The sequence below is a fragment of the Pseudomonas imperatae genome, from assembly GCF_057128625.1.
Map to the genome: position 1 here is coordinate 1 of NZ_JBSKHP010000027.1, position 55,682 is coordinate 55,682.

General features: G+C 66.9%; 52 protein-coding genes and 1 tRNA gene (1 of these 53 running past the window's edge). 31 read left to right on the forward strand and 22 right to left on the reverse strand.

The genetic code is table 11. The features are described from left to right. Positions 1–164: 164 nt before the first annotated feature. Both ACWKWX_RS26350 and ACWKWX_RS26355 read right to left on the reverse strand, forming a co-directional pair. Positions 165–1,103, reverse strand: coding sequence for a LysR family transcriptional regulator (locus ACWKWX_RS26350; RefSeq protein WP_483829304.1), 939 nt, complete (start codon positions 1,101–1,103; stop codon positions 165–167). 27 nt (positions 1,104–1,130) lie between these two features. Next, complete coding sequence (locus tag ACWKWX_RS26355) at positions 1,131–1,898, reverse strand: IclR family transcriptional regulator (RefSeq protein ID WP_483829305.1); 768 nt, start codon at positions 1,896–1,898, stop codon at positions 1,131–1,133. 229 nt (positions 1,899–2,127) lie between these two features. Here ACWKWX_RS26355 and ACWKWX_RS26360 point away from each other — a divergent pair, with 229 nt between their 5' ends. Genes ACWKWX_RS26360 through ACWKWX_RS26370 form a run of 3 tightly spaced genes read left to right on the forward strand, consistent with a single transcriptional unit; the run spans position 2,128 to position 7,823 of the window. Then, positions 2,128–3,258, forward strand: a complete 1,131-nt coding sequence (locus ACWKWX_RS26360) for an efflux RND transporter periplasmic adaptor subunit (protein ID WP_483829306.1) — start codon at positions 2,128–2,130, stop codon at positions 3,256–3,258. 36 nt (positions 3,259–3,294) lie between these two features. After that, on the forward strand, positions 3,295–6,435 hold the full coding sequence (locus ACWKWX_RS26365) for an efflux RND transporter permease subunit (protein ID WP_483829307.1): 3,141 nt from the start codon (positions 3,295–3,297) through the stop codon (positions 6,433–6,435). Beyond that, a complete protein-coding gene (locus ACWKWX_RS26370) occupies positions 6,432–7,823 on the forward strand; it encodes an efflux transporter outer membrane subunit (RefSeq protein WP_483829308.1) in 1,392 nt (463 codons plus the stop codon). The genes ACWKWX_RS26365 and ACWKWX_RS26370 overlap by 4 nt, the downstream gene beginning before the upstream one ends. 599 nt (positions 7,824–8,422) lie before the next feature. On the opposite strand, the gene ACWKWX_RS26375 is transcribed toward ACWKWX_RS26370, so the two are convergent. After that, positions 8,423–10,195 (reverse strand): acyl-CoA dehydrogenase C-terminal domain-containing protein, encoded by a 1,773-nt coding sequence (locus ACWKWX_RS26375; RefSeq protein WP_483829309.1) that lies wholly within the window; start codon positions 10,193–10,195, stop codon positions 8,423–8,425. 177 nt (positions 10,196–10,372) lie between these two features. Here ACWKWX_RS26375 and ACWKWX_RS26380 point away from each other — a divergent pair, with 177 nt between their 5' ends. The 8 genes from ACWKWX_RS26380 (at position 10,373) to ACWKWX_RS26415 (ending at position 17,604) form a co-directional block, all read left to right on the forward strand. Continuing rightward, entirely contained in the window at positions 10,373–11,599 is a 1,227-nt protein-coding gene (locus ACWKWX_RS26380) for an acyl-CoA dehydrogenase family protein (protein ID WP_483829310.1), read from the forward strand. 32 nt (positions 11,600–11,631) lie between these two features. After that, positions 11,632–12,141, forward strand: coding sequence for a flavin reductase family protein (locus ACWKWX_RS26385; protein ID WP_476299433.1), 510 nt, complete (start codon positions 11,632–11,634; stop codon positions 12,139–12,141). 96 nt (positions 12,142–12,237) lie between these two features. Beyond that, the gene (locus ACWKWX_RS26390) at positions 12,238–13,167 is read left to right on the forward strand and encodes a VOC family protein (RefSeq protein WP_483829311.1); all 930 of its coding nucleotides are present in this window, start codon (positions 12,238–12,240) and stop codon (positions 13,165–13,167) included. 25 nt (positions 13,168–13,192) lie between these two features. Continuing rightward, a complete protein-coding gene (locus ACWKWX_RS26395; protein ID WP_483829312.1) occupies positions 13,193–14,059 on the forward strand; it encodes a fumarylacetoacetate hydrolase family protein in 867 nt (288 codons plus the stop codon). Between the two features lie 58 nt (positions 14,060–14,117). Beyond that, positions 14,118–15,053: a 3,5-dioxohexanoate:acetyl-CoA acetone transferase gene (gene kce / locus ACWKWX_RS26400; protein ID WP_473006476.1), complete on the forward strand. Its 936-nt coding sequence runs from the start codon at positions 14,118–14,120 to the stop codon at positions 15,051–15,053. Positions 15,054–15,116: 63 nt separating this feature from the next. Beyond that, positions 15,117–16,286: an OmpP1/FadL family transporter gene (locus tag ACWKWX_RS26405; protein ID WP_483829313.1), complete on the forward strand. Its 1,170-nt coding sequence runs from the start codon at positions 15,117–15,119 to the stop codon at positions 16,284–16,286. Positions 16,287–16,376: 90 nt separating this feature from the next. Continuing rightward, positions 16,377–17,012 carry a TetR/AcrR family transcriptional regulator gene (locus ACWKWX_RS26410; RefSeq protein ID WP_473006478.1) on the forward strand — a complete coding sequence of 212 codons (636 nt, stop codon included), beginning with the start codon at positions 16,377–16,379 and terminating at the stop codon, positions 17,010–17,012. A gap of 121 nt (positions 17,013–17,133) precedes the next feature. Continuing rightward, positions 17,134–17,604: a GNAT family N-acetyltransferase gene (locus tag ACWKWX_RS26415; protein ID WP_483829314.1), complete on the forward strand. Its 471-nt coding sequence runs from the start codon at positions 17,134–17,136 to the stop codon at positions 17,602–17,604. A gap of 4 nt (positions 17,605–17,608) precedes the next feature. On the opposite strand, the gene ACWKWX_RS26420 is transcribed toward ACWKWX_RS26415, so the two are convergent. The 4 genes from ACWKWX_RS26420 to xylA form a co-directional block, all read right to left on the reverse strand. Beyond that, on the reverse strand, positions 17,609–18,745 hold the full coding sequence (locus ACWKWX_RS26420; protein ID WP_416423983.1) for a sugar ABC transporter permease: 1,137 nt from the start codon (positions 18,743–18,745) through the stop codon (positions 17,609–17,611). Then, complete coding sequence (xylG, locus tag ACWKWX_RS26425) at positions 18,746–20,302, reverse strand: D-xylose ABC transporter ATP-binding protein (RefSeq protein ID WP_473006480.1); 1,557 nt, start codon at positions 20,300–20,302, stop codon at positions 18,746–18,748. Between the two features lie 88 nt (positions 20,303–20,390). Continuing rightward, positions 20,391–21,392 carry a D-xylose ABC transporter substrate-binding protein gene (xylF, locus tag ACWKWX_RS26430; RefSeq protein ID WP_483829315.1) on the reverse strand — a complete coding sequence of 334 codons (1,002 nt, stop codon included), beginning with the start codon at positions 21,390–21,392 and terminating at the stop codon, positions 20,391–20,393. 108 nt (positions 21,393–21,500) lie between these two features. Continuing rightward, on the reverse strand, positions 21,501–22,817 hold the full coding sequence (gene xylA, locus ACWKWX_RS26435; protein WP_483829316.1) for a xylose isomerase: 1,317 nt from the start codon (positions 22,815–22,817) through the stop codon (positions 21,501–21,503). 152 nt (positions 22,818–22,969) lie between these two features. Between xylA and ACWKWX_RS26440 the strand changes: the two genes are divergently transcribed. Then, positions 22,970–24,157 carry a XylR family transcriptional regulator gene (locus tag ACWKWX_RS26440; protein WP_483829317.1) on the forward strand — a complete coding sequence of 396 codons (1,188 nt, stop codon included), beginning with the start codon at positions 22,970–22,972 and terminating at the stop codon, positions 24,155–24,157. A 105-nt stretch (positions 24,158–24,262) separates the two neighbouring features. On the opposite strand, the gene ACWKWX_RS26445 is transcribed toward ACWKWX_RS26440, so the two are convergent. Then, positions 24,263–25,438: an MFS transporter gene (locus ACWKWX_RS26445; RefSeq protein WP_483829318.1), complete on the reverse strand. Its 1,176-nt coding sequence runs from the start codon at positions 25,436–25,438 to the stop codon at positions 24,263–24,265. A 94-nt stretch (positions 25,439–25,532) separates the two neighbouring features. On the opposite strand from ACWKWX_RS26445, the gene ACWKWX_RS26450 reads away from it, so the two are divergent. Together ACWKWX_RS26450 and ACWKWX_RS26455 are read left to right on the forward strand one after the other, a co-directional pair. Then, a complete protein-coding gene (locus ACWKWX_RS26450) occupies positions 25,533–26,492 on the forward strand; it encodes a LysR substrate-binding domain-containing protein (protein WP_416423989.1) in 960 nt (319 codons plus the stop codon). A gap of 78 nt (positions 26,493–26,570) precedes the next feature. Continuing rightward, positions 26,571–26,646 (forward strand) — tRNA-Phe (locus ACWKWX_RS26455). Positions 26,647–26,699: 53 nt separating this feature from the next. On the opposite strand, the gene ACWKWX_RS26460 is transcribed toward ACWKWX_RS26455, so the two are convergent. Further along, positions 26,700–27,620 carry a LysR substrate-binding domain-containing protein gene (locus ACWKWX_RS26460; RefSeq protein ID WP_483829319.1) on the reverse strand — a complete coding sequence of 307 codons (921 nt, stop codon included), beginning with the start codon at positions 27,618–27,620 and terminating at the stop codon, positions 26,700–26,702. Between the two features lie 94 nt (positions 27,621–27,714). On the opposite strand from ACWKWX_RS26460, the gene ACWKWX_RS26465 reads away from it, so the two are divergent. Continuing rightward, positions 27,715–28,650 (forward strand): DMT family transporter, encoded by a 936-nt coding sequence (locus ACWKWX_RS26465; RefSeq protein ID WP_483829352.1) that lies wholly within the window; start codon positions 27,715–27,717, stop codon positions 28,648–28,650. 105 nt (positions 28,651–28,755) lie between these two features. Here the strand turns inward: ACWKWX_RS26465 and ACWKWX_RS26470 are convergent, their stop codons facing one another. Further along, positions 28,756–30,480 (reverse strand): ATP-binding protein, encoded by a 1,725-nt coding sequence (locus tag ACWKWX_RS26470; RefSeq protein ID WP_483829320.1) that lies wholly within the window; start codon positions 30,478–30,480, stop codon positions 28,756–28,758. Positions 30,481–30,576: 96 nt separating this feature from the next. On the opposite strand from ACWKWX_RS26470, the gene ACWKWX_RS26475 reads away from it, so the two are divergent. Then, the gene (locus ACWKWX_RS26475) at positions 30,577–31,053 is read left to right on the forward strand and encodes a VOC family protein (RefSeq protein WP_483829321.1); all 477 of its coding nucleotides are present in this window, start codon (positions 30,577–30,579) and stop codon (positions 31,051–31,053) included. Here ACWKWX_RS26475 and ACWKWX_RS26480 read toward each other — a convergent pair. The 4 genes from ACWKWX_RS26480 to ACWKWX_RS26495 all read right to left on the reverse strand — a co-directional run bounded on the left by ACWKWX_RS26480 (position 31,043) and on the right by ACWKWX_RS26495 (position 34,101). Beyond that, entirely contained in the window at positions 31,043–31,954 is a 912-nt protein-coding gene (locus ACWKWX_RS26480) for a DMT family transporter (RefSeq protein WP_483829322.1), read from the reverse strand. The genes ACWKWX_RS26475 and ACWKWX_RS26480 overlap by 11 nt on opposite strands. A gap of 77 nt (positions 31,955–32,031) precedes the next feature. Further along, complete coding sequence (locus tag ACWKWX_RS26485; RefSeq protein ID WP_483829323.1) at positions 32,032–32,760, reverse strand: helix-turn-helix transcriptional regulator; 729 nt, start codon at positions 32,758–32,760, stop codon at positions 32,032–32,034. Between the two features lie 154 nt (positions 32,761–32,914). Beyond that, positions 32,915–33,130: a hypothetical protein gene (locus ACWKWX_RS26490; protein WP_416423995.1), complete on the reverse strand. Its 216-nt coding sequence runs from the start codon at positions 33,128–33,130 to the stop codon at positions 32,915–32,917. Between the two features lie 71 nt (positions 33,131–33,201). Further along, entirely contained in the window at positions 33,202–34,101 is a 900-nt protein-coding gene (locus ACWKWX_RS26495) for an SDR family oxidoreductase (protein WP_473006492.1), read from the reverse strand. A 154-nt stretch (positions 34,102–34,255) separates the two neighbouring features. On the opposite strand from ACWKWX_RS26495, the gene ACWKWX_RS26500 reads away from it, so the two are divergent. Then, positions 34,256–34,984, forward strand: a complete 729-nt coding sequence (locus ACWKWX_RS26500; RefSeq protein ID WP_483829324.1) for a glycosyltransferase family 2 protein — start codon at positions 34,256–34,258, stop codon at positions 34,982–34,984. On the opposite strand, the gene ACWKWX_RS26505 is transcribed toward ACWKWX_RS26500, so the two are convergent. From ACWKWX_RS26505 to ACWKWX_RS26515, 3 genes are all read right to left on the reverse strand, one after another. Next, positions 34,971–36,311, reverse strand: coding sequence for an OprD family porin (locus ACWKWX_RS26505; protein WP_483829325.1), 1,341 nt, complete (start codon positions 36,309–36,311; stop codon positions 34,971–34,973). The two genes, ACWKWX_RS26500 and ACWKWX_RS26505, sit on opposite strands and share 14 nt — an antisense overlap. 64 nt (positions 36,312–36,375) lie before the next feature. After that, positions 36,376–37,908: an MFS transporter gene (locus tag ACWKWX_RS26510; RefSeq protein ID WP_483829326.1), complete on the reverse strand. Its 1,533-nt coding sequence runs from the start codon at positions 37,906–37,908 to the stop codon at positions 36,376–36,378. Positions 37,909–37,919: 11 nt separating this feature from the next. Continuing rightward, complete coding sequence (locus tag ACWKWX_RS26515; protein WP_483829327.1) at positions 37,920–39,128, reverse strand: aspartate transaminase; 1,209 nt, start codon at positions 39,126–39,128, stop codon at positions 37,920–37,922. Positions 39,129–39,486: 358 nt separating this feature from the next. Here ACWKWX_RS26515 and nac point away from each other — a divergent pair, with 358 nt between their 5' ends. From nac to ACWKWX_RS26575, 12 genes are all read left to right on the forward strand, one after another. Further along, a complete protein-coding gene (gene nac / locus ACWKWX_RS26520) occupies positions 39,487–40,383 on the forward strand; it encodes a nitrogen assimilation transcriptional regulator NAC (RefSeq protein WP_483829328.1) in 897 nt (298 codons plus the stop codon). A 213-nt stretch (positions 40,384–40,596) separates the two neighbouring features. Beyond that, positions 40,597–41,016 carry an acetyl-CoA carboxylase biotin carboxyl carrier protein gene (locus tag ACWKWX_RS26525; protein ID WP_483829329.1) on the forward strand — a complete coding sequence of 140 codons (420 nt, stop codon included), beginning with the start codon at positions 40,597–40,599 and terminating at the stop codon, positions 41,014–41,016. Next, positions 41,016–42,368: an acetyl-CoA carboxylase biotin carboxylase subunit gene (gene accC, locus ACWKWX_RS26530; protein WP_483829330.1), complete on the forward strand. Its 1,353-nt coding sequence runs from the start codon at positions 41,016–41,018 to the stop codon at positions 42,366–42,368. Before ACWKWX_RS26525 ends, accC begins: the two co-directional genes overlap by 1 nt. Further along, positions 42,365–43,036 carry a 5-oxoprolinase subunit PxpB gene (pxpB, locus tag ACWKWX_RS26535; protein ID WP_483829331.1) on the forward strand — a complete coding sequence of 224 codons (672 nt, stop codon included), beginning with the start codon at positions 42,365–42,367 and terminating at the stop codon, positions 43,034–43,036. The genes accC and pxpB overlap by 4 nt, the downstream gene beginning before the upstream one ends. After that, a complete protein-coding gene (locus tag ACWKWX_RS26540; RefSeq protein WP_483829332.1) occupies positions 43,033–43,992 on the forward strand; it encodes a 5-oxoprolinase subunit C family protein in 960 nt (319 codons plus the stop codon). Before pxpB ends, ACWKWX_RS26540 begins: the two co-directional genes overlap by 4 nt. A 10-nt stretch (positions 43,993–44,002) precedes the next feature. Further along, on the forward strand, positions 44,003–44,398 hold the full coding sequence (locus ACWKWX_RS26545; RefSeq protein ID WP_483829333.1) for an acetyl-CoA carboxylase biotin carboxyl carrier protein: 396 nt from the start codon (positions 44,003–44,005) through the stop codon (positions 44,396–44,398). Between the two features lie 10 nt (positions 44,399–44,408). Further along, the gene (locus tag ACWKWX_RS26550) at positions 44,409–45,179 is read left to right on the forward strand and encodes a LamB/YcsF family protein (protein WP_416424006.1); all 771 of its coding nucleotides are present in this window, start codon (positions 44,409–44,411) and stop codon (positions 45,177–45,179) included. A gap of 94 nt (positions 45,180–45,273) precedes the next feature. After that, positions 45,274–46,026, forward strand: coding sequence for an SDR family oxidoreductase (locus tag ACWKWX_RS26555; protein WP_416424007.1), 753 nt, complete (start codon positions 45,274–45,276; stop codon positions 46,024–46,026). Positions 46,027–46,132: 106 nt separating this feature from the next. Further along, positions 46,133–46,834, forward strand: a complete 702-nt coding sequence (locus tag ACWKWX_RS26560) for an amino acid ABC transporter permease (protein ID WP_416424008.1) — start codon at positions 46,133–46,135, stop codon at positions 46,832–46,834. A 6-nt stretch (positions 46,835–46,840) separates the two neighbouring features. Further along, positions 46,841–47,584, forward strand: a complete 744-nt coding sequence (locus ACWKWX_RS26565; protein WP_473006502.1) for an amino acid ABC transporter permease — start codon at positions 46,841–46,843, stop codon at positions 47,582–47,584. Between the two features lie 23 nt (positions 47,585–47,607). After that, entirely contained in the window at positions 47,608–48,336 is a 729-nt protein-coding gene (locus ACWKWX_RS26570; protein WP_483829353.1) for an amino acid ABC transporter ATP-binding protein, read from the forward strand. Between the two features lie 29 nt (positions 48,337–48,365). Further along, positions 48,366–49,199: an ABC transporter substrate-binding protein gene (locus ACWKWX_RS26575; protein ID WP_476300243.1), complete on the forward strand. Its 834-nt coding sequence runs from the start codon at positions 48,366–48,368 to the stop codon at positions 49,197–49,199. 60 nt (positions 49,200–49,259) lie between these two features. Here the strand turns inward: ACWKWX_RS26575 and ACWKWX_RS26580 are convergent, their stop codons facing one another. Beyond that, positions 49,260–49,394 carry a hypothetical protein gene (locus ACWKWX_RS26580; protein WP_416424011.1) on the reverse strand — a complete coding sequence of 45 codons (135 nt, stop codon included), beginning with the start codon at positions 49,392–49,394 and terminating at the stop codon, positions 49,260–49,262. Between the two features lie 163 nt (positions 49,395–49,557). Here ACWKWX_RS26580 and ACWKWX_RS26585 point away from each other — a divergent pair, with 163 nt between their 5' ends. Next, complete coding sequence (locus ACWKWX_RS26585) at positions 49,558–50,706, forward strand: aldose epimerase family protein (protein WP_473006503.1); 1,149 nt, start codon at positions 49,558–49,560, stop codon at positions 50,704–50,706. Positions 50,707–50,745: 39 nt separating this feature from the next. Continuing rightward, a complete protein-coding gene (locus tag ACWKWX_RS26590) occupies positions 50,746–51,156 on the forward strand; it encodes a cupin domain-containing protein (RefSeq protein ID WP_483829334.1) in 411 nt (136 codons plus the stop codon). 75 nt (positions 51,157–51,231) lie between these two features. Here ACWKWX_RS26590 and ACWKWX_RS26595 read toward each other — a convergent pair whose 3' ends face one another. The 4 genes from ACWKWX_RS26595 to ACWKWX_RS26610 form a co-directional block, all read right to left on the reverse strand. Continuing rightward, the gene (locus ACWKWX_RS26595; protein WP_483829335.1) at positions 51,232–52,059 is read right to left on the reverse strand and encodes an ABC transporter ATP-binding protein; all 828 of its coding nucleotides are present in this window, start codon (positions 52,057–52,059) and stop codon (positions 51,232–51,234) included. Continuing rightward, positions 52,047–52,850, reverse strand: a complete 804-nt coding sequence (locus ACWKWX_RS26600) for an ABC transporter permease (protein ID WP_475504818.1) — start codon at positions 52,848–52,850, stop codon at positions 52,047–52,049. Before ACWKWX_RS26600 ends, ACWKWX_RS26595 begins: the two co-directional genes overlap by 13 nt. Before the next feature lie 9 nt (positions 52,851–52,859). After that, positions 52,860–53,846: an ABC transporter substrate-binding protein gene (locus ACWKWX_RS26605; protein ID WP_483829336.1), complete on the reverse strand. Its 987-nt coding sequence runs from the start codon at positions 53,844–53,846 to the stop codon at positions 52,860–52,862. A 249-nt stretch (positions 53,847–54,095) separates the two neighbouring features. Next, positions 54,096–55,682: the 3' portion of a GMC family oxidoreductase gene (locus ACWKWX_RS26610; RefSeq protein WP_483829337.1), read on the reverse strand. Its footprint extends 30 nt past the window's final position; 1,587 of the gene's 1,617 nt are visible here — the last part of the coding sequence; its start codon lies off the right edge, out of view — the gene reads right to left on this strand; its stop codon occupies positions 54,096–54,098.

Below are 55,682 nucleotides of genomic sequence, written 5' to 3' on the forward strand. Positions count from 1 at the left end.
CAACACTGCTGCCGAACAACCTGCCATTCACCGCTCTCACCCCAGATTCTATTCCCTTCTCTAGACACAAGCTGCCGCGAGGCTGCGTCCGGGGCCGCCGCAGTGTCCCGCAAAGACCGCAGCGCCGGTGACGCGGCCTTGGGGCCGCTGCTACAGGGTATGCGTCAAACGCGCCAGTAGCGGGGGTCGTCCATGACGCGGTTGTCGTTGTGCAGGTGGCCGGGCATGCGTGCCTGCAGGTAATCGATCCATGACTTGATCTTGGCATCGACGAAACGCCGCGACGAATACAGCGCATACACGTTGCGGTCAGGCGCCTTGTACGTCGGCAACACCCGTTGCAGGGTGCCGGCCTTCAACGCATTGGCGGCAATGAAGCTGGGCAGCAGGCACAGGCCCATGCCGGCCACGGCGCCCGACAGCAATGCATCGGACAGGTTGACCCGGAACGTCTCGCCCGGGGTAAAGCTTTCCTCACCCTTGGGCCCGACCAGGCTCCAGGTGTCGTCGCGCAAGGGCAGGGCCAGCCGCAGGCAGGTGTGGTGCGCCAGGTCGTCGAGGCTGCGCGGCGTGCCGTGCCGTTGCAGGTACTGCGGCGCGGCGCAGATCACCCCGCAGAAGCGCCCCAGCGGCTGGCCGACCATCTCGGAATCGGGCAAATGCTCGGACAAGGCAATGGCCATGTCGAACTGCTCCTCCACCAGGTTCACCGGCCGCCGTTCCAGGGTCAGGTCCAGCGTGACCTGGGGGTGCAGGCGGGTGTAGTCGGGCACCAGTGGCATCAGGCATTCCAGGCCGAACTCGGTCACCGCGTGCACCCGCAGGCAGCCGCTGGCCGTGAGGCAGGCCTCGCCGGCTTCCAGGGTGGCATCGTCGATCAGCGCGAGAATTTCCCGGCAGCGCGCCAGGTAGCGCGCGCCCACTTCGGTGAGCGAGCGCGAGCGAGTGGTGCGCTGCATCAGCCGCGCCTTGAGGATGTTCTCAAGCTCGGTGACCGAGCGCGACGCCTGGGCGGTGGAGATGCCCAGGCTGTGCGCGGCAGCGGTGAAGCTGCCGGTTTCGGTGACTTTGACGAAGGCCTGCATCGCATTGATGAGATCCATTGGTTAAACCCTTGCTGACAGTGGGCTTCAACCACCGCCGGCCAGCGCCATGATGCTGGCCTTGCAGGTGTGAAGCGATTCGATGAACAGGTCGGCGCGCTCGGTGAAACGCGCAGTGGGGGCGACGATGGCCACCGCGTGGGGCCCGGCGAACGTGGGCACCAGGATGGAGCAGGCGCTGATGCCGGTGATGGACTCTTCATGGTCGAAGGCAATGCCGGTCCTGCGGATCTCGGTCAATTGCGCCAGCAGCCCGGGCAGGTCCACGGTGTGCGGGGTAAGCCGGGGCAGCAGTGGGCCCAGGCACTCGCTGACCTCGCGGTCGGTCAGGGTCGACATGAACACCTTGCCGTCCGCCGTGGCGTGCATGGGCATTGGCTGCCCCACCGGGAACACCACGCGCAGCGGGTGCTCGGCCACCACGCGGTCGATCACTGAGCTTTGCTGGCGACGCATGCACGACAGAATCACGCTTTCCTGCACCGCTTCGCTCAGCTCCTCCAGCGCCTTGCGGGCGATGGTGACGATGTCCACGTGGGTCATGTGCACCATCTGTGCGAACGCCGGCCCCAGGCGAAACCCCGTGCCCGGGCGGATCGGCTCCACCAGCGCCTCGCTCTCCAGCGCAGCGACGATGCGCTGCACGGTAGAGCGCGCGAGCCCCACCTGCTGGGCAATGGCCGCCAGGCTCAGGCCCTTGGGATGCTCGCCCAGGGTGCGCATGATTGCGCTGGCGCGGGCAATCACTTGAATGCCGCCTGCACGTGTTTCGTCGATGTCGTGTTGCTCTTTCACCTGGCCTAGCCCTCTGGAATGTGCCGCGGCTGCCTGCCAGCCGCCAAGGATGGGGGCCGAGTGTACAGATTCAGCGTCTTCTCCTGCAGCGTGACCTGAGGTTGCGTCGTCGCCGATAACCACATTATGATACATCGAATCGCATTGTGGTTAGTTTTTCATCCCTTGAATTTCCTTCGGCGGCTTCCAGCCGGCCAGAGGACGCGTGCGTTACACCTGGAGAACGAACATGAAGATCAGTCCCAACCGCAGCCGTTGGTGCGCCTTGCCGCTGTCGGCCCTGCTGCTGTGCGCCTGCAAGGAGGCCCAGCCGCCTGCCGACGTGCGCCCGCCGGAAGTGGGCGTGGTGACCTTGAAGAGCCAGCAGGTGCTGCTGAGCAGTGACCTGCCGGGCCGTACCTCGGCCTACCGCGTGGCGGAAGTACGCCCGCAGGTCAGCGGCATCGTGGTCAAGCGCCTGTTCGAGGAGGGCGCGGTAGTGAAAAAGGGCCAGCAGCTGTACCAGATCGACCCGGCCACTTACGAGGCTGCGCTGGACAAGGCCCAGGCCAACCTGGACAGCACGCGCAACCTGGCCCAGCGCTACCAGCGCCTGCTGGACAGCCGCGCCATCAGCCGTCAGCAGTACGACGACGCCGACGCCAACTACCGCCAGGCCCAGGCCGACCTGAAAACCGCGCGCATCAACCTGGAGTACACCAAGGTGCTGGCGCCAATCGACGGCCGTATCAGCCGTTCCGCCGTCACCGAGGGTGCGCTGGTCAGCAACGGCCAGGCCGATGCCCTGGCCTCGATCAACCAGCTGGACCCCATCTATGTCGACGTCACCCAGGCGTCCACCGACATGCTCAAGCTGCGCCGCGAACTGGATTCCGGCCAGTTGGCCATGGCCGGGCCCGACCAGGTCAAGGTGCAGCTGCGCCTTGAGGATGGCTCGGCCTATAGCGAAGCCGGCGCGCTGAAGTTTTCTGAAGTGACGGTGGACCCCACCACCGGCGCCGTCACCCTGCGCGCGGCGTTCGCCAACCCCAAGGGCATCCTGCTGCCGGGCATGTTCGTCCACGCCACGCTGGCCGAAGGCGTGCGCGAGGACGCCATCCTGGTGCCGCAACAGGGCGTGACCCGCGACCTCAAGGGCGAAGCCACGGCGCTGGTAGTGGGCGCCGACAACAAGGCCGAACTGCGCTCGGTCAAGACCTTGCGCGTGGTCGGTAACCAGTGGCTGGTGGAATCGGGCCTCGCGGCCGGTGACCGGGTGATCACTGAAGGCGTGCAGCGCGCCCGCCCGGGCATGAGCGTGGCGGCGGTGGCGGCGCAAAACGTCGATGTTGCAGCGCCCCTGGCCAGCGCCGCCCGGTAATGGCGGCGTCCCCTTTCTTTCAAGGTAACTGCGTAAATGGCTAACTTTTTCATCAACCGGCCGATCTTCGCCTGGGTGGTCGCGATCGTGATCATGCTGGCAGGCGCGCTTGCGATCCTCAAGCTGCCGATCAACCAATACCCCAACATCGCCGCCCCGGCGGTGAACATCACCGTGACCTACCCGGGCGCCTCGGCGCAGACCGTGCAGGACACCGTGGTGCAGGTCATCGAGCAGCAACTGAACAACCTCGACGGCCTGCGCTATATGTCGTCGGAGAGCAACAGCGACGGCAGCACCAACATCACCGTCACCTTCGACCAGGGCACCGACCCCGACATCGCCCAGGTGCAAGTGCAGAACAAGCTGCAACTGGCGACCCCGCTGTTGCCTGAAGAAGTGCAGCGCCAGGGCCTGCGCGTGGCCAAGTACCAGGTCAACTTCATGTTGATCGTGGGCCTGTACTCCGAAGATGGCTCGATGGACGACTTCGACATCGGCAACTACATCGCGTCGAACATGAAAGACCCGGTGCTGCGCACCAAGGGCGTGGGCGACTACCTGATGCTGGGCGCGCAGTACGCCATGCGCATCTGGGTCGACCCGGAAAAGCTGGTGAGCTACCAGCTGACGCCCCAGGACGTGATCGATGCGGTGTCGTCGGAAAACGTCCAGGTGTCGTCCGGTTCCCTGGGCGGCCTGCCGACCCGCAAGGGCGTGCAACTGAACGCCACCATCCTGGGCAAGTCGCGCATGACCACTGCCGAGGAGTTCCGCGAGATTCTGCTGAAGGTCAACCCAGACGGCTCCCAGGTGCGGGTGAAAGATGTCGCCGAGGTTGGCCTGGGCGCGGAGAACTTCTCCATCTCCGGCACCTATAACGGCAAGCCGGCGGCGGCCCTGGCCCTGCGCCTGGCCACCGGCGCGAACCTGCTGGACACCGTGAAAAACGTGCGCGACACCGTCGCCCGGCTGCAACCCTACATGCCCAAGGGCCTGAAGGTGGTGTTCCCCTACGACACCTCGCCGGTGGTGGGCGCCTCGATCCATGAGGTGGTCAAGACCCTGTTCGAAGGCATCGTGCTGGTGTTCCTGGTCATGTACCTGTTCATGCAGAACCTGCGCGCCACGCTGATTCCCACCCTGGCGGTGCCGGTGGTGCTGTTGGGTACCTTCGGCGTGCTGTCGGCGTTCGGCTTCACCATCAATACCTTGACCATGTTCGGCATGGTGTTGGCCATCGGCCTGCTGGTGGATGACGCCATCGTGGTGGTGGAAAACGTGGAACGGGTGATGGTCGAGGATCACCTGTCGCCCAAGGAGGCCACGCAAAAGTCCATGGGCCAGATCCAGGGTGCGCTGGTGGGCATCGCCATGGTGCTCAGCGCGGTGTTCGTGCCCATGGCCTTCTTCGGCGGTGCCACGGGCATCATCTACCGGCAGTTCTCGGTGACCATCGTCTCGGCCATGGCCCTGTCGGTGCTGGTGGCCATGGTCTTTACCCCGGCCCTGTGCGCCACGCTGCTCAAGCCGGTCAGCCACGACCATCACGACAAGAAGGGTTTCTTCGGCTGGTTCAACCGCACCTTCGACCGTGGCGCCGACCGCTACAAGGGCGGGGTGGCGGCCATTGCCAAGCGCAAGGGGCTGTTCATGCTGGTGTGGGCGGTGATCGTCGCTGGCGTGGTGCTGCTGTTCCCGAAAATCCCCACGGCGTTCCTGCCCGATGAAGACCAGGGCACCATGGTGGTCCAGGTGCAGATGCCGCCCAATACCGCCGCCGGGCGCACCCAGGTGGTGCTGGACCAGGTGCGTGATTACCTGCTGAAAGACGAAAGTGCCATCGTCGAATCGGCCTACACGGTAAACGGCTTCAACTTCGCCGGGCGTGGGCAGAACTCGGGCATGCTGTTCATCGGCCTCAAGCCCTGGGAAGAGCGCGAGGGCAAGGACACCTCGATCTTCAACCTGGCCGCGCGCCTGCAAAAAATGGGCTCGGCCATCAAGGACGGCACCGTGGTGGCCATCGTGCCGCCGGCCATTCTCGAGCTGGGCAACGCCAAGGGCTTTGACCTGTACCTGCAGGACAACACTGGCATGGGCCATGAACAGCTGATGGAGGCGCGCAACAAGTTCCTGCAACTGGCGGCGCAGAACCCGCTGCTGATGAACGTGCGCCCTAACGGCCTGAACGACGAACCGCAGTACAAGGTGGTGATCGACTACGAGAAGGCGCGGGCGCTGCAGGTGAGCATCGCCGACATCAACGAGACCATGACCACCGCCTGGGGCTCGTCCTACGTCAACGACTTCGTCGACCGCGGGCGCGTGAAGAAGGTGTACGTGCAGGGCCAGGTCGACTCGCGCATTTCGCCCCAGGACTTCGACAAGTGGTACGTGCGCAACAACAAGGGCGAGATGGTCAAGTTCTCGGCATTCGCCTCGGGCTACTGGACCTACGGCTCACCGAAGCTTGAGCGCTACAACGGCATTCCGGCGGTGGAGATCCAGGGTGAACCGGCGCCCGGCCACAGCACCGGCGAGGCCATGGCCGAGGCGGAGAAGATCCTTGCGCAGCTGCCTCCGGGCATCGGTATCCAGTTCACCGGCATTTCCTATGAGGAGCGCTCGGCGGGCTCCCAGGCGCCGGCCTTGTACGCCATCTCCCTGCTGATCGTGTTCCTGTGCCTGGCCGCGCTGTATGAAAGCTGGTCGGTGCCGGTGGCGGTGATCATGGTGGTGCCGCTGGGTGTTATCGGTGCGGTCATCGCCACCCTGGCGCGCGGCCTGTCCAACGATGTGTTCTTCCAGGTCGGCCTGCTGACCACGGTGGGGCTGTCGGCGAAGAACGCCATCCTCATCATCGAGTTCGCCAAGGCTCTGCATGAAGAACACGGCAAGCCGTTGCTGGAAGCTGCGGTGGAAGCGGCGCGCCTGCGCCTGCGGCCGATCATCATGACCTCGCTGGCGTTCATGCTCGGCGTGCTGCCGCTGGCCATTTCCAACGGCGCCGGCTCCGGCAGCCAGCACTCCATCGGCACTGGCGTGGTCGGTGGCATGGTCACCGCGACCTTCCTGGCGGTGTTCTTCGTGCCGATGTTCTTTGTGTTGATCTGCAACCTGTTCAGCAAGAAACCCGCGCAACAACCTGCGCCGGCGGTGGGAGAAGAAGCATGAAACACACAGGCTTGAAACTGGCCGCGTTGGTGGCGGCCATGGCGCTGGGCGGCTGTTCGCTGATCCCGGCGTACCAGCGCCCCGAGGCGCCGGTGCCGCAGCAATGGGACAGCCCGGCGCTAACAGTGGCCGGGGGAACCCTGGCCAGCTGGCCGGTGTTCTTCAAGGACGCGCGCCTCAAGGACCTGATTGGCCAGGCGCTGGAGAACAACCGTGACCTGCGCGTGGCGGCCTTGAACGTCGAGAAGGCCCAGGCGCTGTATCGCATCCAGCGCGCCGACCTGTTGCCCACCATCGGCGCCACGGTGGCGGGGGACAACCAGCGCACCCCAGCTGACCTGAGCACCACCGGGCGCACCCAGGTCACCCACGTCAACAGCGCCGGCATTGGCTTCACGGCTTATGAGCTGGACTTCTTCGGCCGGGTGCGCAGCCTGAACGAGGAGGCGCTGGAAACCTACCTGCAGGACGTGGAAGCGCAGCGCAGCGCGCACATCGCCCTGGTGGCGGAAGTGGCCAGCGCCTGGTACCAGCTGCAGGCTGACCAGCAGCTGCTGGCCATCGCCCGCCAGACCCTGGCCAGCCAGCAGGCCAGCTATGGTCTGGTGAAAAGCAGCTACGACAACCAGGTGTCCACCGAGCTGGACCTGAGCCAGGCCGAGAGCACCGTGCGCACGGCGCAGTCGAGCCAGGCGCAGTACACCCGCCAGGTGGAGCAGGACAAGAACGCCCTGGTGCTGCTGGTGGGCAAGCCGCTGGCGCCCGAGGTGTTCCAGGCGGTGCAAGGCCTGCCGGCTGGCATGGAGGACAACCTGCCGGTGGGCCTGCCCTCGGACCTGCTGACCCTGCGCCCGGACATCCAGGGTGCCGAGCACGCCCTGAAGGCGGCCAACGCCGACATCGGCGCGGCGCGCGCAGCGTTCTTCCCCAGCATCAGCCTGACCGCCTCGGCGGGTTCGGCCAGCAGCGACCTGGGCCATCTGTTCGCAGGCGGGCAGGGCGCGTGGAGTTTTGCGCCGAGCATCAACCTGCCGATCTTCAACGCTGGCCGCAATCGCGCCAACCTGGACGCGGCCAAGGTGCAGAAGTCCATCGAAGTGGCCAACTACCAGAAGGCCATCCAGGTGGCCTTCCGCGAAGTGGCGGACGGCCTGGTGGCCCAGGGCACATTGAACGACCAGGTGAACGCCGACAGCCTGCTGGTGACGGCGAACATGCGCAGCTACCAACTCGCCGACCGGCGTTACCAGGAAGGCGTGGACACCTACCTCAACAGCCTGGACGCGCAACGCAACCTGTTCGCCTCGCAACAGACCCTGGTGCAAAGCCAGCTGGCGCGGCTGAACAACAGCGTGTCGCTGTACAAGGCGCTGGGCGGCGGGCAGTAAGCCGATCCTGCGTGGCGCCGTGCGATGTGTGCAGGATTTCGCGTAGCAGCAACCGTCTTGAAATGGCGTCGTCTGCATCGCGACTAAAGTCGGCTCCTACGCCGTACGTGGTAGGAGCCGGCCTTGGCCGCGATGCAGGCGACGCGGTCCATGGGGTATCCGCATTCGCGTAGCAGCTGCCGAAGGCTGCGTCCGGCGGCGGTCCTGCGTTGCTCCAGGACGCGGCCTTCAGCGGATGGCCGCCCCGCCGCTGCTACAGGTGCGATGTGTGCAGGATTTCGCGTAGCAGCAACCGTCTTGAAATGGCGTCGTCTGCATCGCGACTAAAGTCGGCTCCTACGCCGTACGTGGTAGGAGCCGGCCTTGGCCGCGATGCAGGCGACGCGGTCCATGGCGTATCCGCATTCGAGTAGCAGCTGCCGAAGGCTGCGTCCGGCGGCGGTGCTGCGTTGCTCCAGGACGCGGCCTTCAGCCGCTGCTACAGGTGCGATGTGCGCAGGATTTCGCGTAGCAGCAACCGTCTTGAAATGGCGTCGTCTGCATCGCGATCGGCGTGCGCGCGCCCCTTTACCAAGCTACCGCAGGCTGGGCCCGAAGGCTCAGAAATCTTCTGCCTGAATCTGGTAAAGCGCGTCGCTGCCCGCGCGTATCGCGGCCTCCAGGCTGAGGACGCGTGGCAGCAGCTTGGCGAAATAAAACCCGGCGGTGGCCAGTTTGGCGTCGTGGAAGGCTTCGTCTTCCGCGTGCTTGAGCGTCGCCACCCTCGCCATTCGCGCCCACATGTAGGCATAGGCCACGTAGCCGAACAGGTGCAGATAGTCCACGCAGGCGCTGCTCACGGCGTTGGCGTCCAGCGCCGCCTGGTCCAGCAGCCAACTCCCCACGTCCTCCAACCGCTGCAGCGCATCCAGCAAAGCCTTGCCATGCGGGCAGCCGGGCAGGGCTGCGTACGCGCGAATTTCATCGGTGAACATTCGCAACGCCTCGCCGCCATTGGCGAGCACCTTGCGCCCGAGCAGGTCCAAGGCCTGGATGCCGTTGGTGCCTTCGTAGATCTGCGCGATGCGCACGTCGCGCACCAACTGTTCCTGGCCCCATTCGCGAATGTAGCCGTGGCCACCGAACACCTGCTGACCGTGGATGCAGCTCTCAAGCCCAGTGTCGGTGAAGAAGGCCTTGGCCACCGGCGTCAGCAGCGCCACCAGCGCCTGGGCGCGCTCGCGCTCGGCGGCGTCGGGGGCGTGCTTGGCCAGGTCCAGCTGCTGGCCCACGTAGCAGGCGAACGCGCGGCCGCCTTCGGTCATGGCTTTCATGGTCAGCAGCATGCGCCGCACGTCACCGTGGACGATGATTGGGTCGGCGGCCTTCTGCGGCGCTTGCACACCTGCTGCCGCACGGCCTTGCAGGCGGTCGCGGGCGTAGGCCACGGCGTTCTGCCAGGAAGCCTCGGCACAGCCGATGCCCTGCAGGCCAATGGACAGACGCTCGTAGTTCATCATCGTGAACATCGCCGCCAGGCCCTTGTGCGCTTCGCCCACCAGCCAACCGGTGGCGCCGTCGAAGTTCATCACGCAGGTGGACGAGGCCTTGATGCCCATCTTGTGCTCGATGGACCCGCAGCTCACGGCGTTGGCCGGGCCCAGGCTGCCATCGGCATTGATCAGCCGCTTGGGCACCAGGAACAGGGAGATGCCCTTGGGCCCGGCCGGCGCGTCGGGCAGGCGGGCCAGCACCAGGTGGATGATGTTCTCGGTGAGGTCCTGTTCGCCACCGGTGATGAAGATCTTGCTGCCGCTGATGGCATAAGCGTCGCCACCGGCCGGCACGGCACGGGTGCGGATCAGCCCCAGGTCGGTGCCGGCATGGGCCTCGGTCAGGCACATGGACCCGGCCCAGCGCCCTTCGTACATGGCCGGCAGGTAAGTGGCCTTGAGCGCCTCGCTGGCGTGCACGTCGATGGCCAGGCAGGCGCCGGCGCTGAGCACCGAGTACAGCGCCAGGCTGGAGTTGGCCGCGTACAGCATCTCCTCGAACTGCACCGCCAGCATCTTCGGCATGCCCATGCCGCCCCAGGCCGGGTTGCCGCTCAAGCCCACCCAGCCGCCGCCACTGTAAGTGGCGTAGGCCTGCTGGAAACCGGCCGGGGTACGCACCTGGCCGTCCTCCCAGCGCGCGCCTTCCTCGTCGCCGCTGCGGTTGAGCGGGGCGAGGATGCCGGCGCTGATCTTCGCCGCCTCCTCAAGCACCGCGTCGGCGGTGTCGGCGTCCACCGTCTCGGCCAGGCCAGGCAGGCGTGCCCACAGCGCGGGGCCCTCGAATACATCGTGCAGCACGAAACGCAGGTCTTTCAGCGGGGCGGTGTAGGCGGGCATGGCGGGTAAAACCTCTTGTGATTGTTAGGGGTGAAGCCCGTGGCAGAGCGGTTTGAAAAATCGCTCAAAAAAACTATTGATGACTCTATCAAAAATGATGACTATATCAATAGTGCTCGACCCGGCCCCTTCCACTGGGTACGAGCGGACAACAACAAAGACAAACAGGACGACACCATGAACGCGATTGATCCCGCTGCACGCCCGCACGCCGCCACTGGCCAGGACCGCAGCACTGTGCTGCGCGACTACGCCCGCGGGCTGATTCCCACCCTCAAGGCCCGCGTCGCCGAGACCGTGCGCCTGGGCCGCTTGCCCGCTGAAACCATTGCTGACCTCGAAGCCGGCGGCCTGCTGAGCATGACCACGCCGCGCCTGTACGGCGGCGACCCGGTCAGCGTGCGCACCTTCCTCGACGTGGTGGCCGAACTGGGCCGCGCCGACGCCTCGGTGGCCTGGGTCGTCGCCCTGACCAACGTCACCACCTGGGCTGCGGCGGCGCTGTTCAACCAGCAGACCGGCGACGCCATCTTCCGCGGCGACCAGCCGGCGCGGGTCACCGGCGTGCTGTCGCCGCGCAAGGCGGTGGTGCGCAAGGTCGAGGGCGGCTACGTGATTGAAGAGGGCCTGTGGGGCTTCAACTCCGGCGTCTACCACGCCACCTGGGACTTCCTCGGCATGCCCATCGTCGACGCCACAGGCAAGGTGCTGGACCAGGGTGCGGCGATGATCCCCGCCCATGAGCTGGAAATCCTCAACGACTGGAACGTGATCGGCATCTGCGGCAGCGGCAGTTCCAGCGTCAAGGTCACTAACCTGTTCGTGCCCGACGCGCGCGTGACGTCCATGAGCCGCGCCATCGAGGGCGACTACGCTTCCAGTCACCTGGCCGACGAGCCGCTGTTCCGTACCGCGTGCATGCCCATGCTGGCCATCATCCTGGCGTTCCCTGCCCTGGGGCTGGGCGTGGCGGCGCTGGAAACCTTCCTGGAAACCCTGCCGCGCCGGGGCATCCAGTACTCCTGGTATGCCAAGCAGTCGGAGGCGCCCATCACCCACCTGCAGGTGGGCGAAGCGTCGGCGAAGATCGACGCGGCGCGGGCGGTGCTCGAACGCCACGCCGCAACCATGGACATCAGCGCCGCCTCCGGCCAGTACATGGACTTCCAGGAACGCGCGCGCATCCGCCGCGACGTCGGCTACGCCGAAAAGCTGATCTGGGAAGCGGTGGACCTGCTGGCCTCGGCCTCCGGTGGCTCGCTGGCGTCGGTCAACAACCCCATGACCCGCATCTGGCAGGACGCGCGCATCGCTTCGCTGCACGGCGTGGTCAGCCCCAACACCAACTTCGAGACCTACGGCCGCATCCTCTGTGGGCTGACGCCCGGCACCCCGTTCATCTGAACCCGGCGTCATTCATCTCAGGAGACAGGCACATGCAGGTTGAGCAAATCGACGCCCGCGCCTTTCGGCGGGTCATGGGCAAATTCGCCACCGGCGTCACGGTGGTCACCTTCGAGCATGAGGGCAGCACCGCCGGCATGACCGCCAACGCGTTCATGTCGCTGTCGGTGGACCCGCCCATGGTGCTGATCGCGGTGCGCAACCCGTCGCGCTTCGCCAGCAGCGTGGCGGTGGGCGACCCGTTCGGCATCAGCTTCCTGCGCGAGGAGCACGAAGCGCTGAGCAGCCACTTCGGCGGCCGGCCGCAGCCGGGCCACGCGCCGGCCTTCGTGCCGGTGCAGCAGGTGCCGGTGCTGGACGGCGCGCTGGTGCAACTGGCGGTGCGCGCCAACGCCGTGCACGTGGGCGGCGACCACCTGATCTACACCGCCGACGTGCTGGGCCTGGCCGAGTCGGACGGGCGCCCGCTGCTGTTCTTCTCCGGCGCCTACAAGCAGTTGCACGCACTGGACCCGGCCACCTGCTGGTTCGACGTCGGCTGACCGCCGGCAGCCTTTGAACACGGCTTCCCCACACGGTCCCGCGGGCACCGTGCGGCCCCCCTTTGCCCGCGAATTTACAAGAACAAGGAGCACAAGATGATTGCTGTTCGCGATATTGCCTACGTGCGCTACCAGGTGCCGGACCTCGTCACGCAAGCGCGCTTCCTCGAAGATTTCGGCCTGCGCGTGCACCAGCAGAGCGCCTCGGCGCTGGTGATGGCCAGCCATGCTGGCGGCTACCCCGCGTACCTGGCCAGCAAGGGCCCGGCCCAGGCCCTGGGCGCAGGTTTCGTGGTGCAGAGCCTCGCCGACCTGCACGCAGTAGCCGCGCAGCAAGGCACCGAAGTCAGCTTCAACCATGAACTGGGCGCCGGCTCCGTGGTGCACCTGCGTGACCCCGACGGCTTCCAGATCGACCTGCTGTTCGGCGGCGAGACGGTGCCGCCCGCGCCGGTGCGCCGCCCGCTGCAGCTCAACAACGCCGGCGAGCGCCGCCGGGTAGGGCGCACCAACCGCGTGGCCGGCCAGGCCTCGCAGGTGATGCGCCTGGGCCACGTGGTGCTCAAGACCGTGGACTTCCCGGCGATGCTGGCGTTCTACCAGGACGTGCTGGGCTTCCGCGTTTCCGACAGCTACCACGGCGAACGCCCGGAGCACACCGTGGCGGCGTTCCTGCACTGCGGCCTGGGCGAGCAGTTCACCGACCACCACACCCTGGCGCTGCTGGGGCTGGGCAACGCAACGCCGGCCTTCGACCACAGCGCCTTCGAGGTGCTGGACTGGGACGACCTGGCGTGTGGCAGCCACCACCTGCAGGCCAAGGCCTACACACACTCCTGGGGCATCGGCCGCCACGTGCACGGCAGCCAGGTGTTCGACTACTGGCGCGACCCGTTCGGCAACAAGGTCGAGCACTGGACCGACGGCGACCTGGTCAACGACCACACGCCCACCACCCACACCCCCCTCAACCCCGATGCGCTGGCGCAGTGGGCGCCGCCCCTGGCCTCGGACTTCCTGGCCTGAAGCCTTTTTTATTGGAGCAACCACGATGAAACTTGCACGCTACAGCCACGCCGGTAAAACCTGCGTGGGCAAGGTCGAAGGCGACCGCGTCGTCGACCTCACCGCCCTGGCCACCCCCCACGCGCTGCTGGACGTGGCCGCGCTGTTGGCGCCAGCCACCCTGGCCGCCGCAGCCGACGTCCAGCCCAGCGCCAGCAACAGCCTGGCCCTGGACCAGGTGCGCCTGCTGGCGCCGATTGTGCGCCCAGGCAAATTCCTTTGCCTGGGCATGAACTACAAGGACCACGAAGCCGAAGCCCGGCGCCTTGGCGTGGCGATTCCGCCTTCGCAGGTGTGGTTCAGCAAGCAGATCAGCTGCATCACCGGCCCCTACGACCCGGTGCACGACCCCATCGCCTGCGAGCGCCTGGACTACGAGGCCGAGTTGGGCGTGGTGATCGGCAAGGGCGGCCGGCGCATCAGCGAGGCCGAGGCGCTTGACCACGTGGCCGGCTACTTCGTCGCCAACGATGTCAGCGCCCGCGACTGGCAGGCCAAGAGCCCGACCTGGACCCTGGGCAAGTCCTTCGACACCCACGGCCCCATCGGCCCGTGGATCGTCACCGCCGACGAGATCCCCGACCCCCAGGCCCTGGGCATCCGCCTCAGCGTCAACGGCGAAGTGCGCCAGGACTCCAACACCCGCCTGATGAACTACAGCATTGCCCGGCAGATCGCCTACCTCAGCGAGGTGATGACCCTGGAGCCGGGCGACATTCTCATCACCGGCACCCCGGCCGGCGTCGGCATCGGCATGGACCCGCCGCGCTTCCTCAAGGCCGGCGACGTGGTGCGCGTGGCCATCGACGGCATCGGCCACATCGAGAACACCATCGTCAACGAAGCGTCCTGAACCTGCGGGCCGGCAGCGCCTGCCGGCCTTCACCCTCGACAATAAAAAGGAACACCCCATGGCTGCCAGCAACCGCAAAGTCATCATCACCTGCGCCATCACCGGCTCCATCCATACCCCGTCGATGTCGCCGTACCTGCCCATCACCCCGGCGCAGATCGCCCGCTCGGCCATCGAGGCCGCCGAGGCCGGCGCCGCGGTGGTGCACCTGCACGCCCGCGACCCCGAGACCGGCATGCCCAGCCAGGACCCGGCGCTGTTCGCGCAGTTCCTGCCGGTGATCAAGCGCGCGTCCGACGTGGTGCTGAACCTCACCACCGGCGGCGCGCCGACCATGAGCATCGAGGAACGCCTGGCGCCGGCGCTGCAGTTCCAGCCCGAGGTGGCCTCGCTGAACATGGGCACCATGAACTTCGGCTCCTATGAGCTGCTGGAGCGCTACTCGAGCTTCCAGCACGCGTGGGAGCGGCCGTACCTGGCCGACAGCGACGAGCGGATTTTCCGCAACACCTTCCGCGACATCGCCTTCATCCTCGACGCCTGCGCGGCCAACCGCACCCGCTTCGAGATCGAGTGCTACGACATCGGCCACCTGTACACAGCCGCGCACTTCCGCCAGCGCGGGCTGGTCAAGGACCCGCTGTTCATCCAGTCGGTGTTCGGCATCCGTGGCGGCATCGGCAACCACCCCGAGGACATCACCCACATGAAGCGCACCGCCGACCGCCTGTTCGGCGACGCCTACAACTGGTCGGTGCTGGGCGCCGGTGCGCAGCAGTCGCGCATCGCCACCCAGGCGTTGCTGCAGGGCGGCCATGTGCGCGTGGGCCTGGAAGACAATCTGTGGCTGGGCAAGGGCCAGCTGGCCGAGAGCAATGCGCAGCAGGTGCGCGCCATTCGCCAGGTGGTCGAGGCCCTGGGCTTCGAGGTGGCTACTCCGGACGAGGCGCGGCAGATCATGGGCCTGAAAGGGCGCGACAGCGTGGCCTTCTAACCCCGGCAGGGGCATTTTACCAACGCGTTATCCAATAACAATAAAATCAGTGCGGGTAAACACATGACTCACAAGACAAGCACCGCCGCGTGCGTGGCCGGCGCGCTGTTGGCCAGCGCCAGCGCCCACGGCATGAACTTCAACATCCCCACCTCCGCCAGCATCGAGTCGGCGCAGATGGGCGGCGCCTCGCTGGCGTTCCCCCAGTCGAGCATGATCGCCAGCGACAACCCGGCGGGCATGGCCATGCTCGGCAACCGCACCGACGCCGGGATGCAGCTGTTCCTGGCGCACTTTCGTTCAAGCTTTGGCAATGCAAGCAACCGCGACGACTTCAAGGTGGCCGCGCCCATTCCCAGTGGTGGCATCAACTGGATGGCCAGCGAGCGCATGAGCCTGGGGCTGTCGATGTACTCGGTGGGCTCGGGGGTGGAGTACGACCATGCCGCCGTGCCGGGGCAGGGTTTCCCGGCCGCGAAAACCAAGGTGGCGTTCCTCAACTTCGCCCCGACCCTGGCGTACAAGGTTACCCCGGACCTGAGCCTGGGCGTCTCGGCGCTGATTGGCGTGCAGCACCTGCAGGCGCGCGGCATGGTCGCGCCGCAGGCGGACGGCAGCCTGGGCCTGCTGCCCAGCCACGGGGTGTCGACCAACATGGGTTACGGCGCGCGCATCGGGGCGCTGTGGAACCTCAACAGCGCGGTCAGCGTGGGCGCGTCGTGGTCGCCGAAGATGCGCTTCGGCAAGGCCGACGGCTACAAGGACGACCTGCTGGCGGGCGCCGGTGGCCACCTGGACCTGCCCGAGCAGTACGGGGTAGGGGTCGCGTTGCATGTCACGCCGACGCTGACCCTGGCCGCCGACTACCTGCGCATCGAATGGAGCCACGTCGGCTTTCTCGACGACCCCCAGGGCGCCGGGTTGCGCAGCCAGAACGTCTACCGGGTGGGCGCTGCGTGGCAGGCCATGCCGGCGCTGACCCTGCGCGCCGGCTTCAAGCAGGCGTCGCGGGCGGTGGACTCCGACCACACGGCGGCCAACTACTTCTCGCCGGGCATCCTCGACAATTCCCTGAGCAGCGGCTTCAGTTGGCAGGCCACGGCCTCCACGGCGCTGTCGTTGGGCTGGGAGTACCACCTGCCGCAGACGGTACGCGGCACCGGGCCGAGCACCGGCAGCAACCTGGGCGCGCATTATTCGCAGGTGCTGTTGGGGCTGGGCACGCAGTTCTAGGGCAACGCCCTTGGCGGGGATAATCGTCTTGCCGCGCAGAGTCGAGTATCCTGTGGCCCGTCACGGTCACGTCTGCATTAAGGGAAGGTTATGCCTGCCAAGGGCGATCAGCACGGCGCTCCCCAGCCGAAAATCAATCACAAGGCCCGTGAGCGCACGCGCGGCAAGCTGCTGCGCGCGGCGCGCACGGTCATGGGCAGCAAAGGCATCGATGCCACTGCCATCAATGACATCACCGAAGAGGCCGGGCTGTCGTTCGGCTCCTTCTACAACTACTTCAGCAGCAAGGAAGACGTGGCCCGGGCGGTGTTCCAGGAAGACGCCCTGCTGATGGCCGACCTGCTGGACGCCGCCACCTTGCCGGACGCCGGCATTGCCGAAGTGGTCGGGGTGAACATGCGCCGCACCATCCACCGCGGCCTCACCGACCCGGTGTGGGGCTGGTTCATGATTCATTCGGTGTACAGCATCAACGACATGGTCGTGACCATGGGCACCCGCCTGGCCCGCGACCTGGAAACCGGCAAGCGCGCCGGGGTGTTCAACGTCAAGGAAATCGACGCCACCGTGGACTGCGTGGTGGGCGGCATGCTCTACCTGCTGCGGCAGATCCTGGAAGGCGCACGCCCGGCCACGGCGGTGGAAAGCATGGTGCATTTCGTCCTCAGCGGCCTGGGCGTGAGCAGCGAAGAGATCGAGCGTATCAACAGCATTGATTTGCAGTGAGAGTGTGCAGTTGTGGGAGCTGGCTTGCCAGCGAGCTTTTCGGGCCTGAAAAGCTCGCTGGCAAGCAAGCTCCCACATGAGCGACTTAGGCTTACCTTTGAAATTGTTTGGAGACGCACGGATGCAACCCCTGGACATTCGCCCGCTTGAACGCACCGACGCACCAGCCCTGCTGGCCTTCGAAACCGCGAACCGTGGCTGGTTCGAGGCGCATATCGACCCGCGCGATCCGGGCTTTTATTGCCTGGAAGGCGTGGCTGCGCACATTGATCAATACCTGGCCGGCTTCGCCCAGGGCACCTGGCACCCGCTGGTGATCGTCGACGCCAAGCAGGCCATCGTCGGCCGCGCCAACCTCAAGGACATTGACCTGCTCACCCGCAGCGCTGAAGTCGGCTACCGCATCGCCGAGCACGCTTGCGGCCAGGGCCTGGCGACCCTGGCGCTGCGCCGGCTGATCGACGAGGCCCGTGGGCGCTGGCAGCTGACGCAGCTGGTGGCCCAGGTGTACGACAGCAACCTGGGCTCGCGGGCGGTGCTGCAACGCGCAGGCTTCGTGCCCGGCGCCGAAGGCTTCGTGCTCACGCTATAAGTGCTCAGCGCCGGCCGCTGCGGGTGCTGACGTCGACCCACACGGCCAGCACCAGGATGCTGCCCTTGACGATCATCTGCCAGTAGCTGTCGACGTCGAGCATCGACATGCCGTTGTCCAGGCTGGTGATCACCAGCGCGCCCAGCAGCGCGCCGTACACCGTGCCCGAGCCGCCGCGCATGGAGGTGCCGCCGATGAAGCAGGCGGCGATGGCGTCCAGTTCGCCCATGTTGCCCGCCGACGGCGAGCCCGCCGCCAGCCGCGCGGTGTTGACCAGCCCGGCCAGGGCGCACATCACCCCCATGATGCCGAAGATCCACAGTTTCACCGCCTGCACGTTGATGCCCGACAGCCGCGTGGCCTCCATGTTGCTGCCCACCGAGTAAATACGGCGGCCGAACACGGTCTGGCTGGTGACGTAGCTGAACACCCCCAGCAGCACCAGCAACAGCAGCACCGGCACGGGAATGCCGTCGTAGCTGTTGAGGGTGTAGACGAAGCCCGCCAGCACCGCGCCAATCAGCACCACGCGCAGCCCGTCACGCAGCAGCGGCCGCGCGGCCAGGCCGTGCAGGGCACGGTTGCGGCGCTGGCGCCAGGTCAGGTACAGCGTCAGGGCGAACAGCAGCACGCCCAGCACCAGCCCCACGGTGGGCGGCAGGTAGCCCTGGCCCACGTACACCAGCGGCGCCGACACTGGCGCAATGGTGGTGCCACCGGTCACCCCCAGCAGAATGCCGCGGAACGCCAGCATGCCGCCCAGGCCGACAATGAACGAGGGAATGCGCAGGTAGGCGGTCATGTAGCCGTTGGCCAGGCCGATCACCAGCCCGCACACCGCCACCAGCGCCAGGTTGCCCAGCAGCGGCACGTGGTAGACCACGTCGAGAATCGCCGCCACGCCGCCCAGCAGCCCCAGCAGCGAACCCACCGACAGGTCGATCTCGCCGCTGATGATCACCAGCACCATGCCGCAGGCGAGGATGCCGGTGATCGACATCTGCCGCAGCAGGTTCGACAGGTTGCGCGGGGTGACGAAGCCGCCCTCGGTCTGCCAGCTGAAAAACAGCCAGATAATGGCCACGGCAATCACCAGCGCGAGCATTTTATAGCGGGTGAACAACTGTTTGACCTGGTTCATCTACGCGAACTTCCCGTTCTGGTTGGCAGGGCTTGGAGGTTGAGTGATGGCGGCGGCGAGCACCTGTTCCTGGGTGAGGCCCTGGTTGGCGAAGTCGCCGCGCAGTTGGCCTTCGCCGATCACCAGCACGCGGTCGGACACCCCCAGCACCTCGGCAAGCTCGGACGACACCATGATGATCGACACGCCCTGGGCGGCGAGGGCGCTCATCAACTTGTAGATCTCGTACTTGGCGCCCACGTCGACGCCGCGGGTGGGCTCGTCGAGAATCAGCACCCGCGGCTGGGCCAGCAGCATCTTCGCCAGCACCGCTTTCTGCTGGTTGCCGCCCGACAGGCTGGTGATGGGCAGGAACGGGCTGGCGGTCTTCAGGTGCATGCGCGCGATTTCCCGGTCGATGCTGCCCAGCTCGGCCTCGGCGTCGATGCGGGTCAGCTTCGAGTAGTTGTCCAGTACTGCCAGGGTGATGTTCTGGCCCACCCCCAGGTCGGGGATGATGCCCTGGCGCTTGCGGTCCTCGGGCACCATGCACAGGCCCGCGCGAATGGATTTCAACGGCGTGCGGGTGTCAATGCGCTGGCCGTCCAGCCACACCTCGCCGTGGTAATTGCCGGGGTAGGCGCCGAACACCGCCGACACCAGCTCGGTGCGGCCAGCGCCCACCAGGCCGGCGATGCCGAGGATCTCGCCGCGCCTGAGCACGAAAGAAATGTCGTCGACGCGCTTGCGCCGCGGGTTGTCGACGTCGAAGCAGGTGAAGTGGCGCGCCTCGAAGATCACCTCGCCGATGGCATGGGCCGTGGTGGGGTAGAGGCTGCTCATCTCGCGGCCGACCATCTGGGTGATGATCTGGTTGATGTCGAGGTCGGCCATGGCGGTGGTGGCGATGTGTTTGCCGTCGCGGATCACGGCGATGGTGTCGCACACCGCCGCCACCTCGTCGAGCTTGTGCGAGATGTACACGCAGGCCACGCCCTTGGCCTTGAGGTCGCGGATGATGTCCAGCAGCACCTCGATTTCCGAGCGGGTCAGGGCCGAGGAGGGCTCGTCGAGAATCAGCAGGCGCGCCTGCTTGTTCAACGCCTTGGCGATCTCCACCAGCTGCTGGTAGCCGCCGCCGTACTGCGACACCGGCAGCGACACGTTCATGTCCGGCACCTTCAGCTCGCGCATCAGCGCCTCGGCGCGGTGGATCATGGCCGGGTAGTTCATGCGCCCGCCGGGCAGGGTCAGTTCGTGGCCCATGAAGATGTTCTCGGCCACCGACAGGTCGGGCACCAGGGTCAGCTCCTGGTGGATGATGACGATGCCAGCGGCCTCGGTCTCGCTGATGGACTGCGCGCGCAGCGGCTGGCCGTCCCAGAGGATTTCGCCCTCCCAGGTGCCGTGGGGGTACACCGCCGACAGCACCTTCATCAGCGTGGATTTGCCGGCGCCGTTCTCGCCACACAGGCCCACGCACTCGCCGGGCCTGACCTGGATATCGATGCCGTTGAGGGCTTTCACACCGCCAAAGCTCTTGACGATGCCGTTCATTTGCAGAAGGAATTGGGACATGACTGCGGGCTCGTGGAAGGGGTGGCGGGACGCGGCCTGTGGCCGCTGCTACGGGCGTAGCAGCGGCCGCAGGCCGCGTCACGGGTTATCACTGCCCGGCGATTTGCGCCTTGCTGTAGAACCCGTCCTTCTCCAGCAGGTCGATGTTGTCCTTGGTCAGCGGGGTAGGGGTGAGCAGGATGGTGTCGACCTTCTTGCTGCCGTTGTCGTACTGCGAGGTGTAGGTGGGTTTCTCGCTGCGGGCCAACTGCACCGAAAGCTTGGCGGCCTCGGAGGCAATCAGCTTCAGCGGCTTGTACACGGTCATGGTCTGGGTGCCATCAAGCACGCGCTTGACCGCGGCAAGGTCGGCGTCCTGGCCCGAGATTGGCACCTTGCCGGCCAGCTTCTGCGCCGCCAGCGCCTGGATTGCGCCGCCGGCGGTGGCGTCGTTGGAGGCGACGATGCCGTCGATCTTGTTGCCGTTGCGGGTCAGGGCGTTCTCGACAATGCTCAGGGCCTCGGTGGGGTTCCATTCCTTCACCCACTGCTGGCCGACAATCTTGATGTCGCCCTTGTCGATGGCCGGCTGCAGCACCTTCATCTGGCCTTCACGCAGAATCTTCGCGTTGTTGTCGGTAGGCGCGCCACCCAGCAGGAAGTAATTGCCCTTGGGCGCCGCCTGCAGCACGCCGTTGGCCTGCATTTCGCCAACCTTCTCGTTGTCGAAGGAAATGTAGGCGTCGATGTCGGCGTTGAGGATCAGCCGGTCATAGGACACCACCTTGATCCCGGCCTTCTTCGCCTCGGCCACGGCGTTGGTCAGCACGGTGGCGTTGAAAGGCACGATGACGATGACGTCGACGCCGCGGGAGATGAGGTTTTCGATCTGCGAGATCTGCTTCTGCTCGTTGGCGTCGGCCGATTGCACGTAGACCTTGGCGTCCATCTTCTCCGCCGCCGCCACGAAGTAGTCACGGTCGCGGGCCCAGCGCTCCAGGCGCAGGTCGTCGATGGAAAAGCCGATCTTGGGGTGGGCGGTGTCGGCCATCACCGGCAGCGAGAGCAGGGCGAGGGCACTGGCCAATAGCGTACGTTTTAACGATTTCATGCTGGGCGTCCTTTTATTGTTGTTTGAGACACTACTTGTCGCCTGAAACTGTAGAGCGTGATTGATACCCGCGCGCAGAGAATTGTCGCGCGAATGTAACCGCCGCCCTCAGGGGTAGATAAAGCGGTTGACCACGCCCTCCAGCAGCTCCTGGCGGCCGCTGACGGCCTGGGGATCGAGGTTGTTGTCGAAGGCATGCTCGGCCAGCGCTTGCAGGCTGAACTCGCCCGCCAGCACCGCCTGGCCGAAGGGCTGGCGCCAGCCGGCGTAGCGCTGGTCCTTGAAGCGTTGCAGCTGGTCGTTCTCGACCATGGCGGCAGCGCGCTTCAGCGCCAGGGCCAGCACGTCCATGGCCGCCACGTGGCCGTGGAACAGGTCGGTGTCGTCGACGCTCTGGCGGCGCACCTTGGCGTCGAAATTGAAGCCGCCGGTGCGGAAGCCGCCGGCCTTGAGGATCTCGTAGGTGGCCAGGGTCATTTCCTCGACGCTGTTGGGGAACTGGTCGGTGTCCCAGCCGTTCTGCGGGTCGCCGCGGTTGGCGTCGATGCTGCCGAAGATGCCCAGCGAGACCGCGGTGGCGATCTCGTGGTGGAAGCTGTGGCCGGCGAGGGTGGCGTGGTTGGCCTCGATGTTGACCTTGATCTCCTTCTCCAGGCCGTACTGCTGCAGGAAGCCGAACACCGTGGCGCTGTCGTAGTCGTACTGGTGCTTGGTGGGTTCCTGGGGCTTGGGTTCGATCAGCAGGTCGCCACGGAAGCCGATGCGGTGCTTGTGTTCCACCACCATGGTCATGAAGCGGCCCAGTTGCTCGCGCTCGCGTTTCAGGTCGGTGTTGAGCAGGGTCTCGTAGCCCTCGCGGCCGCCCCACAGCACGTAGTTGGCGCCCTTGAGCCGCTGGGTGGCGTTCATGGCGCTGAACACCTGGGCGGCGGCCACGGCGAACACCTCGGGGTCGGGGTTGCTGGCGGCGCCGGCGGCGAAGCGCGGGTTGCTGAAGCAGTTGGCGGTGCCCCACAGCAGCTGGATGCCGGTGTCCTGCTGGTGGCGTTCGAGGCGGTCGACCATGTGCGCGAAGTTGTTGCGGTACTGCGCAAGCGATTTGCCTTCGGGGGCCACGTCGGTGTCGTGGAAACTGTAGTAGTCGATGCCCAGCTTGGTGAAGAACTCGAACGCGGCCTCGGCCTTGGCGATGGCCATCTCCATGGGGTCGGCCACCTGCTGCCAGGGGCGCTTGAAGGTGCCCACGCCGAACATGTCCAGGCCCGGCCAGACGAAGCTGTGCCAGTAGCAGGCGGCCATGCGCAGGTGCTCGCGCATGGGCTTGCCCAGCACCAGCGCGTCGGCGTCGTAGTGGCGGAAGGCGAGGGGCGACTCGCTGGCCGGGCCCTCGTAGCGAATCTTGTCGACAGCGGGGAAGTAGGACATTCGCGTTTCCTTTGTTGTTCTTGGCGGTGTGCTGATGGTAGCGAGGCCCCGGCCTGCGTCGGTCATGAAAATCACCAACAGGCAGTGCGATTTTGCGTTGAGCTTCTGCCATTCGCGGCCTAGGCTGGAAGCACTGGCCAAGGACAACAACAATGAAAAACCTGCCTCCTGCCCACCGTATCGCGCTGCTGTTCAACGGCAGCAAGGTCTACGACCGCGGCATCATCAGCGGCATCGGCAACTACCTGAGCAGCACCCGCGCCTCTTGGGACCTGTTCCTGGAAGAGGATTTCCTCTGCCGGCTGAACGGCATCGAGCGCTGGCAGGGCGACGGCATCATCGCCGACTTCGACGACCCGCAGATCGGCGAGGCCCTGGCCCACAGCCGCCTGCCGGTGGTGGCGGTGGGCGGCTCGTACCAGGACGCCAGCGCCTACCCGCGGCACATCCCCTACGTGGCCACCGACAACGCGGCGCTGATCAAGCTGGCCTACGACCACCTGATCGAGGCCGGGCTGACGCGCTTCGCCTGCTTCAGCCTGCCGCCGGCCCAGGCCAACCGCTGGGCCCAGGAGCGGGAAAAGGCCTTCCGCCAGCTGATGCGCCGCGACGGCCTGCACGCCGAGGTGTACCGCGGCCTGGGCACCAGCGCGCCACTGTGGGACAGCGCCGTGGAACAGCAGATTGCCTGGCTGCACAGCCTGCCCAAGCCCATCGGCATCATCGCTGTCACCGACGCCCGCGCCCGCCAGCTGTTGCAGGCGTGCCTGACTGCCGGCATCGCGGTGCCGGGGCAGGTGGCGCTGATTGGTATCGACAACGACCCGCTGACCCGCAGCCTGACCCGGGTGCCGCTCAGTTCGGTGATCCAGGGCACGGAAACCATGGGCCGCACCGCCGCGCACCTGCTGCACCAGATGCTCCACGGCATGCCGTCGACGGCGCAGCAGATCCTGGTGCCACCCGACGCGGTCAACGTCCAGGCGTCCAGCCTGCACCAGCCGCTGGACAACCCTTATGTGATGCAGGCGCTGCATTTCATTCGGCAGTACGCCTGCCAGGGCATCAAGACGGCGCAGGTGGCGGGGTACGTGGGGGTGTCGCGTTCGTCGCTGGAGTCGCACTTTCGCAAGGCCCGGGGCTGTACGGTGCACGACGAGATTCTGCGCTTCCGGCTGGCAGCGGCGGCCAGCCAGTTGCAGGACGGCGCGGTGGCCATCGCCGAGATCGCCAGGCGCTGCGGGTTCACCTCGGCGCAGTACCTGCACACGGTGTTTCGCCGTGAGTACGGCTGCACCCCGCGCCAATATCAGCAGCATAAAACCGTGGATACCGCCTGACGCGGCCTGGTCACCGCTGTAGCCGCTGCCGCCAGGCTGCGCTGGCCCCTGAGTACACTGAAGATCCCCAGCGTGGGTTCGGGCCAGCGCAGCCTTCGGCAGCGGCTACGCGGCAGGGGTGTCAGCGGCGGCAGCGTACTGGGCTCGCCAGGTCATGGCCAGCACCATCAGCAGCCCCAGCGCGCCCATGCCGGCGCCCGCCAGGGAAATGGCCGGGTAGCCCAGGCCTGCGTTGATCACCGCGCCACCCAGGGCCGCGCCAATGGCGTTGCCGAAGTTGAACGCGCCGATGTTCACCGCCGAGGCCAGGTTGGGCGCGTCCTTGGCGGCCTCCATCACGCGCATCTGCAGCGGCGGCACCAGGGCGAAGCTCGCCGCGCCCCACACCAGAATCGCCACCGCAGCCGCCAGCGGCCAGCGCATCAGCACCGCGAACGCCAGCAGCACCACGATCAACACCGCCAGCGAGACGATCAGCGTGCGGTCCACCGAGCGGTCGGCGGCCTTGCCACCCCAGATATTGCCCAGGGTCAGGCCGATGCCGAACAGCACCAGCATGCCGGTGATGAAGTTGGTGGAGGCGTGGGTGGCGTCGCGCAAAATAGGGGCGATGTAGGTGAACACGGTGAACATGGCGCTGGAACCCACCACGGTCAACGCCAGCGCCGACAGCACCGGGCCGCGGCCGAGCACGCGGATTTCTGCCATCAGGCCATCACCCTTGGGCGCCGGGACGTTGGGCAGGGCGTACCACAGCGAGGCCATGGCCACCGCACCCAGGCTGGCAATGCCCCAGAACGCCGTGCGCCAGCCGAACGTCTCGCCGAACCAGGTGGCCAGGGGCACGCCGCCGATGGTCGCCAGGGTCAGGCCCATGAACATCGCCGCCACGGCGCCGGCGCGCTTGTCCGGCGGCACCACGCTGGCGGCGACGATGGAGCCGATACCGAAGAACGCGCCGTGGTTGAGCGAGGTCACCACCCGCGCCATCAGCAGGGTTTCGTAGTTGCTGGCCAGGGCCGACAGCAGGTTGCCGAGGGTGAAGATCGCCATCAGCCCGATCAGCAGCTGGCGGCGCGGCACGCGGGCGGTGGCCAGGGTCATCAGCGGCGCGCCGATCAGCACGCCCAGGGCGTAGGCGCTGACCAGCAGGCCGGCAGAGGGAATCGACACGCCGAGGTCGGCGGCAATGCCCGGCAGCATGCCCATGGGCGCGAACTCAGTGACGCCGATGCCAAAGGCGCCGATGGACAGGGCGATTAACGGTGGATTGATACGCATAGGTTACTCCTCATCTATGCGGTGAATGCTACGATCGAGGCTTTTACAGCGGTAGTCCCAGTTCGGGACCAACACCTTTGCGTAGGAAGCACAAATGGACATCACCGGGCGTTCGGGGGAAATGGACGTGTTCGTCAGGGTGGCCGAGGCCGGCAGCCTGTCGGGCGCGGCGCGGGCACTGGGGCTGACGCCGTCGTCGGTCAGCCGCATCATCGCCCGCACCGAGCAGCGCCTGGGCACGCGGCTGCTGATCCGCACCACCCGCGCCATCACCCTCACGGCTGAAGGCGAGGCCTACCTGCGCGGCGCGCGGCGGATTTTGGCGGACCTGGCCGAGGTCGAGGACGCCATCACCGACCAGGGCGTGCCGCGCGGCCGGCTGCGGGTCAGCGCCGCCCTGGCCCATGGCCGGCAGACCATCGTGCCGCTGGTGGCGGCGTTCAGCGCCCGTTACCCGGCCATCCTGGTGGACCTGATGCTGGGCGACGAGGTGGTCGATATTCTCGCCGGCCAGGCCGACGTCGCCATCCGCTTCGGCCAACTGGCCGACAGCCCGCTGACCGCGCGGCTGATCGGCGACACCGGCCAGGTGGTGGTGGCATCCCCCGAGTACCTGGCCCGCTGCGGCACCCCGCAGGTGCCCGAAGACCTGCTGGCGCACAACTGCCTGCGCTTCAACTTCCGCCGCGCCACCAGCGACTGGCCGTTCCGCCGCGACGGCGAGGACTTCGCTTTGAAAGTCAGCGGCACCATCGAAGGCAACAGCGGCGAGGCGCTGGCGCAGCTGGCCAGCCTGGGCGCGGGCATTGCGCGCATCGGCGCCTTCAGCGTCGCGCAGCAGCTGCGCGACGGTACCTTGGTGCCGCTGCTGGAAGCCTACAACCCCGACGACCGCGAGCCGATCCACGCCGTGTTCATCGGCGGCGCGGCCATGCCAGCCCGCGTCCGCGCCTTCGTCGACTTCCTGCTGGAGCAACATCCCGTGGGAGCTGGCTTGCCAGCGAGCTTTTCGGGCCTCAACAGCTCGCTGGCAAGCCAGCTCCCACAGGCGTAAGTTTCGGTATTTGTTGTATTTTTTTTTTTGCTTTGGCGCTTGACGCATGGGCTGAAAACACGTTTAATGCGCCCCGTTGCCCAGATAGCTCAGTCGGTAGAGCAGAGGATTGAAAATCCTCGTGTCGGCGGTTCGACTCCGTCTCTGGGCACCACAACTTCCGAAACCCCTGATAGCCGCAAGGCGTCAGGGGTTTTTTGTTGGCTGTCATTCCTGCATCGACGCCAGCAGCCACTCACGAAACACCGCCGCGCACGCCGAGCGCCCACGGTGCTTCACCGACACCAGGTATTCGCCCTTGCCGGTGCGGCATTCAAAATCCGTCACCCGTTGAAGCTCGCCCTTGGCCAACGCCTCATCGGCCATGAACGACCACGCCAGGCCAATGCCCATGCCTTGCTGCACGGCGCGGTAGGCCAGGGTCAGCTGGTTGAACACCGGCGCCTTGTCCCGCGGCGAGTAGTCCACGCCCAGGTGGCCGAACCATTGCGGCCAGTCCATGCATTGCCAGGCGCGGGTGTCGATCTGCACCAGGTTGGCCTTGGCCAGCTGCGCCAGGCTGTCGATGGCGGCCACGTCCAGGCCGGGGTGGGCCACCGGGTAGACGATCTCCGGCAGCAGGAAATCGCTGTCCAGGGTCGCCCAGTCGCCGTCGCCGTACAGCACGCCCAGGTCGAAGTCGTTGAGACTGGTGTCGTCGAATTCGTTGATGGCGTGCACGTGCACGGCGATGTCGGGGTAGGCCTTGTTGAACTCAATCAGCTTGGGGAACAGCCAGAACTGCGCCAGGGCGTGGGTGGCCAGCACCGACACAGCGTTGCTCTGGTGCACGTTGCGGATGCGCGTGACGCTCTGGTACAGGGTGCCCAGCAGCACGTTGACGGTCATCAGCAGTTCGTCGCCGGCACCGGTCAGGGCCACACCGCGCGGCTTGCGCTCGAACAGCGGCACGCCCATGGCGTCTTCCAGCTGGCGCATCTGCTTGCTCACCGCGCTCTGGGTGAGGAACAGCTCGCCCGCTGCGGCGGTGAAGCTGGCATGGCGGGCCACGGCCTCGAAGGTGATCAGGGTTTCCAGCGGCGGCAGGGTACGCAGGTAACGGTTGATGATAGTGCTCCCGGCAGGCATTCCCCAGGGGAATGGGTAGCCCACTTTTTATCGCAGGTGGCGGGCGCTGTCCACGGCTAGAATCGCGCCATTAGCGTTAACTGCCAGAGTCGAGATAATGAACCGTGGGATAGTGTTTGCCGTGTTGGCCGGGGCCATCTGGGGCGGGGTGATCATCGCCCCGTCGTTGCTGCCCGAGTTCAATGCGGTGCTGATCAGCAGCGTGCGTTTTGCCTTGTACGGGCTGTTTTCGTTGCTGGTGGCGCTGCCCATGGCCGGGCGCCTGCTGGCGCGGCTCAAGCGCCGCGACCTGTCGATGCTGCTGCGCCTGTCGCTCACCGGCAACGTGCTCAACTTCGCCCTGCTGGGCGCCTCGGTGCAGCTGAGCGGGGTGACCACGGCGGCGCTGATCAACGGTATGCTGCCGGTGGCCATTACCTTCCTGGGGCGCGGCGACGCCGGTTCGCTGCCGATGAAGCGGCTCAAGCTGCCGCTGCTGATGGTATTCCTCGGCATCGTATCGGTGAGCCTGCAGCACGCCGGCGGCCATGCTGGCGGCACCTCCCTGGGCCGCCAGCTGCTGGGCCTGGCCTGTGGCCTGAGCGGCGTGGTGTGCTGGTCGTGGTACGCCACCCACAACGGGCGCTACCTCAAGCACAGCCACTTCAACAGCAGCGAGTGGTCGACGCTGCTGGGCATCGTCACCGGCGGCGTTGCCGTGGTGGTGGGCGCGGTTGCCCTGTTGCTGTTCCCCAACCTGGTGCCGGCTCAGGTGGACCACGCTCGTTGGATGACCTTCCTGTGGGTAAGCCTGTTCCTGGCGCTGTGCGGCTCGTGGCTGGCCAACAGCCTGTGGAACGCCTGTTCGCGGCGCATGGCCAGCTCCTTGAGCGGGCAGATGATCGTCTTCGAGACGCTGTTCGCCTGCGTCTACGGCTTCGTCTACGGCCAGCGCGCGCCGGGGCTGATGGAACTGGTGTCGATCGCGCTGCTGGTGGGCGGCGTGGTGTGGGCGGCCCGCCGGCACCAGCACGCCCACATAGCCTCGTAAATACCGCCCGTAGCAGCTGCCGCAGGCTGCGTCCGGGCACCGCGCAACTCCGTGTCGTACGTGGACGCGGCCTGCGGCCGCTGCTACAGGCGCCGCGTGGCGGGGTTACGCAGCGGTAATGGCGCTGCTGATGCGGCTGGCCAGGTCTTCCATGGTGAACGGCTTGGTCAGCAGGTGCATGCCCGGCTCCAGCTGTTGCGCCCAGGCCTCGGCGTTGTGGGCGTAACCGGTGATGAACAGTACCTTGAGCCCAGGGCGCAGGCTGCGGCCGGCGTCCGCCACCTGGCGGCCGTTGATGCCGCCGGGCAGGCCGACGTCGGTGACCAGCAGGTCGATCCGCCGGCCGGACTGCAGGATGTCCAGGCCGCTGGCGCCGTCGGCGGCTTCCAGGGCGGTGTAGCCCAGTTCGTCCAGCACTTCGATGATCAACATGCGCACGGTGGGTTCGTCGTCGATCACCAGCACGGTCTCGCCCTGTTCCGCGTGGGGCAGCGGCGCGGGTGGCAACGGCGCCTGGGCGTCGCCCAGGGTTTCGCGCGAGCGTGGCAGGTACAGGGTCATGGTGGTGCCCTGGTCGGGCTGCGACTGGATGTGCACGCTGCCGCCGGACTGGCGCACGAAGCCGTAGATCATCGACAGGCCCAGGCCGGTGCCCTTGCCGGTGGGCTTGGTGGTGAAGAACGGGTCGAAGGCGTGGGCCATGACGTCGCTGCTCATGCCGCTGCCGGTGTCGCTGACGCTCAGGGCCAGGTACTCGCCGGGCACCAGGTCGCGCTCGCGGGCGGCCTTGGCGGCCAGGGTGCAGTTGCGGGTCTGGATGCCCAGGGTGCCGCCCAGGGGCATGGCGTCGCGGGCGTTGATGCACAGGTTGAGCAGGGCGTTCTCCAGCTGGTTGGCGTCCACCTGGGTCAGCCACAGCGGCTGTTCGCTGTGGATGTCCACCTGCACGGCCGGGCCGACGGTGCTGCGGATCAGCTCCAGCATGCCCAGCACCAGGCGGTTGGCGTCGGTGGGCGTGGGGTCCAGGGTCTGCCGGCGCGAGAAGGCCAGCAGCCGATGGGTGAGCGCCGCGGCCCGGCGCGCGGCGCCCAGGGCGGCGTCCAGGTAGCGCCCGGTCTCGGCGACGCGGCCCTTGGCGATGCGCAGGCGGATCATCTCCAGGCTGCCCATGACGCCGGTCAGCAGGTTGTTGAAGTCGTGGGCCAGGCCGCCAGTGAGCTGGCCCACGGCTTCCATCTTCTGGCTCTGGCGCAGCTGCTGTTCCAGCAGGCGCTGGGCGGTCATGTCGACGCCCACGCCGGTGCGCCGCACGGGCTCGCCGGCGGCGTTGAAGTAGGTGTGGCCGCGCGACAGCACCCAGCGCACCGAGCCGTCGGGGTGGACGATGCGGTATTCCAGCTCCAGGTCGCCGCTGTTGACCAGGCCGCCGGCCATGGTCCGGCGCAGCGCGGCCAGGTCGTCGCCGTGCACGTTGGCGAGAAAGTCCGTGCGCTTGATGCCCTGGGCGCCCTGCACCGGGTCGATGGCGTACAGCTCGCTGATGCCGGCGTCGCAGTAGAAGCAGTCGTTGGCCACCTCGTAGGTCCACACGCCCACGCCGCTGACGGCGGACAGGGCCAGGCGGGCGAAGTCCATGGAGTCGTGCAGGGCGGTCTCGCGCGGCTGTTCGGCGGTGACGTCGCGCGCCTCGGAGGGCGCGGTGTGGAGGATCTGCTGCGCCGCCTGGCGGGCGTCCTCGACGCTGGCGTAATGCCCCTCGCGCACCTGGTTCTCGAGCAGGCTGCGCAAGGCGAGGTCAAGGGCGAGGTCCCGTGGGGCCCGGTAAGGCATGCGCGGCTTCTCGGCTGGAAATGGCTGAGCGGCAATTATCACACAACCGCGCAAGCTACGCTTCAGGGGTGGACTCATTGCCTGGAGCGCACTGCCATGAACAAGAACACCCTTTGCCTGTGGTACGACGGCACGGCGCTGGACGCCGCGACCTTTTACGCGCAAACCTTTCCCGACAGCACGGTGGGCGCGGTGCACCGTGCGCCCTCGGACTACCCGGCGGGCAAGGAGGGCGACGTGCTGACGGTGGACTTCACGGTGATGGGCATCCCGTGCCTGGGCCTCAATGGCGGCCCGGGGTTTCCCCACAGCGAGGCTTTCTCCTTCCAGGTGGCCACCGAGGACCAGGCCGAGACCGACCGCCTGTGGCACGCCATCGTCGGCAACGGCGGCCAGGCCAGCGAGTGCGGCTGGTGCAAGGACAAGTGGGGGCTGTCCTGGCAGATCACTCCACGGGTGCTGACAGAGGCGTTCACCGGCAGTGATCGCGAGGCCGCCCGGCGCGCCTTCGAGGCGATGATGACCATGGGCAAGATCGACGTCGCCGCCATCGAGGCCGCGATCAAGGCGTGACCCGGTGGCGCTGGTGGCTGCGCAGGCACCAGGCCACGCCCACCACCAGCAGCACCATGGCGACCACCTCCTGGCGGTCCGGCCAGCGCTGCTCCCAGAGGAAGCCCAGCAGCAGCGCGCTGAGGGTCTCGATCACCAGCACCTGGCCGCTCAGCGCCAGGGGCAGCAAGCGGCTGGCCTGGTTCCAGAAGGCGCCGCCGATCACCGAGGCCAGCAGCGCCACCCCGGCGGTGACCAGCACGGCGTGCAGGTCGATAGCGGCCAGGTGGCTGCCCAGCACCGGCACGGCCAGCAGCAGCGCCAGGGCGCCGGTAACCACGCCGGTCAACAGCGCCCAGTCCTGGGCCGAGACGGCGGTCAGCGCCAGGCGCCGGGCGTTGCTGACCGCGTACCAGCTCCAGGTCAGCAGCGCGCCAAACGCGCACAGCAGCCCGACAATGCTGCCCAGCGCGGCGCCGTGCATGGCGTGCAGGCTGATCAACGCCACCCCGGCCGTGGCGCACGCCAGCGACGGCAGCAGCCGGGCGAAGGGCACGGCGCCGGCGTCGCCACGGCCGGCAAGCGCCACCAGCACCGGAATCAGCCCGACCACCAGCGAGGTGGTGGCCACGCCGACCCGCTGCACGGCGCTGCCCACCAGCGCGTAATAGATCAGCGTGCCGACCAGGCTCAGCCAGCCCAGCGCCCGCCAGTCGGCGCGAGTCAACTGCGCGCGCACCTTGCGCCAGCGCGGCAGCAGCAACGCCAGGGAGAACAGCCCGTAGGCAAGGAAACGCAGTACCGCGAATTCAAGCCCCGACAGCTGCGGGGTCAGCGCCGGGCCGAGAAAGATCACGCCCCAGCACATGCCCGCGGCGACGCCGTAGCCAATGCCCTTGGCCAAGGATGGATGAGTTGTCATGAAGCAACCGCCTGATGGAAAGGGCCGCAGTGTGCCGGCTGCGCGCTTCGGCGTATTGGCCCAGGCTGTCGACACCTTTACCCAGGCTGGCGCGCGGCGTGGCGGTAGGCCGCCGGCGTGGTGTCGCATAGGCGGCGCATGGCCCGGGTGAGGGCGGCCTGGTCGCTGAAACCGACCTTCAGGGCAATGTCAGCCAACGGCAGGCGGCTTTCGGCCAGCCAGCGGCAGGCATGGCGCATGCGCAGCTGCGCCAGCCACGCCTGGGGTGCTTGCGCGTAGCGTTCGGCAAAGCGCCGGTGCAGCTGGCTGACGCTCATGGCGGCGACGCGGGCCATGGCCTCGTTGCTCCAGGCCTGGCCGGGGTCGGCTTCCAGGTGCGCCAGCAGGCGGTCCATGCCGCTGGCCGGCTGGCCGGCGTCACGGCCCAGGCTGTTGAGCAACAGCGGCAGCAGGTGTGGCGCACTCTGGGGCAGGCCATGGGCGCCGAGCAGGTCGGCGAACTCGATCAGGCGGCGGGTGGCGGCGGAGACTGGCACGTAGGTACGGCGCGCCAGGGCGTCGAGGGTGCGCGCCTCGAACCAGCCGTTGGGGCAGTCCAGCACCAGGAAGCGGTTGGCGCCGTCGGCGCGCTGGCCGTGCTCGGCGCCGGGGGCGATCAGCGCCGCCAGCGACAGGTCCAGGCGCGCGCCACGGCCCTGCACTTCCATCTCCATCCCACCGGCCACCGGCAGCACCAGCTGGGTAAAGCCGTGCTGGTGGTGGGCGCATTCGCCGCTGTAGCTACGCAGGTCGAGGGAGGGCGTCACGGCAGTGTTCCAGCCAGCTGGTGGGTGTCGGGTGAACAGCATGCCACGCACTCGCCAAGACGCCAAACCCCGTAGCAGCTGCCGCAGGCTGCGTCCGGGCCCATACCGTGGCGCGCCCGGACCCGGCCTGACGGCCGCTGCTACGGGGGTAGGGTCAGTTGCCGTCGGCGACCTTGCGTTCGATTTCGGCGGTTTTCTTTTGCAGGGTCTCGGCGTCCTGCTCCTTGGCGCGGGTGGACGAGGGGGTGATCACCTCATCGACGCCACGGGTGTCGTCGTCGCGGTCTTCCAGGTCGCGCTTCACCACATTCACCGGTTTGCCGGAAGTGTCGGTGGGCGGCGCGTTTTCGGGGCGGTTGTCTGTGCTCATGGTGGTCTCCTGGGGTGTATGCACGGTTGAACCGCCGCCCGGCCAGGAGTTCCAGCCGGGCGGCCGGCCGGTCATGGCAGCGGGTTGCCGCCGGTCACGCCGAAGGTTTCACCGGTGATATAGCTGGATTCCTGAGTGGCCAGGAACACATACAGCGGCGCGCATTCGGCCGGCTGGCCGGGGCGGCCCATGGGCGTCTGCGAACCGAAGGTGGGGATTTTCTCTTGAGGTTGGCCGCCGCTGGGTTGCAGCGGTGTCCACACAGGGCCCGGCGCCACGGCGTTGACCCGCACGCCCTGGGCAATCACCTGCTTGGCCAGCGACTTGGTGAAGGCGACGATGGCGGCCTTGGTAGAGGCATAGTCCAGCAGGTTTTGCGACGGGCTGTAGGACTGGATGGACGCGGTATTGATGATGGTGGCGCCGGCTGGCAGGTGCGGCAGCGCTGCCTTGCACAGCCAGAACAGCGCGTAGACGTTGGACTTGAAGGTGGCGTCGAACTGCTCGGTGGTCAGCTCGGCAATGGCTTCCACCGCCTGCTGCTTGCCGGCGACGTTCACCAGTATGTCCAGGCCGCCCAGGGCGGCCACTGCCTTCTGCACCAACGCCTGGCAGAACGCCTCATCCTTGAGGTCGCCGGGAATGGCCACCGCCTTGCGGCCCTCGGCTTCGATCAGCTTCACCACTTCGCGGGCGTCGCTTTCCTCTTCAGGCAAGTAATTGAGGACGATGTCGGCACCTTCGCGGGCATAGGCAATTGCCGCCGCGCGGCCAATGCCGGAGTCGGCACCGGTGATCAGCGCCCTGCGCCCCAGCAAGCGGCCGAAGCCCTTGTAGCTGTGCTCGCCGTGGTCCGGCGCGGGCGTCATCTTGTGCACGGTGCCGGGCGCGCCCTGGGGCTGTTTGGGGAATTCGGGGTGTGGATACTGGGTCAGTGGGTTCTGCATCGAATACTGGTTTTCAGTTGCCATGGTGGACTTCCTCTCTTGCCCAATCGAATCAGGACAATGGAGGCAGGCGGCCAGGCGAACGTTCAGTTTTTCTGCCGATGAAAATTTTTTAAACCTTCCGCCAACCGCCCGGGTCGATTGGGAACAGGCGGGCTCGGGCAGAAGAGGGCGACTCATGATTGGTGTGGTGATTCCGGCGCACAATGAAGCAAGCTACATCGCCCCTTGCCTGGCCTCGATCCAGGCGGCGGCGCGGCACCCGCAACTGGCGGGCATGACGGTAAAAGTGCTGGTGGTGCTCGACCACTGCAGCGACGAAACCGGGTTGCTGGCGGCTGCGGCCGGGTGCGAGGTGCTGGAGGTGGGCTTTCGTAACGTCGGCAAGGCGCGGGCCTTCGGCGCCCAGGCGTTGCTCAACGCCGGCGCGCAGTGGCTGGCGTTCACCGATGCCGACACGCGAGTGCCGGGCGACTGGCTGGCCCGCCAATTGGCGTTCCAGGCCGATGCGGTGTGTGGCACCGTGGCGGTGGACAGTTGGGCCGAGCACACCGAGCAAGCGCGGGCGAAATACCTGGCGGGGTACCGGTTCGAGGAGGGGCACCGGCACATCCATGGCGCCAACCTGGGGCTGAGCGCCGAGGCCTATGCCTGGGCTGGCGGTTTCCAGCACCTGGCGGCCCATGAAGACGTGCAGTTGGTCGCAGACCTTGAGCGCATCGGCGCGCGCATCGTGTGGACGGCGACCACCTCGGTGGTCACCAGCGCGCGCCGCGATTTCAAGTGCCGCGAGGGGTTTGGCGAGTATTTGTTGTCGCTGCAGGACGCCGCCTTCGGCAGCTGCTACGGGGCGTGTAGCAGTGGCCGCCAGGCCGCGTCCGAAGGCGACCCGGTCAGAACAGATTGATCGGGTACGTGACGATCACCCGGTGCTCGTCCTGGTCGCGCACGCCGGGAAACTCGGTGCGCATGGAGGCGTGCCTCAGCGCCACGCTGAGGTCCTTGGCCGGGCCCGATTGCACGGTATAGGTCAGGGTCAGGTTGCGCTCCCACTCACTCTTGTCGCCGCTGGCGGTGCGTGCGCCCGAGCCGCTTTCGTACATGCCCAGGAAGGTCAGGCCGGGCACGCCCATGGCGGCGAAGTCATAACCGTAGCGCACCTGCCAGGTGCGCTCGCCGGCGCGCTGGAACTTGCCGATCATTGACTCGGTGATGAAATACGAGGTCGAGCCGTCGCCCTGGTTCAGCCACACCGCATCGCTGTCGCCGGTCACCTGCTGGTAGCCGGCGGCGATGGTGTGCGGGCCCACCAGGTAGGTGAACAGCGCGCTGGACAGTTGGCTGTCGACCTTGCCCTTGGTCACGCCGTCGCCGTAGTAGCCGGCGGTGTAGTAGTCCGCGTCATTGTCGTTCTTGCCGGCCGAGCTGTTGTTGAAGTAACGCAGGTCGGTGCGCAGGGTGCCGGGGCCCACCTTCCAGTTGTTCACCAGGCCCAGGAAGTGCTGGTTGTAGAAGTTCTCCAGGCCGCCGTAGTAGTACTGCAGCAGCAGGTCGGGGGTGGCTTTCCAGTCGACGCCGGCGTACTGGAACTTGTGCACGAACTTGCCGGTGAGGCGGCTGTTGGCGCCGGGAATGGACATGCCCATCTGGTTGGTCGACCCACGGCCCTTGACGCTGTCCAGTTGGCCGGCGATGAAGGTGAAGTGGTCCAGGTCCTTGGACTGGATCTGCTCGCCGTTGAAGGTCTGTTGCAGCAGGCGGTCGGTGGACATCACCACCGGCAGCATCGGCACCAGGGTACCGGCGCGCACTTCGGTCTTGGCGAAGCGCACCTTCGCCGTGGCGCCCAGGCTGCCGAACTCATCGGCGGCGCGGCCGTCGTCGGTGGGGAAGATGTTGCCGTTGTAGGCGGTGCCCGACGGGTTGTAGTGGGTGCCCTTGCCCGAGTCCAGCTTGATGCCGAGCATGCCGATGGCGTCCACGCCGAAACCGACGGTGCCGGGGGTGTAGCCGGACTTGAAGTTGAGGATGAAGCCCTGGCCCCATTCCTGGGTGTAGTTGGGGTTGGCGGCGCCGCTGCGGTTGTCGGCGTTGCTGAAGAAGTTGCGCGCCAGCAGGGTCGCGGTGCTGTCCTCGATAAAGCCTTCGGCGTTGCTTGGTTGCGCCATGGCCAGGCCGCACAGGCCGGCCAGAATTGCGGGTGCGCGGTAAGCTGCGCGATTCAAGAGCACCATCGGGAATTCCTCATGCTGTAGTCAATGTTGTGAGAGGCAGGTGCAGGGGCGGCAGTTAAGGTTTTTATTGTTCTTCAGGAGCAACGGGTGCGGCGGCGCGGGTCAGCGCCACCGGCGGCAAGCGGTACAACACCCACAGGGCCAGCACGCCCAGGCCGGCGCACAGCAGCAGGCCGCTGCCCAGCGCTTGCGCCAGGGCCTGGCGGGCCAGTTGCAGCAGCGCCGGGTCGCCGCCGGCCTTGAGCAGCACTTGTGGGTCGATGAAGCGGGGCAGGGCATCGGCCTGGCCCGCGGCGATGAACGCGCCTTGCAGGTGGCTGGCGTACAGCAGCTTGACCAGCACGCCCATCACTGCGGTGCCCAGCAGCCCGCCGACCAGGCGCAGCGACTGGGTGAGGGCGGTGGCGATGCCCAGGAACTGCCGCTCGGCCAGGGTCTGGGTGAACACCGTGAGGTTCATCAGGATGAAGCCCAGGCCCAGCCCGGCCAGCAGAATCAGCCCCAGCAGCGCGTGGAACGAGGCGTGCAGGCCCACCAGCGCCAGCCCGGCGCAGGCCACCAGTAGCACGGCGAAGCCGGCCAGGGGTATCAGGTTGGGGTTGCGCAGCTGGGTGATGATGCGACCGTTGACGATGGCGCCCAGGGTGATGCTCAAGGCCAGCGGCGTGATCAGCAGGCCGGCGTCCTGGGGCGAATAGCCGTAGCTGCCTTGCAGCAGCAGCGGCAGGTAGAACAGCAGGCTGAACATAATGGCCCCGGCCAGCAACGACAGCACGAACAGCAGGCGCACGCTGGGCGAGCGGAACAGCGCAGCCGGCAGCAAGGCTTCGCTGCACCGGCGCTCCCAGCACCACAGCCCGACCGCAGCGGCGATGCACACCGCGCCCAGTATCGCGCTGCCCCACACCTGGGCCTGGCCCAGCCATTCCACGAACAGTTGCAGGCTGCCCAGGGCCACCGCGATCAGCAGCGCGCCCAGCCAGTCCAGGCGAATGGCGCGGCTTTGCAGCGGGCGGTAATGGGGGAGGTAGCGCCAGGCGAAAAACAGCGCCACCGCCCCCAGCGGCAGGTTGATATAGAACACCGAGCGCCAGCCGAACGCGCCGGTCAAATACCCGCCCAGGCCTGGGCCAATGGCGTTAACCACGCTGAACAGCGCGCTTAGCAAAATCTGCCAGCGCAGGCGCTGGCGGGTGTCGGGAAACAGCTCGGGAATGCAGGCGAACGCGGTGCCGATCAGCATGCCGCCGCCCACCCCTTGCAGGGCGCGGCCCAGCACCAGCACCAGCATGTCGTTGGCCAGGGCGCAGACCAGCGAGGCCAGGGTGAAGATTACCGTGGCCGCCAGCACGAAGGGCTTGCGCCCGTAGTAGTCGCCCAGGCGGCCGAAAATCGGGATGGTGACGATGGAGGCCAGCAGGTAGCCGGTGGCTACCCAGGCGTACAGCTCGAAGCCCTGCAACTGGGCGACGATGCTCGGCAAGGCGTTGCCGATCACCGTCTGGTCGAGGGCCGAGAGCATCAGCACCAGGGAGATGCCGAGCATGGCCAGCAAGGCTTGCTTGAAGGTCAGGGCGCTGTGGCTCGGCATCGTCATCATCGAACCCCTTACACCAGCGCCGCTACGGCGGTAGCGATGCGTTGGCAGCCGGTTTCCAGGGTCTCGATGGCCGAGGCCGTGGACATGCGGAAGAACGGTGCCAGGCCGTAGGCGCTGCCGGGAATCACCGCCACGCCCTGGCTTTCCAGCAGGTAGAGGATGAAGTCGCTGTCGCTTGCCAGCACCTGGCCTTGCGGGGTGCGCTTGCCCAGCACGGCGCCGCAGTTGACGTACAGGTAGAAGGCGCCTTCAGGCGGGATACAGCTGAGGCCGTCGATGGCGTTGATCAGTTCCAGGCAGCGGTCGCGGCGCTGGCGGTACACCGCGCGGCTTTGCTCGATGAAGCTCTGGTCACCATTGAGGGCGGCCACCGCGGCGGCCTGGCTGACGCTGCAGGCGTTGCTGGTGGACTGCGACTGCAGGGTGGCCATGGCGGTGATCAGGTCGGCGGGGCCGGCGCCGAAGCCGATGCGCCAGCCGGTCATGGCGTAGGACTTGGACACGCCGTTGATCACCAGTACGCGGTCCTTGAGCCGCGGCTCCACGGCCAGGATATGGGTGGCGGGGCGGTCGTTGTAGCGGATGTGCTCGTAGATGTCGTCGGTCATCACCAGCACGTCGGGGTAGTCCAGCAGCACGTCGGCCAGGGCGCGCAGTTCTTCGGCGTGGTACACGGCGCCGGTGGGGTTGCTGGGCGAGTTCAGCAACAGCCAGCGGGTGCGCGGGGTGATGGCGGCGCGCAGCTGCTCGGCGGTGAGCTTGAAGTGGTGTTCCTCGGTGCAGGTCAGGGCCACCGGCTCGCCTTCGCAGGCCAGCACCATGTCCGGGTACGACACCCAGTATGGCGCGGGGATCAGCACCTCGTCGCCCGGGCCCAGGGTGGCGGAGAAGGCGTTGTAGATGGCGCTCTTGGCGCCGTTGGTGACCACAATCTGGGAAGCGCTGTAGTCCAGGCCGTTTTCGCGCTGCAGCTTGGCGACGATGGCCTGGCGCAGTTCCGGGGTGCCGGCGTTCTGGGTGTAGCGGGTGTCGCCGTTCTCGATGGCGGCGCAGGCGGCCTGGCGGATATGCGCCGGGGTGTCGAAGTCGGGCTCGCCCACCACCAGGTTGATGATCGACTTGCCGGCGCGGCGCAGTTCGTTGGCGCGGTCGGCAGCGGCGCTGCTGGGCGAGGGTTTGATGCGGTGCACTCGGGCGGCGATGCGGGAAGCGGTCACGGGGGAGTCCTCGGTGGTGGCCTGATGACGGCTACGTTACGAGGCGGGGCAGCGGGGCTGATAAGACAAGTTTGTTCTGGTTTGATAGGCACAGCTTATGACCGGTTGGTGCATGGGGCGCACCAAGATGGTGCCATGGCGTATTCGCGGGGGATGGGCGGGTTTAGCGGAGCCTCTTGTCCCGGTGCCATATCAAAGACTTATGGTGGGGCCATCGCGAGCAAGCTCGGCTCCTACCGGTAGGAGCCGAGCTTGCTCGCGATGAGGCCCTGAAGTGCGACACATGACCACCCAGTCAAAACATGGCCCGCCTCTTGCTCTATCAGGTGTTATCCACCTGCCAGAGTGTGCCACCCACGTGAACCTGCGCCGTTTGAAGTACTTCGTGAAGATCGTCGATGTCGGCAGCCTGACCCAGGCCGCCGACGTGCTGCACATCGCCCAGCCAGCCCTGAGCCAGCAGCTGGTCACCCTGGAGGCCGAGCTGCAACAGCAGTTGATCATCCGCACCAAGCGCGGCGTCACGCCCACCGAGGCCGGCAAGGTGCTGTATGGCCACGCGCAGCTGATCCTGCGCCAGTGCGAGCAGGCCCAGAGCGACGTCAACGCCACCGGTTTCGCCCTGTCCGGCCAGGTGTCGGTGGGCCTGGCCCCGGGCACCGCAGCCTCGGCGCTGTCGCTGCCGCTGTTGCGCCGGGTGCGCGAGCGCCACCCCGGCATCCTGCTGTACCTGAATGAAAACTTCGGCACCACCCTCAGTGAGCTGATCATGAACGGCCGCATGGACATGGCCGTGCTCTACGGCGGCCGTGAAGTGCACGGCCTGACCTTCGTGCCGCTGCTGCGCGAACAGCTGTACCTGGTGAGCGCCGACCCCGAGCTGCAACGCCGCGACGAGATCGGCCTGGCCGAGGTCGCCGAGCTGGACCTGCTGCTGCCGCGCACCTACAACACCATGCGCCGGCTGGTGGACGAAGCCTTCCTGAAGATCGGCCTCAGCGCCCGGGTGATCGCCGAGGTGGAGTCGTCCACCACCCTGGCCACCGCCGTCAGCGAGCATTTCGGTTCAACCATCCTGCCCGAATCCGCCGCCCGCGCCCTGGTGGCCGTGCACGAGGCGCACCTGTTGCGCATCACCGCGCCGGACATCGAGGCGCCGCTGGCGCTGTGCCTGTCGGGGCATTTGCCGCTGTCAGTGCCGGCCCAGGCGGTGAAGGCGATCTTGCTGGAGTTGATTGCCGAGATGCGTGGGTAACGCCGCCGTAGCCGCTGCCGTCAGGCTGCGCTGGCCAGTCTGAACCCTGAAGACCTTCAGCGAGGTACAGGGCCAGCGCAACCTGGCGGCAGCGGCTACGCGATGGTCATAAGCGACCCTTATCTCTCCACAGCCAAACCGTCTTGGCCGTGTTTTTGTGCGCTCGATAGAGTTCATCCAGCCACTTTTACTATTCACGGCAGGGGCCATTGCATGAACCCGGAACGCATTAAAGCGCTGATCGACCTGATGGCCGAATCCGACCTCAGCGAGCTGAGCCTCAACGAAGGCGACACCCAGCTGCGCCTGCTGCGCGACGGCCAGCCCGTGGCGGCCGTCGCTCGCCCGCTGGCGGCGACAGTTGCCGCCGCCACCCCGGCAGCCAGCAGCGACACCTTTGAAGCCAGCGCCGCCCTCTACGGCGTGCTGCACCTGACCCCCGCGCCCGACCAGCCCGCGTTCGTGCAGGTGGGTGATGCGGTCGAGGCCGGCCAGACCCTGGCTGTGGTGGAAGCCATGAAGATGTTCCACCCGCTCAAGGCCGAACGCGCCGGCGTTGTGCGCGCCATCCTCGCCGCCAGTGGCGAGGAAGTCGCCGCCGGCAAGCCGCTGTTCCGCCTGGAGGCCGTGTGATGTTCGATACCGTCCTTATCGCCAACCGCGGCGAAATCGCCTTGCGCATTTTGCGCGCCTGCCAGGGCCTGGGCCTGAAGACCGTGGCCGTGTATTCGGAAGCCGACCGCGACGCCCGCTACGTGCAACTGGCCGACCAGGCCATCTGCATCGGCCCCGCGGCCCCCGGCCAAAGCTACCTGGACCACGCCGCCGTGCTGTTCGCGGCCGAACTCAGCGGCGCCCAGGCGATTCACCCCGGCTACGGCTTCCTGTCCGAGAACGCCGCCTTCGCCGAGCACGTCGAACAGGCTGGCCTGACCTTCATCGGCCCCAGCGCCGCGTGCATCCGCACCATGGGCGACAAGGTTGCGGCCAAGCGCGCCATGCGCGAAGCCGGCGTGCCCTGCGTGCCGGGCCCCGACACCAGCATGCCGGACGACGCCGAGAGCATCCTGGCCATCGCCCGCGACATCGGCTATCCGGTGATCGTCAAAGCTGCCGGCGGCGGTGGCGGGCGTGGCATGCGCGTGGTGGAGCAGGAGGCCGCGCTGCTCGACGCCATCAACCTGACCCGCGAAGAAGCCCGGCGCGCCTTCGGTAACCCGGAGCTGTACATCGAGAAATTCCTCGGCCAGCCGCGCCACGTGGAAATCCAGGTGCTCTGCGACGCCTACGGCAATGCCTTGTGGCTGGGCGCGCGGGACTGCTCCCTGCAGCGCCGCCACCAGAAAGTGCTGGAAGAAGCGCCGGCGCCTGGCATCGACCCCGCGTTGGTGGCCAAGGTCGGCGAGCGCTGCGCCGCCGCCTGCCGGCAGATCGGCTACGTGGGCGTCGGCACCTTCGAATTCCTCTACGAGCACGGTGAGTTCTACTTCATTGAAATGAACACGCGCCTGCAAGTGGAGCACCCGGTGACCGAGATGACCACCGGTATCGACATCGTCCAGCAGCAGATTCGCATGGCCCAGGGCGAGCGCCTGACGCTGACCCAGGCCGACATCGGCGTGCACGGCCACGCCCTGGAGTGCCGCATCAACGCCGAGGACCCCGACACCTTCATGCCCACCCCGGGCCAGGTGAGCCGCTGGGAAATTCCCGGTGGCTACGGCGTGCGCGTCGACAGCCACGTCAGCCACGGCTACCGCGTGCCGCCGTACTACGACTCGATGGTGGCCAAGGTCATCACCCACGGCGCCACCCGCGACGAGGCCCTGGCGCGCATGCGCCTGGCCCTGGGCGAGATGCGCGTGGAAGGCATCAGCACCAACATCGCGCTGCACCGCGACATTCTCCAGGACCCCGGCTTCTGCGAGGGCGGCGTCGACATTCACCACCTTGAACGCTGGCTGCAACAGAGGACCGCATCATGAGTGCCATGCACATGGACGCCACCCCGCGCATCAGCCTGCTGGGCACCACCGCGCTGCTGCTGGAAGCACCGGGCAGCCTTGACCTGCCGCCGCAGCAACGCATCTGGGCCCTGGCCCGCCTGGCCCAGGACTGGGGCGGCGTGGCCGAGGCCGTGCCGGGCATGAACAACCTGATGCTGACCTTCGCCACACCGCCGCGCGACCTGCAGGGCCTGCAAAACCGGCTGCTGGAGGCCTGGGAACAGTGCCAGCCGCTGCCGCTGGAAGGCCGCATCATCGAACTGCCGGTGATCTACGGTGGCGAGCATGGCCCGCATATGGCCGACGTGGTCGCCCACACTGGCCTGGACATCGAGACCATCGCCAACCTGCACGCCGAGCCGCTGTACCCGGTGTATGCCCTGGGCAGCCACCCCGGCTATTGCTACCTGGGCGGCATGGACCCGCGCCTGGCCACGCCGCGACGCCAGGTGCCGGTGCTGAGCATCGGCGCTGGCGCGGTGTCGATCGGTGGCGTACAGACCGGTGTGTCGGCCTCGGCCGGCCCCAGCGGCTGGAACACCATCGGCCACACCGACATGGTGTTCTTCGACGCCGAACAGTCGCCCCCGGCGCTGCTGCAACCCGGCGACCACATTCGCTTCCGTATCGAGAGGATCATTCGATGATCGAGATCATCAGTGCCACCGCCCTGGCCACCGTCCAGGACCTGGGGCGCCACGGCAGCCTGGGCTACGGCGTGGGTACCTCCGGGGCCATGGACAGCCTGTCGCTGATCCTCGGCAACCTGCTGCTGGGCAACGACGAAGGCGCGGCCGCCATCGAGATTCCGCTGTTCCCGTTCGAGGCGCGCTTTATCGAAGCCTGCGCGTTTGCCGTGACCGGTGCCGCCTGTGGCGCCACCCTCGACGGCCAGGCGCTGCCGCCCAACTGGGTGGCCCAGGCCAGCGCCGGCCAGGTGCTGAAGCTCAACTACCCCTCCGCCGGCAGCCGCGCCTACCTGTGCCTGGCCGGTGGTGTCGACGTGCCTGAGGTGTTGGGTTCGCGCAGCACCCAGTTGCGCGGCGAATTCGGCGGCCTGAACGGGCGCATGTTGCAGCAGGGCGACCGCCTGCCTGCGGGCCGCCCCGGCCACGCCGGCAACAGCGACTTCGGCGTCAGCCTGGCGACCCGCGCCTTGCCCCTGGAAGTGGACGGCGTGCCGGCCATGCGCGTGCTGCCCGCCGCCGAATACGACTGCTTCAGCGCCGAGGCGCAAGCGGCGTTCTGGGCCGGGGAGTGGAAGGTCACCACCCAGAGCAACCGCTACGGCTACCGCCTGGAAGGCCAGCCGCTGCTGCCGGAAAGGCCGCTGGAGGTGCGCTCCCACGGCATCGTCCCGGGGGTGATACAGGTGCCTCACGGCGGCCAGCCGATCATCCAGATGCGCGACGCCCAACCCAGCGGCGGCTACCCCAAGTTCGGCACGGTGATCGAGGCCGACCTCTGGCGCCTGGGCCAGGCGCCCATTGGCAGCCGCGTGCGCTTTATCCATTGCAGCTACGCGCAGGCCCTGGACGCGCTGGAGGCCAACCGCGCCTTCCTCGACGCCACCCGCCGCCTGCTGACCTTGCACAGCCTTTGAGGAACCTGCCATGAACATCAAGGAAATCCGCCAGTTGGCCAGCTGGCTCGGCGCCGCCAACCTCAGCGTGCTGCACATCCAGCGCCCCGGCTTCGACCTGCTGCTGCGCCGCGGGGCGGCTGCTGCTCCCGTGTTGCACGTTGAGCCGCCAGCCCGCGTCGAAGTGCCCGTGGCGTCGATCAAGGCCAGCGGCCCGGGGCGGTTCTTCAGCCACCACCCCGACGAGCGCACGCCCTGGGTCAAGCCCGGCGACAGCGTGCGCAACGGGCAATTGGTGGGCGTGCTGCAGATTGGCCACTTGCTGCTGCCGGTGCGCAGCCAGCAGGACGGGCAGGTGAGTGCCGTGCGCGCCGCCGAAGGTGAACAGGTGGGCTACGGCCAACCGCTTTTCGACCTGGCCGGCTGAGGAGGCCCCTATGCGTATCGACTTGAACGCCGACCTGGGCGAGGGCTTTGGCCCGTGGACCCTGGGCGAAGACCAGGCGCTGATGGAGATCATTTCCTCGGCCAACGTGGCCTGCGGTTTCCACGCCGGCGACCCGCTGATCATGGACACCACGGTGCGCCGCGCCAAGGCCCTGGGCATCGACCTCGGTGCCCATGTCGGCTACCCCGACCTGCAGGGCTTCGGCCGCCGCGCCATGAACATCGACCTGGCGGAGCTGGCCACCTACGTGGTCTACCAGCTGGGTGCCCTGGCCGGCATGGCCGCCGTAGCGGGCTACCGGATGAGCCACATGAGCTTCCACGGCGCGCTGGGCAACCGCGTGGCCGCCGACGCCGCCATGGCCGACGTGCTGGTGGGCGCGGTGGCGCAGTTCGACCCCGGCCTGATCATCAGCTCGTCCAGCAGCCAGGCCATCGAGGCCGCCGCCGACCGGCACGGCCTGCCGGTGGCTACCACCTTCCTGGCCGACCGCGCCTACGACGCGCAGTGCCTGCTGGTGCCGCGTGGCACGCCCGGCGCGGTGATCAAGGACCCGGCCCAGGTGCGCGAACGCGTTGCCCAGCTGTTGCAGGACGGCACCGTCACCACCCTCGACGGCCAGCGGGTCAAGGTCAACGCCAGCTCCATCCTGCTGCACGGCGACACGCCGGGCGCGGTGGACCTGGCCCGCGACCTGCGCGCGTTCATCGAAGGGCAGGGCGCCGTCATCACCCCGATCAGCCAACTGGTGCGGTCATAAGCGCACCTTATTGCCACACAACCAATGCGTCTTGGCCGGTGCGAGCGGTGCTCGGTACAGTCCAAGGCAGACGCAGGATTCAAGGAGTTTCCCCATGCCATTTTCCGATTACAAAACCGCGCTGGTCACCGGCGCCTCGTCCGGCATCGGCGCCGCCGTGGTCGAGCGCCTGTGCGCCGAGGGCATCGAAGTGCACGCCCTGGCCCGCAGCGCCGACAAGCTGGCGGAACTGGCCGAGCGCACCGGCTGCATCGCCCACCCCATCGACGTCACTGACCTGGCCGGGCTGACCGCGCTGTTCCAGCGCCAGCGCTTCGATATCCTGGTCAACAACGCCGGCGTCGACCGCCCGGGCTCGCTGCTCAAGGCCGACGCCGAAGGCATCGACCTGCTGGTGGACGTCAACCTGCGCGCGGTGCTGCACCTGGCGCGCCTGGCGCTGCCGGGCATGGTCGAGCGCGACTGCGGCCACATCATCAACATCAGCTCCATTGCCGCCGCCTACAACTTCGGCGGCAACGCCACCTACCACGCCACCAAGGCGGCGGTGAGCATGCTCTCCAAGCAGCTGCGGGTGGACGCCTTCGGCAAGCGCGTGCGGGTCACCGAGATTTGCCCGGGGCGTGTCGCCACCGACATTTTCGCCCACGTGCACGGCGACTCCGAAGAGGTGCGCAAGCGCTTCATCGAGGGCTTCGAGCTGCCGGAAGCCAAGGACATCGCCAACGCCATTGCCTTTGCCATCGCCGCCCCGGTGTCGATGAACGTCGGCCACATGGAGATCACCCCGACCCTGCAGGTGCCCGGCGGCCTGTCCACCGCGCGGCCCCAGGAGTGGCAGGGCTGAAGCGCCGGCCTGCGAAGAAGAACGGCCCTAGCCGTCATTGCTGCACCCGCGTCGGGTTCGCCCCGGCGCCTTGCTTCTGCCCCACGCCAGTCGATGGGAATTGACCATGACGCACGACTTCAATCTTGCCGCGATTCTGCACGGCGAATACGCCGAGCTGATCCTCAAGGGCATTGGCATGACCCTGCAGTTGGCGCTGTTCGCCTGGTGCCTGGCCATGGTCCTGGCCCTGCTGCTGGTGTCCATCCGCCTGACCGGCAACCAGTACGCCGAGCGCCTGGTGGCGGCCTACGTCTCCTACCACCGCAACGTACCGACTCTGGTGCAACTGATGCTGTGGTACTTCGGCATCCCCACGCTGCTCAGCGACAACACCCAGGTGTGGCTGGCCAACTACAGCAGCGAATACCTGTTTTCCATCATCGCCCTGGGCCTGTGCCAGGCGGCGTATTTCAGCGAGGACATCCGCAGTGGCCTGCGCGCCATTCCCAACGGCCAGACCGAGGCCGCCCGCGCTCTGGGCCTGGGCTACGTGCGCTCGCTGCGCTACGTGATCCTGCCCCAGGGCGTGCGCAACTGCCTGCCGTCGTTGATCAACCACAGCGTGCTGCTGTTCAAGAACACCAGCCTGGCCATGGCCATCGGCGTGGTGGAGCTGACGTACGCCACGCGCGAGGTGGAGAACTACACCTTCCGCACGTTCGAGTCGTACCTGGTGGCCACGGTGGTGTACCTGGTGTTCTCGCTGTTGCTGATGGGCGCTGGCGCCCTGGTGGCGCGGCACTTCAGCAAAGCCCTGGCGAGGTAGGCGGCCATGTTCGATTTGTTCAAGATTGTCCACGACAACTGGCCGCTGTTCCTCATCGGCCAATACCCCCACGGCCCCCTGGGCGGCCTGGCCAGCACGCTGATCCTGGCGGCCGCGGCCCTGGTGCTGGCGTTCCCACTGGGCCTGCTGCTGGCCCTGGCGCGGGTGTCGCCATGGCGCTGGCTGCGTTACCCGGCCACGGTGTGGGTGTACGTGCTGCGCGGCATCCCGCTGCTGATGGTGATTTTCTGGACCTACTTCCTGGTGCCACTGCTGATCGGCCACAACATCACCGGCTTCACCACCATGCTCTGCACCCTGGTGGTGTACCAGAGCGCCTACCTGTGCGAGATCATTCGTGGCGGCATCCAGGCGTTGCCCGGCGGCCAGTACGAAGGCGCGCGGGCCCTGGGCCTGGGCTATGTGCGCACCACGCTGTGGGTGATCCTGCCCCAGGCGCTGTACAACGCACTGCCCAGCCTGATCAGCCAGTTCGTTTCCATCATCAAGGAAACCTCCCTGGGCTATGTGATCAACGTGCAGGAGGTGACGTTCGCCGCCAACCAGGTCAACAACCAGCTGCTGACCAAGCCGTTCCAGGTGTTCTTCATTCTTGCCATTACGTATTACGTACTGTGTTACGGCCTGACCCGCCTGGCCGGCGTGCTTGAAGGGCGCATCGCCCGCAAGCGCCTGGGCCAGGCCACCCCAGCCGCCCCGCAGGCTTCCCTGCTGACCACCGATAACTGAAGAGGGTTGCCTTCATGCATCCGATGATCATGTTTTCCAGCATCAATAAATGGTACGGCGAGTACCAGGCGCTTACCGACGTTACCGCCGAGGTCAAGCGCGGTGAAGTGGTGGTGCTGTGCGGGCCCTCGGGCTCGGGCAAGTCGACGCTGATCCGCACCGTCAACCGCCTGGAAGACATCCAGAAGGGCCAGATTCTGTTCGACGGCCAGGACGTCAACGGCACCGACGCCAACCTCAACCGCCTGCGCAGCCGCGTCGGCTTCGTGTTCCAGAGCTTCAACCTGTTCCCGCACCTGTCGGTGCTGGAAAACATCATCCTCACGCCCACCAAGGTGCGCGGCCTCAAGGCCAGCGACGCCCGCGCCCACGCCATGCAGTTGCTCGACCGCGTGGGCCTGGCGCACAAGGCCAGCGCCTACCCGGCGCAGCTGTCGGGCGGCCAGCAGCAGCGCGTGGCCATTGCCCGCGCGCTGGCCATGGAGCCGCCGGTGATGCTGTTCGACGAACCCACCAGCGCCCTCGACCCGGAAATGGTCGGCGAGGTGCTGAGCGTGATGAAGGGCCTGGCCAAGGAGGGCATGACCATGATGTGCGTGACCCACGAAATGAACTTCGCCCGCGAGGTGGCCGACACCATCTGGTTCATGGACGCCGGGCAGATCCTGGAAAAAGGCACCCCCGAGCAGTTCTTCAGCCAACCGTCCCACCCGCGCGCGCAGCGTTTCATCGCTGACCTGCGTGCCCACTGAATTCACCTTGATTGAACTGGAGTAAGCCCATGGCTATGAACAAACTGATGGCGGCACTGGCGTTGGCCCCCTTGGCAATCTCGGTGGCCCAGGCCGACCAGCTGGCCGACGTGATGGCGAAGAAGAGCCTGAGCTGCGGGGTCTACGCCGACGTGCCGCCGTTCTCCGCGCCCGACCCGCAGACCCGCGAGTTGGTGGGCATGGACGTCGACCTCTGCACCGCGCTGGCCAAGCGCCTGGGCGTGGCCCTGGAGCTGAAGCCGATGTCGGTGGAGGCGCGCATTCCGGAGGTGAAGATGGGCCGCGTCGACCTGATCTTCGCCAACCTGGCCTACACCAAGAGCCGCGCCGAACAGATCCAGTTCAGCGACCCGTACTACATCGCCAAGGAAACCCTGGTGGTGCGCGCGCCCAACGCCGACCAGCCGCGCGAGTTCTTCGCCGGCAAGAAAATCAGCTCCACCAAGGGCTCCACCTCCGAGCAGTCGATTCGCATGGCCAACGCCACCCCGGTGACCTTCCAGGACACCGGTTCGGCCTACATGGCCCTGCAGCAGAACAAGGTGGTGGGCCTGGTGACCAACACCATGACCGCCATCAAGCTGGTGGGCCAGGCGAAGGAGGGCGGGGTGAACCTGGCCATCGCCAAGGACCCGATGGCCCTGGAACCCATCGGCGCCGGCATGCGCCAGGGCGAACCGGCGTTCCTGGCCAAGGTCAACGAAGCCCTGCGCGCCATGGACCAGGCGGGCGAGATCGACAGCATCTGGAACCGCTGGATCGGCCCTGAAACGCCTTACAAAATGGTCCGCGAAGACAAGGTGCAGAGCCTGGCGCAGCTGAAGTTCGAGCCGTTGCCGTAAGCTTCGGACGCGGCCTGCGGCCGCTGCTACAGGTGGCTGTAGCAGCGGCCGTAGGCCGCGTCAGGCCACACTGCAAATCCAGTGATGATCATGCCGGTAAGGCGCGCGCGTGAACTTCACGTCGCGCACCAGAATGAGCCCGCGTTGCTGCAAGGCTTCGGTAAGTTCTGCCAGTGTGTCTGCTTCGAGCGTCATGGGAATTGCCTCGTCAGATTACCTGTACATAGGTCTTGACCGGGCTTTTGCCGGGATGATTCAGTTTTTCTTGCCCCTACGTTTTCCAGGGCGACCTTGGTAGGGCCTGCCTGGCATCGGCTATCGTGTTTTCATGGATTTCTTTGCGCACAGGAAGTCACCGATGAAAAACCTCTCGCTGCTGTCCGGGCTATCCCTGGCCTTGCTGTTGGCCGCCAACGCCCACGCCGCCGGGCTGGCCAGCCAAAAAAGCAGCTTCGGCACGCTGGCCGACGGCACGCCCATCGAGAAATACACCCTGAGCAACAGCCAGGGCACGCAGGTGGCGGTGATTACCTACGGCGCCATCCTGCAATCGGTGGTGGTGGCCGACAAGCATGGCGCGTTCGACGACGTGCTGCTGGGCTTCGACAACGTCCACGACTACGAACTGAAGAATAACGACCCGCACTTCGGCGCCACCATTGGCCGCTATGCCAACCGCATTGCCGACGGCAAGTTCAGCCTTGACGGCCACGCCTACAGCATTCCCGTCAACGCCGCGCCGAACGCCATGCACGGCGGCCCGGAAGGCTTCGACCGGCACGTGTGGAAAGCCACCCCTACCCATGACAAGGGCTCGGTAGGCGTGACCCTGAGCTACCTGAGCGCCGACGGCCAGATGGGCTTTCCGGGGGCACTGGACACCCAGGTCACCTACAGCCTCAACGAGCGCAATGAACTGCGCATCCAGTTCCACGCCACCACCAGCAAGCCGACGGTGATCAACCTGACCAACCACGGTTATTACAACCTGGCGGGCGCCGGCAACGGCACCATCCTCGACCAGGTCGCCACCCTGCACGCCAGCCACTACACGCCGGTGTCGGCCAAGCTGATTCCCACCGGCGAAATCGCCCCGGTGGCGGGCACGCCCATGGATTTCCTCAAACCCACGCCCATTGGCACTCATATCAAGGCTGACCACCCGCAGCTGAAGTTCGCCGAGCCCAAGCAGGGTGGCTTTGATTTCAACTACGTGCTCGACACCAAGGGCGACCTGAGCAAGCCTGCCGTGGAAATCAGCGACCCGCAGTCGGGCCGCCATCTGCAGCTGTTCACCACCCAGCCAGCGGTGCAGTTCTACACCTCCAACTCGCTGGACGGCAGCATCAGCGGCAAGGCCGGCAAGGTGTACGGGCACTGGGGCGCCTTTGCGCTGGAGGCTGAACACTACCCGGATTCGCCCAACCAGCCGGCGTTTCCGAGCACGCGCCTGAACCCAGGTGAAACGTTTCTGCAAACTACCGTGTTGAAGTTCAGCCACGAGTGATAGCCTGTGGCCTTTAGCCACGTTTTGGAAGGGAAACACATGATCTTCGGCTTCAATGGCAAGACCTGCGCCGTGTTGGCGGCAGCCCTGGTACTGGGCGGCTGCGCTTCGCTGAACACCCCTGCGGCCAAGCCCGCCGCCGGTTCGCGCACGGTGCTGCAGCACGTGATGTACCCGGCAGGCTACGAGGTGAACGTGATTCGCATCGTGCTGCCGGCCAACACCAACTCCCCGCACCACACCCACCCGGGCCTGGAATCGGGCTACGTGGCCCGTGGTTCGGTGACCATCGCCATCGATGGCCAGCCCGAGCATGTGCTGCACGCCGGGGATACCTTCGAGACCCCGGCGAACGCGCCGCACATCGTCAAGAACGGGCCGCAGGAGACGGAGATCGTCAGCACCTACATCACCGAGCTGGGCAAGCCGTTGACGCACGTGTTGCCGTAAATTGTGTGGGAGCTGGCTTGCCAGCGAGCTTTTCGGGCCTCAACAGCTCGCTGGCAAGCCAGCTCCCACAAGGGCTCAGTGAGCGTCGTCGTGGAGCAGGTGGAAGATCTCGCGCTTCATGCGGATGAAGTCCGCGTCCATCACCATGTCCAGGTTGCGCGGCCGCTCGATCGGCACGTCCAGCACCTGCTTGATGCGCCCGGGCCGTGCGCCCATGACGAAGATGCGGTCGCCCAGCAGGATGGCCTCGTCGATGTCGTGGGTCACGAACAGCACGGTCTTCTTGCTGTGTTCCCACACCTTCAGCAACAGCTGCTGCATCTGCAGCCGGGTCTGGCTGTCCAGCGCGCCGAAGGGTTCGTCCATCAACAGAATCTGCGGGTCGTTGGCCAGGGCGCGGGCGATGGCCACGCGCTGCATCATGCCGCCTGACAGCTGCTTGGCGTAGTTGCCGGCGAAGCGCTGCAGGCCTACCTCGTTGAGGTAGAACTCGACGATGTCCTTGCGCTCGGCCGCCGGCATGCCCCGGCGTTTCAGGCCGAACTCGATGTTCTGCCGCACCGTGAGCCAGGGGAACAGGGTGTAGCTCTGGAACACCATGCCACGGTCGGCGCCGGGGCCGTCCACCTGCTGGCCACCGACGTAGATGGCGCCGCTGGTGGGCTCGGCGAGGCCGGCCGTGAGGTACAGCAGGCTCGACTTGCCGCAGCCCGATGGCCCCACCAGCACCGCGAACTGCTGGTCGGGCACCTGGAACGACACCTGTTCCAGCGCGGTGAAGGTGTCGCCCGAGGGCGTCTTGTACTGCAGGCAGACCTTGTCCACCTGCAGCCGCGGCGCAGCGCTGGCGGCCGGGGCCACGGGCGTGACCAGCCGGGGTGAGGTTGCGGTTACTGAGCCCATGCGGCCACCTTTATGCGCAGGAAACGGAACAGTTGATCGGTGATCAGGCCCAACAGGCCGATGACCGCGATCGCCAGGAAAATCACGTCCACCTGGAAGCCACGCATGGCCTTCAGGCTCAGGTAGCCCAGGCCACTGGAGGCGGCCACCAGTTCAGCCACCACCAGGTACGTCCAGGCCCAGCCCATGGTCACCCGCAGGGTGTCGAGGATGCCCGGTACCGAGGCCGGGGCGATCACGTGCACCACGGCGTCGACGCGGCTGGAACCCAGGGTGTACGAGGCGTTGATCAGGTCCTTGGAGATGCCCTTGGAGACGTCGGCGATCATCACCAGTTGCTGGAAGAACACCCCGAAGATGATGATCGACACGCGCTGTTCCAGGCCGATGCCGATCCACAGGATGAACAGCGGCACGAACGAGGTCACCGGCAGGTAGCGGATGAAGTTCACCAGCGGCTCCAGGAACGCCTGCACCACGCGGAAGCTGCCCATCAGCAGCCCCACCGGCACGGCGACGATGGAGGAAACCACGAAGCCGACCATCACCACCTCGACGCTGGCCCACACGTGGGTGCCCAGGGTGCCGTCGCGCGCCAGGCGCACGGCGGCGTCCCACACCGCGCCGGGGCTGGGCAGGAACATCGCCGGCACCACGCCGCCGTAGGAGAGGAAGGCCCACAGGCCGATCAGCAGGATCCAGGCCAGGCCGCTGGCGCTCCACACCACCTGCACCGGCAGGCTGGTCTTGGGCGTGAGGCAGCGGTTGAGCCATGAGTTGCGCTTGGACATGCCAGGCTCCTATCGTGGGGTGACGAAGCGGTTGTCGATCAGGTCGCTGTAGCTGACGTTGAACGGTTTGCCCTGCAGGTCGCTGGCGGTCTGGTTGGCCAATTTGATCACGGTGGCGGCGTCGCCGCTGGTGCCGGCGGTGCCCAGCAGTTTTTCGCTCATGGCCTGGTCATAGAAGCGCACGCCCTTGGCTGCGGCGGCCAGTTCCGCCGGGTCGGCCAGGTAGCCGCCGACGCCCTTGGCCATGATCGCGTAGGCCTCCTTGGGATGTTCCTGGGTGTACTGCACGGCCTTGTACAGCCCGGCCACCAGGGCTTTTACGTCTTCAGGCTGCTTTTCCACCACGTCGCAGTTGAGCGCCACCACGTCGACGATCACGCCTGGGGTGGTGCTGCTGTCCACCAGCACCTTGCCCACGTGCTTGTCGCGCACGCTGGTCAGGTGCGGCTCCCAGGTGACGGCGGCGGGCACGCGGCCGGCGATGAAGGCGGTGGCGGCGTCGTCGGCGGTCATGTTCTGGATGGTCAGGTCGCTCATCTTCATGCCGGCGTTCTTCAGCAGGTAGGCCAGCCAGAACTGCGACACCGAGCCTTCGTTGACGGCCACGGCCTTGCCCTTGAGGCCTTGCAGGCTGCTGACGTCCTTGCCCACCAGCACGCCGTCGCCACCGTGGCTTTCATCCAGCGCGGCCACGGCCTTGAAGCAGAACTGCGGGCGGTACTTGAGAATTTCATCGAGGGTGGAGGCCGAGCCGGACAGCTTGCCCGAGGCCTGGGCTGCCATGTACATGGAGGCTTCCTCGATGGTCGGCAGCTCGACGGTCAGGCCTTTTTCCTTGAAGTAGCCCAGGTCCTGGGCCAGGTACAGGGTGCCGTAGCCGACCCAGGTGGTGTGGCCGATGGACAGGGTGCCGGCCTGGGCGCCGCTGGCGATGCCGGCGGCGAGGGCGGTGAGGGCCAGTGGGCGCACGCAGCGTGAAACGAACGACTTGATCATGTGACACTCCCGGAATCTTGGTTTTCTGATGGGTTTCTCGGGGCAGTGGGCGTAACGCCAAAAACGTTGTACGTGGGGTCTCTGACGGACCTTTTGCCTCTGTGCGGCAGGGTCGATGTTGGCCCATGTGGCGGGGCAGGAAAACGATGAAATATGTGGTCGCTAACGAGGAAAAAGGTTGTTCGGCATGCGCCGGTGATTTGATCGGGGCGTAGGTGGGAGCTGGCTTGCCAGCTCCCACACGCCCTGTTAGCCGGTGGTGCGCTCGAGTGTCGGCCGGGGGATGTTTGATTCATGCAGCATCATCGCCGCCGCCTTCTCGCCAATCATGATGCACGGCGCGTTGGTGTTGCCGCTGATCAGCGTCGGCATGATCGACGCATCCACCACCCGCAGCCCGCGCACCCCATGCACGCGCAGCTGCGGGTCGACCACGGCCAGCGGGTCGCTCCCCATCTTGCAGGTGCCCACGGGGTGGAACACGGTGGCGGCATGGTCGCGCACATAGTCCAGCAGTTGCGCGTCGCTCTGCACCTGGGCGCCGGGCAGCATTTCCTTGCCGCGCAAGGCGTCGAAGGCCGAGTCGGCGAGGATTCGCCGCGCCAGCTTGATGCCTTCGACCAGCACCTTGGCGTCGTGGGGGTCGCTGAGGAAGTTGAAGTCGATCACCAGCTTGCCGTCGCGGCCCAGGCGCAGCTCGCCGATGCTGCCGGGGCGCAGCACGCAGGTATGCACCGCGTAGCCGTGGCCCCATTCGAACAGCCGTCCACGGTGGCTGCGGTAGCCCGGCACGAAGTGGAATTGCACGTCCGGCAGCCCGTCGGCCAGGGGCGTGCGGGCGAAGCCGCCGGCTTCCACGTAGTTGGTGGTCAGCCAGCCCGTTTTGCTCAACACATAGCGCAGGGGCGCGGCGAGGATGGCCGGCAGGGCGCCGGCGGAAAAGCCCAGGGTGAGCGGGCTTTTCGAGCGCACGGTGACCAGGCCGTCCAGGTGGTCCTGAAGGTTCTTGCCCACGCCCGGCAGGTCGTGGCGCACCTCAATGCCGGCCTCGGCCAGCTCGGCGGCCGGGCCGATGCCCGAGGCCAGCAGCAGCTGCGGGCTGCCCAGGGCGCCAGCGCTGAGGATCACCTCGCGGCGGGCCTTGAGGAAGGTCTGCACGCCGTCGCTGTCCACCACCACGCCTTTGGCGACCTTTTGCTCCAGCACCACGTGCTTGACGGTGCAGTCGGTGACCACGGTGAGGTTTTCCCGCGCCAGCACCGGCGCCACGAAGGCGCGGTAGCTGGATAGGCGCCTGGCGTTCTTCTGGGTCAGGTTGTAAATGCCGCAACCCTCCAGCCGCGTGCCGTTGAAGTCGTCATTGCGCCGGATGCCGATGGCTTCGGCCGCTTTGACGAACAGCGCCGACAGCGGATTGGGATCACGCGCCGCTTCCACGTTCAGTTCGCCGCCGCTGCCGTGCAGGGTAGGGTCCTGGCCCAGGCGGTTGTTTTCCGACTGCTTGAAGTAGGGCAGCACGCTGGCCCAGTCCCAACCCGGCTGCGCCCAGCGGTCGTAGTCGCTGGCGTGGCCACGGATGTAGATCATGCTGTTCATCGAACTGGAGCCGCCCAGGGCCTTGCCGCGCGGGGTGTGCAGCGAGCGGTTGGCGAGGTGCTTCTGCGGCGCGGACAAGAAGTTCCAGCTGTACTTCTTGCTCTTGTACAGCGTGATGGTGCCGGCCGGGGTCTGGATGCGCGGGCTGTTGTCATGGCTGCCGGCCTCGATCAGGCACACCTTGACCTGCGGATCGGCGCTCAGCCGGTTGGCCAGCACGCAGCCCGAAGAGCCTGCGCC

Coding starts and splice junctions, on each gene's coding strand:
- ACWKWX_RS26475 (WP_483829321.1), top strand. CDS start 30,577: ATGAACAAGAACACCCTTTGCCTGTGGTACGACGGCACGGCGCTGGAC.
- ACWKWX_RS26575 (WP_476300243.1), top strand. CDS start 48,366: ATGGCTATGAACAAACTGATGGCGGCACTGGCGTTGGCCCCCTTGGCA.
- ACWKWX_RS26590 (WP_483829334.1), top strand. CDS start 50,746: ATGATCTTCGGCTTCAATGGCAAGACCTGCGCCGTGTTGGCGGCAGCC.
- xylG (WP_473006480.1), bottom strand. CDS start 20,302: ATGTCCCAATTCCTTCTGCAAATGAACGGCATCGTCAAGAGCTTTGGC.
- xylF (WP_483829315.1), bottom strand. CDS start 21,392: ATGAAATCGTTAAAACGTACGCTATTGGCCAGTGCCCTCGCCCTGCTC.
- ACWKWX_RS26370 (WP_483829308.1), top strand. CDS start 6,432: ATGAAACACACAGGCTTGAAACTGGCCGCGTTGGTGGCGGCCATGGCG.
- ACWKWX_RS26480 (WP_483829322.1), bottom strand. CDS start 31,954: ATGACAACTCATCCATCCTTGGCCAAGGGCATTGGCTACGGCGTCGCC.
- ACWKWX_RS26440 (WP_483829317.1), top strand. CDS start 22,970: ATGAAAAACCTGCCTCCTGCCCACCGTATCGCGCTGCTGTTCAACGGC.
- ACWKWX_RS26595 (WP_483829335.1), bottom strand. CDS start 52,059: ATGGGCTCAGTAACCGCAACCTCACCCCGGCTGGTCACGCCCGTGGCC.
- ACWKWX_RS26470 (WP_483829320.1), bottom strand. CDS start 30,480: ATGCCTTACCGGGCCCCACGGGACCTCGCCCTTGACCTCGCCTTGCGC.
- ACWKWX_RS26405 (WP_483829313.1), top strand. CDS start 15,117: ATGACTCACAAGACAAGCACCGCCGCGTGCGTGGCCGGCGCGCTGTTG.
- ACWKWX_RS26415 (WP_483829314.1), top strand. CDS start 17,134: ATGCAACCCCTGGACATTCGCCCGCTTGAACGCACCGACGCACCAGCC.
- accC (WP_483829330.1), top strand. CDS start 41,016: ATGTTCGATACCGTCCTTATCGCCAACCGCGGCGAAATCGCCTTGCGC.
- pxpB (WP_483829331.1), top strand. CDS start 42,365: ATGAGTGCCATGCACATGGACGCCACCCCGCGCATCAGCCTGCTGGGC.
- ACWKWX_RS26410 (WP_473006478.1), top strand. CDS start 16,377: ATGCCTGCCAAGGGCGATCAGCACGGCGCTCCCCAGCCGAAAATCAAT.
- ACWKWX_RS26490 (WP_416423995.1), bottom strand. CDS start 33,130: ATGAGCACAGACAACCGCCCCGAAAACGCGCCGCCCACCGACACTTCC.
- ACWKWX_RS26375 (WP_483829309.1), bottom strand. CDS start 10,195: ATGCCCGCCTACACCGCCCCGCTGAAAGACCTGCGTTTCGTGCTGCAC.
- ACWKWX_RS26495 (WP_473006492.1), bottom strand. CDS start 34,101: ATGGCAACTGAAAACCAGTATTCGATGCAGAACCCACTGACCCAGTAT.
- ACWKWX_RS26350 (WP_483829304.1), bottom strand. CDS start 1,103: ATGGATCTCATCAATGCGATGCAGGCCTTCGTCAAAGTCACCGAAACC.
- ACWKWX_RS26585 (WP_473006503.1), top strand. CDS start 49,558: ATGAAAAACCTCTCGCTGCTGTCCGGGCTATCCCTGGCCTTGCTGTTG.
- xylA (WP_483829316.1), bottom strand. CDS start 22,817: ATGTCCTACTTCCCCGCTGTCGACAAGATTCGCTACGAGGGCCCGGCC.
- ACWKWX_RS26420 (WP_416423983.1), bottom strand. CDS start 18,745: ATGAACCAGGTCAAACAGTTGTTCACCCGCTATAAAATGCTCGCGCTG.
- ACWKWX_RS26600 (WP_475504818.1), bottom strand. CDS start 52,850: ATGTCCAAGCGCAACTCATGGCTCAACCGCTGCCTCACGCCCAAGACC.
- ACWKWX_RS26545 (WP_483829333.1), top strand. CDS start 44,003: ATGAACATCAAGGAAATCCGCCAGTTGGCCAGCTGGCTCGGCGCCGCC.
- ACWKWX_RS26500 (WP_483829324.1), top strand. CDS start 34,256: ATGATTGGTGTGGTGATTCCGGCGCACAATGAAGCAAGCTACATCGCC.
- ACWKWX_RS26360 (WP_483829306.1), top strand. CDS start 2,128: ATGAAGATCAGTCCCAACCGCAGCCGTTGGTGCGCCTTGCCGCTGTCG.
- ACWKWX_RS26540 (WP_483829332.1), top strand. CDS start 43,033: ATGATCGAGATCATCAGTGCCACCGCCCTGGCCACCGTCCAGGACCTG.
- ACWKWX_RS26385 (WP_476299433.1), top strand. CDS start 11,632: ATGCAGGTTGAGCAAATCGACGCCCGCGCCTTTCGGCGGGTCATGGGC.
- ACWKWX_RS26550 (WP_416424006.1), top strand. CDS start 44,409: ATGCGTATCGACTTGAACGCCGACCTGGGCGAGGGCTTTGGCCCGTGG.
- ACWKWX_RS26555 (WP_416424007.1), top strand. CDS start 45,274: ATGCCATTTTCCGATTACAAAACCGCGCTGGTCACCGGCGCCTCGTCC.
- ACWKWX_RS26395 (WP_483829312.1), top strand. CDS start 13,193: ATGAAACTTGCACGCTACAGCCACGCCGGTAAAACCTGCGTGGGCAAG.
- ACWKWX_RS26445 (WP_483829318.1), bottom strand. CDS start 25,438: ATGCGTATCAATCCACCGTTAATCGCCCTGTCCATCGGCGCCTTTGGC.
- ACWKWX_RS26580 (WP_416424011.1), bottom strand. CDS start 49,394: ATGACGCTCGAAGCAGACACACTGGCAGAACTTACCGAAGCCTTGCAG.
- ACWKWX_RS26570 (WP_483829353.1), top strand. CDS start 47,608: ATGATCATGTTTTCCAGCATCAATAAATGGTACGGCGAGTACCAGGCG.
- ACWKWX_RS26450 (WP_416423989.1), top strand. CDS start 25,533: ATGGACATCACCGGGCGTTCGGGGGAAATGGACGTGTTCGTCAGGGTG.
- ACWKWX_RS26605 (WP_483829336.1), bottom strand. CDS start 53,846: ATGATCAAGTCGTTCGTTTCACGCTGCGTGCGCCCACTGGCCCTCACC.
- ACWKWX_RS26505 (WP_483829325.1), bottom strand. CDS start 36,311: ATGGTGCTCTTGAATCGCGCAGCTTACCGCGCACCCGCAATTCTGGCC.
- ACWKWX_RS26525 (WP_483829329.1), top strand. CDS start 40,597: ATGAACCCGGAACGCATTAAAGCGCTGATCGACCTGATGGCCGAATCC.
- ACWKWX_RS26560 (WP_416424008.1), top strand. CDS start 46,133: ATGACGCACGACTTCAATCTTGCCGCGATTCTGCACGGCGAATACGCC.
- ACWKWX_RS26365 (WP_483829307.1), top strand. CDS start 3,295: ATGGCTAACTTTTTCATCAACCGGCCGATCTTCGCCTGGGTGGTCGCG.
- ACWKWX_RS26390 (WP_483829311.1), top strand. CDS start 12,238: ATGATTGCTGTTCGCGATATTGCCTACGTGCGCTACCAGGTGCCGGAC.
- kce (WP_473006476.1), top strand. CDS start 14,118: ATGGCTGCCAGCAACCGCAAAGTCATCATCACCTGCGCCATCACCGGC.
- ACWKWX_RS26510 (WP_483829326.1), bottom strand. CDS start 37,908: ATGACGATGCCGAGCCACAGCGCCCTGACCTTCAAGCAAGCCTTGCTG.
- ACWKWX_RS26565 (WP_473006502.1), top strand. CDS start 46,841: ATGTTCGATTTGTTCAAGATTGTCCACGACAACTGGCCGCTGTTCCTC.
- ACWKWX_RS26380 (WP_483829310.1), top strand. CDS start 10,373: ATGAACGCGATTGATCCCGCTGCACGCCCGCACGCCGCCACTGGCCAG.
- ACWKWX_RS26460 (WP_483829319.1), bottom strand. CDS start 27,620: ATGCCTGCCGGGAGCACTATCATCAACCGTTACCTGCGTACCCTGCCG.